This is a genomic window from Glycocaulis albus (genome assembly GCF_014639075.1).
In the GTDB taxonomy this organism is placed as follows: Bacteria; Pseudomonadota; Alphaproteobacteria; order Caulobacterales; family Maricaulaceae; genus Glycocaulis; species Glycocaulis albus.
In genome coordinates, this window is the sequence record NZ_BMFS01000008.1 from 52,230 (window position 1) to 109,158 (window position 56,929).

Consider the following 56,929-nt stretch of genomic DNA (forward strand, 5'->3'; position numbering starts at 1 on the left):
CGGCTGTTGCGCTGGTGGCCATGCTGGCGAACCTGGCGGCGGACGCGGCCTATGTGGTGCTTATCCCGCTGGCGGGCGTCATATACGCGGCTGCCGGCCGGCATCCGATTGCGGGCATTACGGCGGCGTTTGCCGGGGTGTCGGGCGGCTTTTCGGCCAACCTTTTCCCCGGCCAGCTTGATGCCCTGCTGTTCGGCATTACCGAAGCGGCGGTGGGCAGCCTGGTCACCGACTGGGTGATGAACATTGCCGGTAACTGGTATTTTATCGCTGTGATGACGATCTTCTACCTGCCGGTCATCTGGTTCGTCACTGACGGCATTATCGAAAAGCGCCTCGGCAAATGGACTGGCGGCGCCGTCGCGGGCAGCAGTGACGCGGATGATGATCCCGACGCGCCGCTGACGGCCGGCCAGAAGAAGGGCCTTGCCCATGCGGGCCTCGCTGTTCTCGCAGTTGTCTTCCTGTGGCTGTTCCTGACCGTGGATCTGGTCGAGCTGGTCAGCTTCGGCGCGGTATCGGTCTGGGGCGGCAATCCGCCTCTGCTCAATCCCGATCCGGCACTGGAGGTAACCCAGCAGCTCATTCCGTTCTTCACCTCGCTGGTGGCAGGCTTCCTGATCCTGTTTCTCGCTGCCGGCGTCGCCTACGGCATGGCAGCGGGCACGATCAAGACCCACCGTGACACGGTCGAGATGATGGCCGGCGGCATGAAGGACATGGGCTATTACCTCGTACTGGCCTTTGCTGCCGCGTATTTCGTGGAAATGTTCAACCTGTCCAATCTGGGGATCATCTCGGCGGTTAATGGCGCGAATGCCATCCAGCAATCGGGCCTGCCCTTGCCGATCGTGCTGGGCCTGATCGTGCTGTTTGCCGGTGTGCTGAACCTCTTTGTCGGGTCGGCTAGCGCAAAGTGGGCCTTCATGGCGCCCATCCTCGTGCCGATGCTGATGCTGCTGGGTATCAGCCCGGAAATGGCAACGGCGGCCTACCGCGTCGGTGACAGTGCCACGAACATCATCACCCCGCTGATGGTCTACTTCCCGCTGGTATTGGTCTTTGCCCGACGCTGGGTGCCGGACTTCGGCATCGGGTCGCTGACGGCAGCCATGCTGCCCTACTCGATCTGGCTGCTGATCACGGGCATCATCATGACCATCGCCTGGGTCTATCTCGGCCTGCCGCTCGGACCGGGCGCAGAGGTCGGCTATACCCTGCCGGGAGCCAACTAGTAGCGCGCGCCCGCGGCGGCCCTCAAGGGTTGCGGGCGCCTCACTTCTCAAGGAAATACTCGATGAGCCTAGTCCTCCATCACCTCAATGCCTCGCGCTCGCAGCGCATTATCTGGCTGATGGAGGAGCTGGGCCTGCCCTATACGCTGGTCCGCCACGAACGGGATGCGCAAACACGTCTGGCGCCGCCGGAGCTGCTCAAGATCCACCCGATGGGCAAGGCGCCCTTGCTGGAACATGAAGGACAGGTGATCGCGGAAACCGGCGCTATCGCGCAGTACATCCTTGCCGTGTTCGACACCGAGCACCGCCTGCATCCCAAGCCCGGACGGCCCGAATTTGCCCGTTATCTGGAATGGATGCACGCGGCGGAGGGCTCACCCTTTCTGCCGGGCCTGATCCTTGTCTTCACCCGCGCCACGGGCCTTCAGGACTCGCTGCTGGCGGGATGGATGACGGGTGAGCGGGACAAGGCCGAGGCTACCATTGAGGGGCATCTCGCCCGTCACACCTGGTTTGCAGGCGACATGTTCACGGCAGCAGATTGCCTGATGGGCTTCCAGCTTGACGGCATGGAAAAGTCCGGCCTGCTGGACAATGCTCCGGCTACGAAAGACTGGCTGAAACGCGCTCATGCCCGTGAAGGCTACAAGCGCATGATCGAGCAAGGGGTTTAGGGGGCGGCAAGTCCGCTTTTTCGGATCGCTGCTTCGAGCTGAGGAAGGTCGTTCGTAGCTGTCCGCCAGACGGCTTCCATGTCGATCCCGAAATAGCCGTGGACAATGCGGTTCCGCATGCCCCGAATATCGGGCCAGGGCACACCGGGAATTGCTGATAGCGTCTCTGGCGAAAGCTTGCCCGCAGCCTCGCCTATGGTTTGCAGCATGTGCAGCAGGGCGCGCTGGGCGAACGGGTCAGCGCTAAAAGCGTCATAGCCTGTGGATTGGGTGAGCTGGCACGCTAGCGCGATCTCATCAACTATATCGTTTAGCCAGTCGCGATCACTGCGTTCAGGCATCGACAGCTTCTGCGGCAATATGGGCGCGCGCGCGCGGCTTCAGGCCATGTTCGGTTGCAAGGTCGACCGGGCAACCGAGTTCATTTGCAAGCGAACGCTCGATCCCGATCATGCCGATCAGGCTGGGTGTTTGAGCAAACTCCACCAGCAGATCGACATCACTGTCCGGGCCTGCCTCGTCACGGGCGTGGGAGCCGAACACGCGCACGCGGATGATGCCGTGGTCCTCAAACCACGGCTTCAGTTCCCGCAGGCGGGCCAGAAGCTCATCGCGTTTCATGGCCGCCATTGTCCCACTCCCGGGTGGCGGCGGCAAGATGCCACCCTCTAACGCCCGGCCGTAGCCGTGACTGCAGCCGTGGTCGCGGTCGTGACCGCAATCATGGCGGCCATCTGCGCGGCAATGAGGGCAGACATCGCCGATACTGCGCCCAGCGAGCCATCGGTGCGGTCTGACAACCAGACCAGCTGAGCCAGGCGGAGCCGTGCCGCGCCGGTTTGCGGCACTTTGCCGAGCGTTTCCATATTGGCTTCGATCACGGGCAGATCGGCAGGGGTGACACCCTGAGCCGCCCATTCGATCCAGACGTGACGATTGCCCGCATATCGCATCTTGCGATGGGGCTTGATCGCCTCGCGCAGGGACAAAAAACGGTCCCGGACGTCAGCGGCTGGTTGCTGGTAGAGGGCGCTCAGCCGCGCGCCTTCGCGTTTCAGCCCGCGGGTTTCGGGCTGCGCCTCGAATACCGGAAGAGCCAGCTCGCGTTCACGCCTGACGGCCTCCGGGCTGTTGTCGCGCGCGGCATGGGACGCGGCGAACATGTCGGTCACTTCCGGGTTCGCGCGCCACCACGGCGGACGGATGGCCTGCTTGATGGCAAAGAAACGCCTCACGGCCTGCGCGGATGTGGCGTCTGCCAGTGTCAGCACAAGGGCAGCTCGGCTTCCGCCCGCGTGCAGCCTGCCTGTGCCCGAGGCCTTTTCGCCGTCCTTCAGCTGCGCGCGCACTTTCAGGAAGCTGGATGCGGTCTTGCCATGGCTCGCGAGCAGGGCAGCGTAGATCCACAGAAGGTCGCCCGTTGGCGCGCGCCAGCTGCCCAGAGCTGCTTTCAGCTCTGCGCGGACGGCCTGCATGGCGGCGGCCGTCCTGTCCGGCGCGGCGTCAGCCGGCAAAAGCGCGTAGGCGGCAAACCAGGCGGCCGCGCCGCCCGGCCCGCCATCAATCGCCTTTACGGCCGCATGGGCTGTGTTCAGACGGGCCAGTGCGGTGCTTTGCTCCATCGGGCTAGTCGGCCGGCTGTTGCTGGCGGAGATCCAGCCCGGTGTGGAAGGCAATGAAGGCCCATTTATCTGCCGTCTCCTCGATCAGCATGGAAACGGGCGTGCCCGCGCCGTGCCCGGCGCGTGTCTCGATGCGGATCAGGGTGGGCGCATTGCCGGTATCAGCCGCCTGTAGCGCGGCGATGTATTTGAAGGAGTGGCTGGGCACTACGCGATCATCCGTATCAGCCGTTGTCACCAGCGTTGCCGGATAGCCTTCGCCTTCGGGAATGGTGTGCAGGGGCGAGTAGGCGTAGAGCACGTCGAACATGTCCGGGTCCTGCGGGCTGCCATAGTCCGACACCCAGAAGCGGCCTGCGGTGAACTGGTTGAAGCGCAGCATGTCCATCACGCCCACGCCGGGCAGGGCGGCCGCGAACAGGTCCGGACGCTGATTGGCCACGGCACCGACCAGCAGACCCCCGTTGGAGCGGCCTTCGATGGCGATGTTGTCCGGGCTGGTCCAGCCTGCCTCGATCAGGTGTTCAGCCGCATTGATGAAGTCATCAAACACGTTCTGCTTGTTGGCGAGCCGGCCGCCATCATGCCAGTCACGGCCATATTCAGAGCCGCCACGGATATTGGCCAGTGCGAACACCCCGCCCATTTCCATCCATTGCAGGCGGCGCACATCGAAAGCCGGGGTCATTGCGATGTTGAACCCGCCATAGCCGTAAAGCAGGGTCGGGCGCTGGCCATCGGGCGTTACATCGCGGTGGTGGACGATATACATCGGCACCTGCACGCCGCCCGTGCTCTCGTAGAAAACCTGGCTGACTTCATAATCATCGGGATCGAAGGTCAGCGGCGCTTCGTGGAAGAGCGTGCTTTCACCGGTTTCCACATCATAGCGGTAGATGGTGCCGGGGCGGTTGAAGCTGGTGAAGCTGTAGAAGGTCTCCGGGCTGTCCGGGCGGCCATTGAAGCCGCTGGCGACGCCAAGGCCCGGCAGTTCGACCTCGCGTACCGCTTCGCCCTCCAGCGTGTGCACGCGCACGACCGAGCGCACATCCTCGAAGCTCTGCACGACCAGATGCCCGCCGATATGGCTGGCACTGGTGATCGGAAACTCCCCTTCAGGGATAATATCAGTGAGGCTGGATGGATCAGAGAGGTCTACGGCCACCACACGCTGGTTGGGCGCATCAAGGTCGGTAAGGAAGAAAAAGGTCGCGCCGACATTGCCTATGGCCGAGTGATTGTTGGCAAACCCTTCAAAGATGGCCACCGGCTCAGCGGCCTCATCGGTCAGGTCGAGAATATGGATCGCGTTGCCGTCCGTTCCGGCGGAGGAGTAGATGAACAGATAGTCGCCATCATCGCTCACGCCCGCGCGCCAGCTGACTTCCGGGTTGTCCGGGTCGGACATGATCAGCTGGTCTTCGCTCTGATCCGTGCCAAGCGCGTGGAAATAGATCGCCTGATCCATGTTCAGCGAGGTGAATTCCTCGCCTTCCTCCGGCTGGGGATAGCGCGAATAGAAAAAGCCTGACCCGTCCTTTGCCCAGGCGAGGCCGGAAAACTTGATCCATTCCAGCCGGTCTTCCAGCGTCTCACCGGTCTCGACGTCGATCACCTGTGCCGTGCGCCAGTCAGACCCGCCATCCTGCAGCATGTAGGCAACGTGGCGGCCATCGGGGCTCGCCCAGCTGCCTGCCAGGGCAACCGTGCCGTCTTCCGACAATGTGTTGGGGTCGATGAGAACACGGGCCTCTCCGTCCAACCCTTCGCGGACCATGTACACAGACTGATCCTGCAAGCCGTCATTGTAGGAGTAGAAGTAACGTTCTTCACGCGCGGCGGGGGTGGAGAGGCGTTCGTAATTCCACAGTTCGCGCAAGCGCTCGGCAATCATCGGCCGTCCAGGCAGGTTTTCCAGATAGCGATTGGTGACCGCGTTCTGTGCGGTCACCCATGCGGCCACCTCGGGGCTCACGCGAACATCCTGCTCCAGCCAGCGATAAGGGTCTGCCACCTCAACCTCGCCGTTGGCCGCCGACTGGTAGATATCGGTCTGCTCCACGGTGCGGGTGGTCGGGTAGTTGAGGCGGTCTTGCGTGTGCGCTGCGCCGACGACAACTTCGCGGGCATCACCGTCTCCAGTGGCGACCTGATCGCCGCAAGCGGCCAGAACCAGCATGCCTGCCAGCGGAAGAAGAGTTGCACGCTTCATGTGATGCGCTCCTGGATGATGAGTGTTTGGGCCGAAACCTAGGCAGACGGGGCGAAATTGTCGACCGCAAGCGGCATTGGCTCTATCTCTTGGCACCATGGATCGCGCGCCGGGCCTGCCAGAATTGCCACCGCTTTTTGCCCGCTGGTTTGCCAGCCGGGGCTGGCAGCCGCGCGGCCATCAGCTGGCCATGCTCTCGGCAGCACAGGCGGGCGAAGACGTGTTGCTCACCGCGCCGACCGGCGGCGGCAAGACGCTGGGGGGCTTCCTGCCCTCTCTGATAGAGCTGGCAGGTGTGGTGCAGGATGCAGGCAGGGAACGTCCCCATCGTTTGCACACGCTCTATGTTTCGCCACTCAAAGCGCTGTCGCAGGACGTGGCGCGCAATCTGATGGTGCCGGTCGAGGAGATGGGCCTCAAGCTTCGCATCGAGACGCGCACTGGCGATACGCCGCAGTCCAAACGCGCCCGACAGCGCGCCGCTCCGCCCGATATTCTGCTGACCACGCCCGAGCAGCTCGCCCTGTTCGTCGCACAGGAAAACGGCGCGGCCTTCTTTGCCGACCTGAAAGCTGTGATCGTGGACGAGGTGCATGCACTCGCCCCGCAAAAACGCGGTGACCTTCTCGCGCTGGGGCTGGCGGCGATCAGCCATTATGCGCCGCAGGCGCGCCGCATCGGCCTTTCTGCCACCGTGAAGGATGTGGAGGGACATGCGCGCTGGCTGTCGCGCGATCCGGCCAGTGAAGCGCTGACTACCCGTATCGTGCGCGGCGCTGCGGGAGCAGAACCGGAGGTGTCCATCCTCACCCCCGAGGCGCGTATCCCCTGGGCGGGGCATATGGGCCAGCACGCCATGGAAGGGGTGTATGCCCTTCTGAAGACGGCCCGCACAGCGCTGGTCTTCGTCAACACGCGCTCCCAGGCGGAATTCGCCTTCCAGCGGCTCTGGCGGATCAATGACGATAATCTCGCCATCGCGCTTCACCACGGATCGCTCAGCGTGGAGCAGCGCCGCAAGGTGGAAGGGGCGATGGCGGCGGGAAAACTGCGCGCGGTGGTGTGCACCTCGACGCTCGATCTGGGCATTGACTGGGGCGATGTGGATTTAGTGGTCCAGCTGGGTGCCCCCAAAGGCACCTCGCGCCTGATCCAGCGCCTTGGCCGGGCCAATCACCGGCTGGATGAGGTGTCGCGCGCCGTACTGGTGCCCGCCAACCGGTTTGAGCATCTTGAGTGCCTGTCGGCGCGCGATGCGGTGGCCGAACATGCGCTTGACGGCGAGCCGCTCAAATCCGGCGCGCTCGATGTGCTCGCCCAGCATGTCATGGGCCGGGCGTGCGGTGATCCGTTCGAGGCCGATGCGCTATATGCGGAAATCCGCCGCGCCGCACCCTACGCCGAGCTGCCGCGTGAGACCTTTGACCGCGTGCTGGAGTTCGTCGCTACCGGCGGTTATGCGCTGGGCAGCTATGACCGTTTCCGCCGTATCGTGAAGGGGCGGGACGGCCTCTGGCGGGCGCGCAATCGCAGTGTGGCCCAGCGTCACCGGCTGAATATCGGCACCATAGTGGAAAGCCCTATGCTGGATGTGCGCGTGGTCAGCGCGCGCAGCGGTGCGAAAAGCCTGCGCGCCGCAGGTCCCCGCCTCGGCCAGCTGGAGGAATGGTTCGCGGATCAGCTGAGTGTGGGCGATACCTTCCTCTTTGCCGGGCAGGTCCTGCGCTTTGAAGGCACCAGCCAGACCGATCTGTTCGTCAGCCGGGCAGGGGGCGAAGATCCCAAAGTCCCCTCCTGGCAGGGCGGCAAGTTTCCGCTATCGACCTATCTGGCGGCGCGGGTGCGCAAGCTGGTCAGCGAGCCGGAGCAATGGCACAAGCTGCCAGACCAGGTGCGCGAATGGCTGGAAATGCAACAGCTTCGCTCGCGCCTGCCGCAGACTGACCGGCTGCTGGTGGAAACCTTCCCGCGCGCGGGCAAGCATTATCTCGTCTGTTATCCGTTCGAGGGGCGGCTGGCGCATGCCACGCTGGGCGTGCTGCTGACCCGGCGGCTGGAGCGGCTGGGCCTTAAACCTCTGGGCTATGTCGCCAACGAGTATGCGCTCTCGGTGTGGGCGCTGGAGGATATGGGGCCAGTGGATTTTGCCGCGCTCTTCTCGCCCGATCTGATGGGCGATGATCTGGATGCCTGGCTCAATGAAAGCGTGCTGATGCAGCGCACGTTCCGCCATTGCGCGCTGATCTCCGGCCTGATCGAACGCCGTCACCCCGGCCTTGAGAAGACCGGGCGGCAGGTGAGCTTCTCGGCAGACCTCATCTACAATGTGCTGCGTGAACATGAACCCGACCACATCCTGATGCAGGCCGCATGGGCCGATGCGGCCACGGGTTTGCTCGACATCCGGCGCCTGTCAGACCGGCTGGCAGCCATTGAAGGCCGGATTGACGCGGTGGCGCTGGAGCGCGTTTCGCCGTTAGCGGTTCCGGTCATGCTGGAGATCGGGCGCGAGCCGGTCTATGGCGAGGCCCATGAGGCCATTCTGGAAGCCGCGTCAGAAAGCCTCATCGAAGAAGCCGTCAGGCCTTGACGGCTGGCGGGATTTTGCGGCAAATCGAGCGCATTATGAACTAGCACCTTTCCGGCGCGTGCGCCGTCTCCGCTCCACACAGCAAACAGAGAACGCCCTGCTGCGAAGCGCGCGGGCGTGAAAGGTGAATAACCATGCATGGTCCTGATCCCATGAACCCGCATCCGATGGCGGGATTTGACCGCGTCTGCTTTCTCAAGCCCGTCATCAGCCGGCCCAATATCGAGGTCGGCGAGTACACCTATTACGATGATCCCGATGCGCCCGAAGAGTTCGAAAACCGCAACGTCCTTTACCATTACGATTTCACCGGCGACCGGCTGGTCATCGGGCGGTTCTGCGCGATTGCCACCGGCGTGACATTCATCATGAACGGCGCGAACCATGCGCTGGACGGTATCTCCACCTATCCGTTCCAGATATTCGGCGGTGGCTGGGAAAAGGGCTTTGAAGAAAGCTCGCTGGACAGCGGCTATCGCGGCGACACGATTGTCGGCCACGATGTCTGGATCGGGCGTCAGGCGGTCATCATGCCGGGCGTGCGCATCGGCAATGGCGCCATCATCGCCGCGTACAGCGTCGTCACGCGTGATGTGCCTGACTACGCCATCGTGGCGGGCAATCCGGCGGAGTTGCGCAAGAAGCGCTTTGACGGCACCACCATAGCGGCGCTCTCGCGTATTTCGTGGTGGGACTGGCCGGTGGAGAAAATATCGCGGCATATCAATGCGCTAAGGGCGGGCGATGTGCGCGCCCTGCAAGAGGCAGATTGACGAACGGATGGAGAACGCGCTTGTCTGGGCAGATGCTACAGGCCGCCGCTCCCATCGTTCAGCATATCGAGGTCAACGGCGTGCCGGTGCTGGCCGATGTGTCGGGCGTGGCGTTCGTGGAAAGCGCGTCTGCGCTCATCGTGGCTGATCTGCACTTGGAAAAAGGGTCTGCCTTTGCCGCCAGGGGGGTGATGCTGCCACCCTATGACACACGCGCGACACTGGCCCGCCTCGCCGATGCGATGGTGCGCCTGCAGCCGCGCACGGTCATCGCGCTGGGCGACAGCTTCCACGACCAGACAGCCGAAGCGCGCATGCACGGCGAAGACGAAGCCTTTCTGAAGGATCTGGTCGATTGCGTGGAGCGCTGGGTGTGGATTGCCGGCAATCACGATCCCGCGCCTTCGCCGCGCTATGGCGGGGAGGTGGCAGACGAGATGGCGCTGGACGGCCTCACCCTGCGCCATGAGCCGCGCGAAGGCGCGTCACCAGGCGAGGTCGCTGGCCATCTTCACCCCTGCGCCCGGGTGCGCCGGTCGGGCCGATCGGTGCGCCGCCGCGCCTTTGTCAGTGACGGCACGCGCGTGATTCTGCCGGCCTTCGGGGCCTATACAGGCGGGCTGAATGTATGCGATGCGGCCTTTGCCGCCTGCTTTGCCCGGACGCCCGATGTGTGGATGCTGGGCCGGGAGCGGGTCTATCGCGTGCCGGGCAAAAGCGTGCTGGGGGATTAGTTAAAGTTCCTGATCACCCGATAGGTTATCTCGGTATTTGTAGCGCTGATCACTTCAATCACTGCGCCTCGATATCCGATTTCGGATGAAATGCTTAAATCGTACTGCACATCGTTTGAAAATGCTGGTCGAGCAACATTACCAGAAAATTCACGGTATGATATGCTTATCGCATCGCCGATCCGTCCGCTATAGAGTAGTGTTTGTTGAAACGCATTACTGCTAGCAATTGCTCTCTGCTCTCGGTCAAAGTCTCGATTTGAACAAGTGGCGACATTAAATACAGTAATTACACAAAGTCGATCATTCTCGTGCGACGCGCGGATAGATTGAGGTGGGTCCATCAAGAAATTTTTGGACAGTACCCCTAAGTTCTCATTTCCTCCCGACATGTAGGCATATGAGTGGTATGTCCAATTCTCATCTTGTCCTGTCTGCGGGTAAAATCCCCCTTGGAAAGTATATCCTGAAACGCTTGTGGAAGGTGCCACATTGACTCCGTCCAGGTACACGATGTTTCCTTGAGACAGCATCGCTTCGCCGACGCCAACTGTAACGATAGTATCCAGTTCTGGGCGGCTGAACTGTTCGGATGGTGCAACATAATTTTGTGCGGGAGTTGCGCACGCACTCGCTGCGAGCAATCCAAGCCCTATAAGAATCGCTCTGAACATCAGTAGTTTCTCCCCCGTCGATTAATCTATCTTGTACAATTTAACGTGGTTAGAAAAGTTTACAACAAATTGGGCGGTTCTTGTTGATCATAGAGCATTGCTTGCGCCCTACATCGCCCGTATCGCTAGCGCCGCGCCAAGGCCGATCACGGCGCCCAGCGTCAGAACCAGCCGCAAGGGCAAGTACCAGCGCGGCAGCGTGCCGCCACGCACTGCGCCGCGGTCCCACAGATACTGGATGACGAAACCGGCGATCAGCATGCCCCATCCGGTCAGCTCGGTATCAAAGGGCAGGTCCGGCCGGTTCCAGACCTGCAAGAGCACCGCAAACCAGCCAGACAGTGACAGCAGCACAGCCAGCAACAACACGCCCGTGCGCGGAGCGTCGGCGCGCAGCACGATCTCGGTTGTCCAGCGCCCGCCGGCCAGGAAGGACAGCACGACAGCGGCATAGATCGGCAGGAAATTGGCAGCCTGCAGCCCGGCCTGCCCGCCCAGCGCTATGCCGAAGGCGCCGGCGAAGAAGGGAACAAGACCGGCAAAGCCCATAAGGAGCGGGGTGCCGGGCGCTTCGCTGAGCTGTCTGAGCATTGTCGGGTTCCTATCTGCGGCGGAAGATTTCTGCCGCGCTCCATCCTGCCAGAAGCGCGATGATGACGGCAATCATGCCATAGAGCGGCGCATGATCATGCGCAAAATCATACAAAGCCTGCTCCAGCCCGGCTTTGCGGACCTCCAGCGTGGTCCGGCGGCTGGCTATCGGCACGCCATCACGGAAGAGATAGATGTCGAGCGCATATTCGCCCACCGGCGTCACGGGCGGCAGGCGCACATCGGCCCGGAACAGCCCGCCATCGAGTATTTCCACGCCGCCCGGTGATTCCACGTAAAGCCCGTCGCGTGCGCGGTTGCGCACAACGGCCCGGCGATAATCCACTATTTCTCCGCCAAGCTCGGTGACCACGACGCCGCCCACGCCAAAGCGCGTTTCTTCGCGCTCATGAGCGGGCGCTGACAGGCGCAGATGCTCCATGCCGATGGCTTCGCGCCGCAGCGAGGAGAAGGTCGCAAACTGGCTCAAGGACCGGGTGGAGGCGACGGCGTAATAGCCATAGATGTCCTCAAAGGTGATCGGCGCGCGGTTGATCCAGATGCCCAGCGTGCGGATCTTGCGCATGACGCGCAAATCTTCCTGCGGTCCGCGCACGACCACGACTATGTCATCGCCTTCCTCAAGACCGGTAACGGCGCCATAGACGAGAAAGTCCGCGCCGGTGAAGTTGGAGCGTATTTCGACGACTTCCTGTGTCAGGGCAGCGACAATGCCGACAGGCTGGATCTCGTCCTCGGGCGCGGCGTTCGCTGTACCGCCCAACACCAGGCTCATGAGCGCAGCGCGGATCATGATGCGCTCCTTCCGGCGGTCTCCATCAGCTCGAACATGTCGACGGGATCAGACACCAGGTCAAAGGCGAGCTTGAGGCAGACCGCCAGCACCATCAGGGCGAGGGCGGCCCGCAATTCCTCGGCGCGGATACGCTGGCCCGCGCGGGCACCGAACTGTGCACCGATGACGCCGCCAACGATAAGCAGGGCAGCCAGTACCAGATCGACTGTCTGGTTCTGTGCGGCCTGCAGGAAGGTCGTCAACGCCGTCACGAAGAGAATCTGGAACAGCGATGTGCCGATAACCACAGAGGTTGGCATGCGCAGGATGTAGATCATGGCCGGCACCATGACGAAGCCGCCACCAACGCCCATCAGGGCAGCCAGCAGGCCGACCAGCGCGCCAATGCCGATGACCGGGATCAGGCTGATATAGAGGCCGGAGACCGGAAAGCGGACCTTGAAGGGCAGGGCATCTATCAGGCCCCGGCGGCGGCGGCGCGGACGCGGCGTGATGCCGGCCTTGCCCTGGCGGTAGCGCCGCCACAGCGCGGTAGCGCTCTCTACAAACATCAGCCCGCCGATAATGCCCAGAAAGCCGACATAGCACAGCGAGATGACCAGATTGATCTGGCCCGTGGCCTGCAGGAAGGAGAACAGCCAGACCCCGCCCACCGAACCCACAACGCCGCCGGCGAGCAGGTAGAGCCCCATCTTCAGATCGAGGCTCTTGCGCCGGAAATGCGCGATGGCGCCCGATGCGGACGAGGCGACGATCTGGTTGGTCTGGGTCGCCACCGCAACCGGAGGGGGGATGCCGATGAAGATGAGAATCGGCGTCATCAGGAAGCCGCCGCCGACGCCAAACATGCCTGACAGGAAGCCGACGGCGAGGCCAAGGCCCAGTATCAGGAAAATGTTTACCGAGACTTCCGCTATGGGAAGGTAGATGTCCATCGCCCCGCCCTACCGGGACGGGCCGCGCTCGAGCCGGGCAACCAGAGCGGTGTCTATCGCCCCGCTCGCTTCCAGTCCTTGCGCGCGCTGGTATGCCACCACTGCCTCGCGGGTTTGCGGGCCGTAAGCCCCGTCAGCCTGACCGGAACCATAGCCCATGGCGAAAAGCAATTCCTGCGCCCGGGCGATCAGGCGCGTGCTTGCCCCTTGCTCCCAGGTCTGGGCGGGGTAGCGGCCTTGCGCCTGCGGGTCGAGGGTGCGCGGCGCAAAACTGCGGGCTGCATCCTCTGCGGCCGCGCGCTGTTCGGCCGAAAGCTCGCGGCGCAGCCCGGCCGCCCGTTCAGCCGCAGCGCTGTCTCCGCCCGCCGCGGCAATGAGGAACCAGGCATAGGCGTCGGCGGCGCTTTGCGGCACACCAAAGCCCTCCTCGAAGAGCAGGCCGAGATTGAACTGGCTGTCACCCATGCCGTGCAGGGCAGCCTGTTCGAACCAGCGTGCCGCGGCCTGCTGGTTCGCCGGTGTGGGGGACTGGTTCACATAGGCGACGCCGGCTTCATACATGGCGCGCAGATGGCCGTTCTCCGCGGCCCGCACGATCCACTGCCGCCCGGCTTCGGGATCAGCTGTGACGCCCTCGCCCCGCTCCAGCAGGCGGCCATAGCGGAACTGGGCGTCGGGTATGCCCTGCTCGGCGGCGCGGCGGATCAGTGTGAGACCGCCTTGCATGTCATCGGCCTCGAAGCGCTGGAGGGCCAGTTGATAGCGCGCTACCGGGTCACCAGAGGTCGCAGCGGCCTCCAGCGTCAATGGCGTGTCGGGAAGTATGTTGGCAGCCGGCTGCGCGCTAGCCTCTTGCGCGGTCTGCCGGGCGGGCGCGCTCTCAGCGGGCTGGACCGTTGCTGGAGCCACCTCAACCGGCGTTTCCAGCGGTTCTGCGGGTGCTGCCTCATTGCCCGTTGCCGCGGCGGTCTCGTCTGCTGTTGCCGGTCCGGCAGATTGCGGCTCAATCACATTGGTCTGCTCCGTGCGCACGTCAGCAAACAGGCTGGAGAGCGCTTCGGGCGAGACGTCGGTTTGCGCCGATTGCGTTCCGCGATTGAATCCGTCGGTCAGCACGAAGGCGGCAGCGGCCCCCAGGGCCAGGAAACCCAGAAGACTGACCCCGGCGAGCAGCCAGCGGCTGCGTGTGCCTTCGGCCTGCGGCGCCTGCACGGCTGAATAGTCATATCGCGCCGGATCAGAGCCGCCCGTGCGGACCTTGCGGCGGGCCGCTGACAGAAACTCGGCATCGGCCGTGGCGCCAAGCACCTGGGCAGCGCGTGTGCGGCGTGCAGGTTCAGGCATGGGCGCAGGCTGTGGCGCTTCCTGCCAGACATCATCCGCAGCGTTGTCGTCCGCGGACGGGCCGAAGTCCTCGCGCTGCGGGCCGGTCAGCGGATCCTCAACCGCGACGACGAAACTGTCGGTGCCGCTGATGGCGAATTCGCCCTGGAGCGCCGCCTCGCGCTGGCCGGGCGGCGGCTTCAGCGGGCTTGCAAAACTGTCCGCCTCCGGCGCGGGTTCGCCTGTCCTTTCGGCACGTTTTTCAAACGCGGCTGAAGGCATCTTGCGCCGTGGCGGTTCATGCAGCGCGTTCTGTTCGATCGCCTCAAGGCGTTCGGCAAGCGCTGTCATGGCCCGCTGGACGGGTGATAGCGCCTCGGAAGTCTCGGTGCGCGCGGCGTCCAGGCGCGCATGCACGCCTTCCATCGCCTCGGCGATGCGCGCAGCCGTGCGCTCTTCGGACGCGGCAATGCGTGCCTGAAGCACGTCATCCTCGGAGCGTGCGCGCCCATTGGCATCCAGTGTTTCCACCACGCGGGCCATGCGTTCGCCTGCGGCCTCCAATGCCCGGGCAGAGCGCTCCTCGGCGTTGCTGACACGCTCGGCGAGCGTCTCGCCGAGCTTTGCCACCTGTTCGCCGATCTGCCTCACAGCATGACTGCTCTCCCGGCGCACATCGTCAAGACGGCTTTCAATATCGGCCTGGTTGCGCAGCTGGCTCCGGCGCTGTTCCTGATCGCGGAAGCGGGCCTCCAGCCGGGCCTCGTTGTCGGTGAAGCGCCGGTCGATGGCACGGGCCAGACGGGAGACTTCCTGGCTGATGCGCGCCAGCGTGTCGGCCTGCCGGGTCTCGGCAGCCGACAGGCGCGCCTCGGTCGCCTGCAAGGCCTGTTCAAACCGCCCGCCCTGACCGCCCGAACGCGCCAGCGCGTCCAGCTGGCCGGCAAACTCGCGGCGCGTGTCGCGGATCACTTCAGCCAGCTCGGTCGCCAGCCGGTCAAAGCGCTGCTGGAACTGTTCCTGCGTCATGGCAGAGCCCGTGCCCTGCTCCAGCTGGGCAAGGCGTGCCTCCAGCCGCTCATGCGACTTCGCCAGTGCATCTGCGGCCTGGAAGGTAGCGCTTTCCGCCGCCACCAGCCGGCGCTGCAAAGCACGCGAGCTGTCGTGCACGCCGTCCAGCGCACTGGTCATGTCCTTGTGGCGCTGTTCCACCAGATCGCGCAGGGACTGCTCCTCGGCGCGGGTGCGCCGTTCGGCCTCGTCAATACGTTCAGCCAGCGTGCGTATGGATTTTTCGGCGCCGTCCTTGCGGCGATCCTCGCGCTCGAGCAGTCCGTCAATCTCGGAGCGGAAATCGCGTTCGGTCTCGTATAGCCGTGCGGCTACCTTGCCGAGGGCTGCTTCAACCGCGCGGACGGGGGCGGTGTCGCCGCTGCCGCCATTGCGCTCCAGCTTGCGCAGCCGGTCCATCAGCTCGTCCTGGCTGGCGCGCATACGGGCGAGAGCGGCGCCGGTCGACTCTTCTTCGTCCTCCAGCCCGTCCTCGATGCGTTCCAGCCGCCGGGCCAGCCCGCTCACTGACTGGTCCACCCCGGATATGGCAAGCTGGGCACGCGATTCGGCCGCCTCGATACGGGCGCCCAGCCGCGCAATCATTTCATGAAGGTCGTCATCACCGCCGCCACCGTCGCCATCTGGCGTGCCCGTAAATCCGGGAAAGCCGCTGAGACGGTCCGGCCAGTCGGTCGAAAGCGGGCCATCTTCGAGAATGACGCGGTTGAGCCATTCGCCGAGAGTCATGCCCTGGCGGCGCGCAGCTGTCTTGGCCATCGCCCGCGCGCGCGGGTCGATGCCTTTAACGCTCCAAGGTGTCCCGGATGTCATCCGACTCACGCGCTCCCGACCCGATAGGGCGAGGGTAGCGGAACGGTTAATATTGTGTAAACCGGATCGCTGACCGCAATATGTGGTGTTTCCACAGCTATCCGTTGCACACGGGCGTTCCACCCCCGTCCTTAACAGTTAACAAGAACCCGCGATGCGGTTAACGGCGCGTAAAGTTTCCTTAAATTCGGCTCACTGTGCTGCATCGCCCGGAAACAGCGCTGGTGCCAGCAATTGCAGCCTTCGCTCTAGCGCCCCGGCCTGGCTCAGAGGATCGACCGGTTCGCGGCCCGGCAGGGCGCGGCCGGAGTCCATGAGGAACCAGGCTTCATCGGGGGCCCCGGCTGCCATGTAACGTACGGCGAGGTGCCAGTAGTTGGCGGCGGCGAAAGGGTCCATGGCCAGCGCTTCGGTCAGCAGTGCGGCCGGATCGAGATCCGGGTACTCGGCCAGCCCCTCTTCGCCCCAGTCAATCAGCTGACGCGCCGCCATGGTACGTGCCGCGGCGCCGGCATGGCCCTCCCGGTCCAGATAGGGCTGAATCTGCTCGACCGCGAGCCGGTGGGCGCCTTCCGATGCGGCCTGTATGGCTTCAGACACGGCTTCAAAACCGGGGTCGCCCGCGCCTGCTTCGGCAAGCCTGTCGGCACCTGTGCAGGCCAGGCGTTCCGAGCCGATGGTCTCGGCCGGACAAAGACCGAAATGGGCGGTTTCCTGGACAAGGGTCAGCATGGCCCCGGCAAAGTCGCCTTCATCCTGCAGGCCCTGTATCTCGACCATGAAGTCCGGCGGTGAGGGGGCTGCGCCCAGCTCGCCCGCCAGGGCCGATGCGATGGTTTCACGCAAGGCGCCATCCACCAGATCGAGATTGGCGCTGGCCAGGCTTGCGTCAGCGAAGCCGAGGGCGCCGGGCTCGAGCGGTTCTGATCCTTCAAGGCGCCAGTGTTCGACGCGGCCTTGCGGGCTTTCAGGGCTGATGACAGTGAACGACAAGGCGCAGACAGGCTCGCCGCCTTCGCGCAGGGCAGACAGGATGTCGGGATGGATGGCCAGCCGGTGAGCGAAGGCGGTGATGAGGTTGCGGTGCTGGACTGCTGAGAGCTCCGCGCCGTCACATCCCGTCCAGGCGCTGGCTATGGCGGGGCCGTCTTCTTCCCGATACCAGCTGGTGACGGTGCCGCTGGAGCGCGCGCCATCACTTGCTTCAGCAGGCCGCGTGGTGCTGGTCAGTCCTGCCGGTGCGGCGGCGACTCCCATTGCTGCCTCCAGCCAGAAGCGGTGGAAGCTTGCCGAGGGGCCGAACGCGATTTCCTCTTCCTGCCCGCCCTGCGAGAGGGCCGCGTAGATGTCCACATTGCGCCGCACTGCGGCATAGGTTGACGTGTTGGTGTAGCTGCCGCCCGCCACGTCTAGCCGCAATATGCGGTTCGCCCCGAAATCATAGAGCCATACGCCGCTGCCAGACTGTTCTCCGGCCCAGCTGTCGCCGGTGAAAAAGGTGCGTGCTTGTGCCGCCTCATCGTCAGCCAGCGTGTTGTCGGCGTCCGGCGGGCCGGATTCATCAAGCGGAGTGACAGCCACCACCCAGCTCAGCGCCAGCGCATCGCCGAAAGCCCGGCCGCGGACCGCTTCATACCGGTCCATACCTACAAAAGGCGTCATGCGGGCCGGCACAGGCGCGGCGTCCTGACCGGACGAGCCGGCTTGCGCAAGCGCGTCACTGTCTGCTGGTGCTTCGGTTTGCGTGGCGCCGTTGCTGACTTCGGGATCTTCCGGCGCTTCGCTGTCCGGCATATCACCATCAGCTGCGTCGTCAGTCTCCACCGCCGGCTCCGGGTCTTGGGCGGCAGTGTCCGTGGTGTCCTGCGAGCCAGAGCCGTCATCGCCGGACGCTTGCGCGGCTGCGCCTTCGTCTGCCGGTTCGTCCGCTTCCTCACTGCCGGGCGAGGCCTCTTCGGGCGCGTCCTCATTGGTGGCGCCGGCCGGCTGGTCTGTCTCATCCGAACTGTCTGCGTCCGGCTCCCCGTTGTCCGCTTCGCCATCATCAGGAGGGGCGGTCTCGCCCGCTTCCTCTTCCGCCGGGCTGGCCTGTTCGTCCGCGCCAGCCTCCATCGAGCGCAGCAGCGCCTCGAGTGCCTCTATGTCATCAGGGTCAAGGCGCTGCGGCGCCGACGCGGGTGTGGCTGCCAGTGACAGGGCGAGCATGATGGTGCTGACAGACATGGGATGTACTTTCTCCGGCGCATTTGCGCTCCAGAGCCAAGCGCGCCATCGTGGCCGGGTCAAGGCAGCATGCAGGATGCGCCGCGTTAACTCGAATTGACGTTGACGTGAACGTCAACTTGGCAGACAGTAGCCGTATGAAGGCATCATCTGCTGCTGAAACCCTCTATTCGATCCGCGACCTCGCCGCATCCTTCGGCGTGACGCCGCGTGCCTTGCGCTTCTATGAGCAGCAGGGCCTGATCTCGCCGCAGCGCAAGGGGGCGACGCGGCTTTACACGGCCGCAGACCGGGCACGCCTTATCCTCATCCTGCGGGGCAAGCGCGTCGGGTTTTCACTGGCCGAGATCAAGGAAATGCTCGACCTTGAGGCGACCGAACATGCCAGCCGGGGCCATCTTGAAAGTTCCATCGAGCGTTTCCGCGCGCGCATCGAAGATCTGAAGCGCCAGCGCGACGACATAGATGACGCGATCGGCGAGCTGGAGGCGGGTGTCGTGTGGATGGAGGAACGGCTCAATGACCGTGATCCGCCCGAAGACATCAAGCGCCGCGCCCGGGCCTTCGAGGCACTGGCCGCTGCCCGGCTTGTACAATGGTCTGTCGGGCCGCCCGACCAGCCCTAGATTTCCCATCCCCCGCACGGCGGGACCACTAAAACCGTACCCAGCACTTCAATACCGGAGACACCCCTCATGCCCAGCTATCGCGCCCCGATCCGTGACCAGCGCTTTGTCCTCAACGATGTGCTGAACGTCCAGCAATACGGCAATCTGCCCGGTTTTGCCGATGCCAGCGCGGATATCGTGGATGCCATTCTCGAGGAGGGGGGCAAGTTTTGCGAGAATGTGCTCTACCCGCTTAACAAGGTCGGTGATCATGAGGGCTGCAAGCTTCAGCCTGACGGTGAGGTGGTCGTCCCGGCCGGCTTCAAGGAAGCTTATGACCAGCTGACCGAGGGCGGCTGGACCGCGCTGTCGGCCGATCCCGAATATGGCGGGCAGGGCCTGCCGCATTATCTCAACCTCGCCTTCAACGAGATGGTGACCGCCACCAATATGGCATTCGGCATGTATCCGGGGCTTACGGGGGGCGCGGCGCAGGCGCTTCATGTCGGCGGTTCCGATGAACAAAAACGCCTCTACCTGCCCAAGATGATCTCCGGCGAGTGGTCGGGCACGATGAACCTGACCGAGCCGCATTGCGGTACCGATCTTGGCATGCTGCGTACCAAGGCGGTGCCCAACGGGGACGGCACCTACAAGATTTCCGGCCAGAAGATCTGGATCTCGGCCGGCGAGCATCCGATGAGCAAGAATATCATCCACCTGGTTCTGGCGCGCGTCGAAGGCGCACCGGCGGGCGTGAAAGGTATCTCGCTGTTCGTGGTGCCGAAATTCATCCCCGACGAGAACGGCAATCCGGGCAAGCGCAATGGTGTGAAGTGCGGCGGGCTGGAAGAGAAAATGGGCATTCACGGCAATGCCACCTGTGTGATGAATTATGACGAGGCAACCGGCTGGCTGGTCGGCGAGGAGAACAAGGGCCTGCGCATCATGTTCGTGATGATGAACGAGGCGCGCCTTGGCGTCGGCCTCCAGGGGCTCGCGCTCGCCGAGACCGCCTATCAGTACTCGCTGGCGTTTGCGAAGGACCGCATTCAGGGCCGTTCGCTGACGGGCCCGAAAAACCCTGATGGTCCCGCCGATCCGATCATCGTGCACCCCGATGTGCGCCGGATGCTGATGGACCAGAAAGTGTTCGTCGAGGCGGGCCGCGCCTTCACGCTGTGGACCGCGCTGCAGGGCGATCTGGAGCACAAGGCCGAAGATGAGGCCACCCGCACCAAGTCGGGCGACTACATGGCGCTGCTGACCCCTATCGTGAAGGCCTACCTGACCGACAAGGGTTATGACAGCGTGTCAAAAGGCCTGCAGATCCATGGCGGATCGGGCTTCACGCGCGAGTGGGGCATTGAACAGCTTTTGCGCGATGCCCGCATCACCCTCATCTATGAAGGCACGAACGGCGTTCAGGCGCTCGATCTGGTGGGCCGCAAGCTCGCCATGAACGGCATGCGCCCGATCAACACCTTCTTTGCCGAGATGGACGCTTTCGTTGCCGACAATAAAGGCAACAAGGAGCTGGAGCCCTTCCTTGACGGTCTCGCCGCCACCAAGGCCAAGCTGCAAAAGGCCACCAACTGGCTGGTCGAGAAGGGCCTTGAGAATTTCGACAATGCCGGGGCGGCCTCCACCGATTATCTGCATCTGTTCGGCCTGACCTGCTTTGCCTGGATGTGGGGCCGGATGGCGAAGGTGTCGCTGGAAAAGATCGCCGAAGGCTCTGACGACCCGATCTATGCCGGCAAGCTGGTGACAGGCCGCTATTTCCTGCAGCGCTGGCTGCCGGACGCGGATGCGCATCTGGCAAAAATCGAGGCTGGAGCAGAATCCATGATGGCCCTGACGGCTGAACAGTTCTGATGACTTGCGAACCCTTGATCCTTCGAGACGCGCTGACGCGCTCCTCAGGATGAGGGGTCGCCGTCAGCCCTCATGCTGAGGAGGCCGAAGGCCGTCTCGAAGCACGAGGGCTGGAAACACGAAACAAGACCCGAGGAGACGACCCCCATGTCCGCCAATGCCGCTGCCATTCTGGCCAATCCAAAACCGTCCTGGCTGGACCAGGAAGATGTGAACATGTTCGACCACGCTGTGCGGGGCTTCCTGGAAAAGGAATGTCTGCCTCATGGCGACCGCTGGGAGAAGGAAGGCGCGGTTGACCGCGAAATCTGGACGAAGGCCGGTGAAGCCGGCCTGCTCTGTCCGGCAGCACCGGAAGAGTTCGGCGGCGCGGGCGGTGACTGGCGTCATGACTATGTGTTCCACATGGCAGTGGCGGAACTTGGCGTCGATGGCTGGGGCGCCTCGCTCCACAACTCCATCGTTGGCCCTTATGTCTGGCATTACGGGTCCAAGGCGCAAAAAGAGAAGCTGATCCCCAAACTCATTTCGGGTGAGTATGTCGGTGCCATCGCGATGACCGAGCCGGGCGCGGGCTCTGACCTTCAGGGCGTGAAGACGACCGCGGTGAAGGATGGCAATGGCTATCGCATCAACGGCGCGAAAACCTTCATCACCAATGGCGGCACGGCCAATTTCATCATTGTCGTGGCCAAGACCGATCCCAAAGCTGGAGCCAAGGGCACTTCGCTCTTCCTCGTGGAGACTGACGGGCTGGAAGGCTTCCGGCGCGGGCGCAATCTCGACAAGGTAGGCCTGAAAGCCCAGGACACTGCCGAGCTGTTCTTCGAGGACATGTGGGTGCCGGCTGATGCGCTGCTGGGCGACGGCGAGGGCATGGGCTTCATCCAGCTGATGGAGCAGCTGCCGCAGGAACGCCTGCAGATTGCCGTTCAGGGCGTGGGCATGATGAAGCGCGCGCTCGCCGAGACCATCGCCTATGTGAAAGACCGCAAGGCGTTCGGCAAGTCGATCATCGAGTTCCAAAATACCCAGTTCAAGCTCGCCGAACTCAAGACCAAGGCGACCATTGCCGAGGTGTTCTGCCAGCACTGCTCTGACCTGCTTATTCAGGGCAAGCTCGATGCCTCCACCGCCTCCATGGCGAAATACTGGGTCACCGATATCCAGTGCGAGCTGGTTGACGAATGCGTGCAGCTGCATGGCGGGTACGGCTTCATGAACGAGTATCCGATTGCCCGCATGTGGCGCGATGCGCGCGTGCAACGCATCTATGGCGGCACGAACGAGATCATGAAGCTGCTGATTTCACGGACGCTTTAAGGCCTAGAACCTAGAACACCCCCAAGGGAGAACCCCCATGACCGACGCATATATTTACGACGCTACGCGCACCCCGCGCGGCAAGGGCAAGAAGAATGGCACGCTGCACGAGATCACCGCGCTGCAGCTGGCCACCCAGCAGCTCGAAGCCATCCGCGACCGCAATAATCTCGATACCAGCGTGATCGACGATGTGATCCTGGGCTGCGTCTCGCCGGTAGGCGAGCAGGGCGCGAACATCGCCCGTGCGGCGGCGCTGAATGCCAACTACGCCGAGACGGCGTCAGGCTTTCAGGTCAATCGTTTCTGCGCCTCCGGCCTTGAAGCGGTGAACCTTGCTGCGGCGAAAGTCATGTCCGGCGAGGCCGACATGGCCATTGGCGGCGGCGTGGAAGCCATGAGCCGCGTGCCCATGGGCTCTGATGGCGGCGCGATGGTTGTCGACCCGGAAATGGCGTTTGACCATTATTTCGTGCCGCAAGGCATCTCGGCGGACCTGATCGCGTCCAAGTACGGCTATTCGCGCGATGACGTGGACGCCTATGCAGTGGAGAGCCAGAAGCGCGCCAAGAAGGCGTGGGATGAAGGCCGCTTCAAGAAGTCCGTCGTCGCGGTGAAAAACCAGCTCGGCCTGACCCAGCTGGACCATGACGAATACATGCGCCCGGAAACCGACATGCAATCGCTGGCGAGCCTGAAGCCCGCCTTCCGCGATCTGGCGGCCTTTGTCGGCCTCGATAATGTGGCGATCCAGCGCTATCCGGACGTGGAGAAGATCAACTTTGTCCACCATGCGGGCAACTCGTCGGGCATTGTGGACGGCGCTGCGGCGATCCTCGTTGGTAACAAGGAGATGGGTGAGCGGCTGGGCCTCAAACCCCGCGCGCGCATCCGCTCCATGGCCTCCATCGGCTCGGAGCCGACCATCATGCTGACCGGCCCGGCCCCGTCCGCGCGCAAGGCGCTGAAAAAAGCCGGCATGAGCCCGGAAGATATCGATCTTTACGAGATGAACGAGGCGTTTGCCGCGGTCGTCCTGCGCTTCATGGAAGACTTAGGCGTCCCGCACGACAAGGTGAACGTCAATGGCGGCGCGATTGCGCTCGGCCACCCGCTGGGCGCCACCGGCGCGATGATCCTCGGCACCCTGCTGGATGAGCTGGAGCGCACCGGCAAGGGTACGGCGCTGGCCACGCTCTGCGTCGGCGGCGGCATGGGCACAGCCACCATCATCGAGCGGGTCTAGGTTTAACCGGATTTCACTTCGTCATTCCGGCCGAGCGCTAGCGAGAGCCGGAACCCAGTCAGACAAGGAAAGCTGGGTTCCGGATAAGCGCTTCCAGCGCTTTCCGGAATGACGAGGGAAGGGAGACAAAACAATGAGCTACACACATTTCAAATTCGAGCTGGATGGCGACGGCATTGCCCTCATCACCTTTGACTCACCCAACGTATCCATGAACGTGCTGTCGGCCTCGGTCATGGCCGAGCTGGGCCAGATCGTCGACAAGATCGGCTCTGACGATGCCATCAAAGGCGCGGTCATCACCTCCGGCAAGAAGGCGTTCTGCGCAGGTGCAGACCTCTCCGAGCTGGGCTCAGGGATGATGGACCTGAAAGGTCTTTCCGAAGAGGAAGCCAAGCAGAAACTGTTTGACACCGCCTTCCGCCTGAACTCGCAGCTGCGCGCGCTGGAGACCTGCGGCAAGCCGGTCGCGGCGGCCATTAACGGCCTGGCGCTTGGCGGCGGGTTCGAGGTGACACTCGCTTGCCACTACCGCGTGATGGCGAACGATACGGGGGCCAAGCTCGGTCTGCCGGAAGCCCTGGTCGGCGTTCTGCCCGGCGGCGGTGGCACGCAGCGCCTGCCGCGCCTTGTCGGCGTGATGAATGCGGCCCCGGTCATGCTCCAGGGCAAGCAGCTGGATGCCGATACGGCCAAGCAGCAGGGCGTGGTCCACGAAGTGGCCCCGGTCTCTGAAATCGTTGCCAAGGCCAAGGAGCTGGTCAAAGCCAATCCGCTGGGGTCCAAACAGCCCTGGGATCAGGACAAGTTCAAAATCCCCGGCGGTGGCCCCTTCCACCCGGCGGGCATGCAGATTTTCGGCGGCGCGTCCCCGATGCTGCTCAAGGAGACCTATGGCAATTATCCGGCCCAGCGCTACATCCTGTCGTGCGTCTATGAGGGCCTGCAGGTGCCGATCGATGCGGGTCTGCGCATTGAGAGCCGCTACTTCACCAAGCTGCTCATGCGCCCGGAAAGCCGCAACATGATCCGTTCGCTCTTCCTGTCCAAGCAATCGCTGGACAAGGGCAGCCGCCGCCCTGCCGGTCAGGAAAAATCCGAGATCAAGAAGATCGGCGTCATCGGTGCCGGCTTCATGGGCGCAGGCATCACCACCGTTTCGGCGCAGGCCGGGATCGAGGTTGTGCTGATCGACGTCAATCAGGAAGGCGCCGACAAGGGCAAGCAGCACGCGGTCGACTTCTTCGCCAAGGGCGTGAAACGCGGCAAGATCACCGAGGACAAGGCCAAGAAGCTCGCTGACCTCATCACCGCGACCACCGATTATGGCGCGCTGAAAGATGTCGATCTGGTCGTCGAGGCGGTATTTGAAAACTCCGAGCTCAAGGCCGAGATCACCAAGAAGGCCGAAGCCGTCATGCCCAAGGGCGCCATCTTCGGCTCCAACACCTCCACCATTCCGATCAGCTCGCTGGCGAAAGCCTCTGAACGCCCGGACAACTTCATCGGCATCCACTTCTTCTCGCCGGTCGAGAAGATGAATCTGGTCGAGCTGATCGTTGGCGAGAAGACAGGCGATCTGGCCGTCAGCCGCGCCATCGATTTTGTCGGCAAGATCAAGAAGACGCCGATTGTGGTCGCCGATACGCGCGGCTTCTACGCCAATCGCTGCGTGATGCGCTATATCGAGCAGGGCATGTATCTGCTGACCGAAGGCGTGAAGCCGGCCCTGATCGAGAATGCCGCCAAGATGGCGGGCATGCCCGTCGGTCCGCTCTCCCTGCAGGACGAGGTGGCCATCGATCTCGGCTACAAGGTGCTGCAGCAGACCAAGAAGGATCTGGGCGACCAGTTCGAAGACACGCCCAATGCGCAGGTTATCGAGAAGATGTACGAGCTCGGCCGTTATGGCCGCAAGAATGGCAAGGGCTTCTACGTCTATGAAGAAGGCGGCAAGCGCCTGTGGGATGATCTCGATCAGTTCGCCCCGAACGGCGAGCTGCTCCCCGCTGACCAGCAGCCGAGCGTGGGCGAGATCAAGGACCGCATCCTCTATGCCCAGGCCATCGAGGCGGCCCGCACCATGGCCGAAGGCATTGTGGAAGACCCGCGCGAGGCCGATGTCGGCTCCATTCTGGGGTGGGGCTTTGCGCCCTATACCGGCGGGGTGATCTCCTTCATCGACACGGTTGGCACGGAAAAGTTCGTGACACGTGCCGACGAGCTGGCCAAAAAGTATGGCAAGCCGTTCGAAGTGCCGCAGCTCCTGCGTGACATGGCAGCGAAGAAGGAAACCTTCTACGCCCGCTTCGCGCCGAAGAAGGCAGCCTGATTGTTCAGGTGAAGAACTGACGAAGAAGGCCGGGCAGCGATGCCCGGCCTTTTTTGCGTTTGCGGCACATCTCCCTTCTTCGTCATTCCGGCGAAAGCCGGAACCCAGCTTTTTCAAGGATATCTGGGTTCCAGATAAGCGCTGACGCGCTTTCTGGAATGACGAAAGAAAGGTAAGGGGCATGCCCCCCCTAAACGCTCAAACCTTCAATCATTTTGCCGCGCAATTTCCCGGCCTGCGAGGTCAGATCAGGCTGTGACCCAGCCGCCGCAGCCGGACGAAATAGACCCCGAACAGCGCAACGAAGATGATGTCGCCGCCGATGACCAAGATGGCGAAATCGGAGGTCCAGCCCATCAAGTACATCCAGGCGAGATTGATGGCGAAAAGTGCCTTTCCAAGTCCGCCCATCAGCACCACGCCGGAATGGCGGACCGGTTTCCAGGCGACGATGAGAAAGCCGAAGCCGTAGAGGAAGGCCGTGCCCCAGGCGCCCCGGTACACGGCGATCATCACCGGATCGGTGAGATCGCGGCCAAACTCGCGCGCGAACATACCGCCCGTGTCGAGCAGGCCGGGCAGTGCCCCGGCGAAATTCCAAAGTGCCGCGAAAACGAACAGGGACCGGAAAAGCAGCAGCTCGCGTCCGGCCATGTCCCTCGAGGTGTTGCTGGTTGTCATGCTACCCCGCTCCCTAAACGCTCAAACCCGCAATCACTTTCGCCTGTAATTCTGCCAGCCGTTCGGGCGGTGTCTTGAACAGGCGGCGGGCTTTCAGGTCCATCATGCAGGCGACGCCCTCGATGGACCAGAGCGGCTGGCCGGTGACGGGATCGAGCATCCAGTGGACCAGCGAGCGGACGTTTTCGTTCGCGCCGATAAGCCCCGAACGCATCAGATAGCCATCGCCCGGCAAGGGCAGGCGCCGGTAGACAATGCGGGCTTCCAGCAGCGCGCCGCCGAGTTCCAGCCCCGCCCCGTCGCCATGGGCGGACCATTCTTCGGGAAAGCCATCACGGAAATGGATCACGCTGTCGGAGGTCTTGCCGATGGCGCTTTCAGGGCGCATCCGGCCGAAAATATCAGCGTCTTCCGGCCCGAAGCGCCCGCGTCCTGTCACCGCCATGCCGAGCTTGTCAGCAAGTTTCAGCGAAATATCGCTGCGCGGCGTGGCAGCGGTCAGGGTGCGCGCCGTTACCTCGGCCGGGCGGTCAATGCGCAGGGCCTCCAGGCCATCGCGCAGCCGGTCTGACCACGCAAAGGCCTTGCCCGAACGCGGATCGCAATGATCGAGATGGATGAGGAAGCTCGCTGCGGGGCGCTCCTTGACCGTATGCTCCATGACGAGGGCCAGTTCCACGTTGTCCTCGCCAATCCCTGTCACTCCGCCATGGATGACCAGTGGCACCCCGGCATGGCATTCGGCCAGATAGCGCACCTGAAGCTCACGCGTGATCAGGGTGGCTATGGCATCGCTACGGAAGGCGTGGCGCATGCCGGCAAGGTCGGACAGCGTGCCGACCGCCTGCATGGCCTTGGCGATATAGAAGCGCACATTCATGTGCCCCAGCTCATCGCATTCCCATGCGTTGGCATTGCCGCGCCATAATTCCTGCATGCCTGGCCTCCCGCCCTTGTGTCTGACTGAGAGAACGTTAGGCCGCTTCGGGCGGGCGCGTCACGTAGTGCTGCATTGCGCGCAGCGGCCGTAATGCTCCAGTACCGAGCGCGATATCTCGAAGCCTTCAGGCGTGTGATCGGGCAGGGCAGGGGCGTGCTGCTCGCGCACGGTGCCGCAATTCTCGCAGATGAACAGCTCGGCAATCTCGTCGCCATGGCCATGCACGCAGGCCAGATAGGCGTTCAGCGCCTCGACCCGGTGGGCGAGACCTGCCTGGGTGAGAAAATCGAGCGCGCGATAGATGGTCGGGGGTTGCGCTGTGCCATCGGGCTTCAGCGCGGCCAGCAGATCATAGGCCTTCACAGGGCCGCCAGCTTCAAGAAGCAATTCCAGTACGCGTTTGCGCAAGGGCGTCAGCGACAGCCCCTTCTGCGAGCACAAGGCATCGGCCTTGGCCAGCTTCATCTCGGTACTGGTGTGCGTGTGTCCCATAAGCCTCACCGATACAGCGATCGCGGCAAAAGCGCGAGCCTTTCTGCATATGGGTGCAGTGCGCGGGCTTGCCAGCGGGCGTTATGTAATAATATGACATCACGCAACAGTATAACATAGCGTCGGGTGGCATCTGCGCCCGCACCTCCTCCCGAGCGTTACAGGAGCCGACATGAAACACGCGCGCACATCCCTTTTACTGGCCGCCAGCGTCTCTGCCCTCGCCGCCGCTTCCAGTGGCGCGCTTGCCGATACGCTTGGCGATGATGTGGAGACGATCACGGTCACCTCCTCGGCACTTTCGGTCGAGCGCGACTCCGTCACCGGTTCGGTGGATGTGCTTGATCGCGACGATCTGATCCGCGACCTCTCCAGCAATATCGCTCAGACGCTGGAGCGCTTGCCCGGCGTGTCGACCACCTTCTTCGGACCGGCCTCGGGCCGCCCGGTCATCCGGGGCCTCGGGTCTGAGCGTGTGCGGGTGCTGATCAACGGTCTCGACGGCATTGATGCCTCTTCTTCAAGCCCGGACCACGCTGTGGCGGTTGATGTTCTGGGCTCTACCGGCGTTGAAGTGCTGCGCGGCCCGGCTGCTATCGGATTTGGCGGCGGCGCGATTGGCGGCGTGGTGAACGTGTTTGATGGCCGCATCCCCGAAACCATGCCGGACAATCCTGTGTTCGGAGAGGTCTATCTGGGTGCCACTTCGGGTAATGAGGGCCGGGAAGGCTTTGCGCGCGCCGGCTTCGTCTGGGGCCAGCTGGTGGCCCAGGGTGAATTCCAGCGCAGGCAGGCTGACGCCTATGACATTCCAGGTTTTGCCGAGTCAGCCCGCCTGCGGGCGATGGAAGAGCATGACCATGACGGCCATGATGATGATCATGATGATCACGACGATCATGATGACCATGAAGGTGAGGAAGAGGCGTTCGGCTTCGCGCCAGACACCGATTATGAATTTGAGTCCGGCTCGGTAGGGGCCTCCATCGTAGGTCAGTGGGGCTTTGTCGGTGTCGGCTTCAAGCGGACCGAGGCAGAGTACGGCATCCCCGGTCACGATCACGCGCGTCATGGCCACGATGACCATGACGACGATGATCATGATGACGGCCACGATGATGATCATGACGAAGTCGCGCCGCGCCTGGTGATGGAGCAGACCCGCGTCGATCTGCGTGGCGAAATCGCCCTCGATGGCTTTTTCAACCGGGTGCGCTGGTCGCTGGCCTATGCCGACTACGTCCATGCAGAAGTCGAGGGTGACGAGCAGACCATCTTCGACAAGGAAGGCTTCGAGGCGCGCGTCGAGCTGCGTCACGGGCATGGAAGCCAGCGCCAGGGCGCCTGGGGCGCCAGCGCGTTCACCCAGGATTTTGAGGCGGTGGGCGACGAAGCCTTCATCGAGGCTGTCACGACGCAGGATTTCGGCGTGTTTGCTACTGAACGGTGGGATTTTGACAGCTGGGGCGTGGAGATCGGTGCGCGTGCCGATACGCGCGAGCTGACGGCCCAGAGGGGCAATCGCCGCTTCAATTCCGTCTCGGCATCCGGCGCGCTGTTCCTGCGTCCGGCAGAGGGCTGGTTCCTGGCGGGCACGCTGTCGCGCTCCGAACGCGCGCCCAGTGATGTCGAGATGTTCGCCGACGGTCCGCACCTCGCCACACAGGCCTATGAGATAGGCAATCTGGATCTCTCCACCGAAATTGCCTGGTCGCTGGAAGGCACCGCGCGCTATAGCGCTGCCAACGGCCTGAGCGCCGAGGCGGCCGTCTTCTATGCCGATTATGACGGGTTCATCGAGCTGTTCCCGACGGGGGCCGAAGAGGATGGCCTGCCCGTTCTGGAGTTCCGGCAGGAAGATGCGCGTCTGTACGGATTTGAAGCACGTATCAGTGCGCCGTTGTTTGCAATGTCCGGCTTTGACTTTACCGGCGAGGCGAGCGTCGACTATGTACGCGGTGAAATCGATAGCGGGGGCAATCTGCCGCGCATATCGCCGATGTCTGGCACGCTGTCGGTGACCGCCGATAATGGCCCGCTCTCGCTGCGTACCGAAGCGCGTTTCGTAGCTGAGCAGACGCGCGTGTTCGAGACCGAGCTGCCGACGGATGGCTACACGCTTCTTAACGCCGACGCACGCTGGCGCCCGTTTGCGCAGCGCGATCTCCAGATCATCTTTGCGGTGCGCAATATCACCGATGAGGAGGCGCGCATTCACTCCTCATTCCTGAAGGATTTCATTCCCCTGCCGGGCCGCAATGTACGGCTCGCGCTGGCGGCGCGTTTCTGATCGCCGCTGGCAGGAGGCTTGCATAAAGCCCCGCACGTCAGACGTGCGGGGCTATGTTGCCTTGCACAGGCTGCTCCGCTAACAAGCCAGCAAGTGTTTTTTCAAGGGGAATTAGAAATGGCCGACGCCAATCAGGGTATGCCGGAGATCAAGGGAACACTCCCGCTTTACAAGAAACCCGAGCCACTCAACGTCCAGGCCCACAAGGGTAAGGGGCTGAAATATGGTGATCGTCCGTTCGATTTTCTGAACGAGACGCATTTTGTGCCGGTGACGGTGGGAGAATTTGCCAACGCTGGCGGTGTGTTCCCCCTTATATTCCTTGGCGACACCAAGACAGTTGTCGCTGTCATGGGGCTCCAGGCGGGAGAAAACCTCTTTGTGGACCCCAACACGGGGGCGTTCTCGCCATTCAGCTACGTACCGGCCTATGTCCGGCGTTACCCGTTTGTGGGCGCCGTTCACACCAATGAGGAGGACCGGTTCACGGTTTGCGTCGACGCCGGTTCGCACCTTTTCTCAGACACCCCGGACGTACCATTTTTCAACGAGGACGGGAAACCGTCGGAGTTCACGGAGCGCGCGATCGATTTCGTTCGACGCTTTGAAGCTGATGTTGCGGCAACCCAGGCCTTCATTGACCGGATGAAGGAGCTCGACCTGTTTGAAGAGCAGCAGACCAATTTCCAGCCACGTGACAATGCCGGGCAACCCGTCGGGGAGCCGCAAGTTGTCGCAACTTATTGGGGGATTTCCCTCGCGAAAGTAAATGCGTTGCCGACCAAGACGCTGGAAGAGCTTCGCGACAATCGATATCTCGGTGCAATCTATGCGCATCTGTTGTCAATGGCCCGCTGGGACCAGTTGCTCGCGCGTGCTGCATCGCGGAATGGTCAGAAGGTTACTGCGGCTGTTGCGCAACCGTCGATGGCACCGCCCCCGCCCGAGGCGTAAGGCGGCTTCAACGGCCTGTGAAATTGCGGTGGCGGTCCCGGTCGGGGCCGCCATTTGCGTTTCTGGTTGTAAGGCGCAGATCACAAGACCGTCAGCCCTCTCGTTGCGGGCCGCATGCACGGCTATATCTTACGCTCAACCGGGTACCGGGCCTGCCGCCTGGCACATGGACGATCGGAACAGGAGCCTGCCTTGCTGCGCGTGTTTTTAGCCGGATGCCTTGCCGCAATCTTCCTTGCCGCCGGACCGGCCATGGCGCAAAGCACCAGTGGACCGATGGTCGAGGCGAGCCTTGTCAGCGACCGGGTGTCGGTCGCGCCCGGCGAAACCTTCCATCTCGCCCTGCATCAGGACATCACGCCTCACTGGCACACCTACTGGCGCAATCCCGGCGATAGCGGGGAGGCGACCCACCTCTATCTCGACCTGCCTGAAGGGTGGAGCGAAGGCGATATGGTCTGGCCTGCGCCGGGCATCTACTCGCTCGGCCCGCTCAGCAATTATGGCTATGAGAACACGGTCACCCTGCCAGTGCCGGTCACGGTGCCGGCTGATGCCGCAACCGGGGCCGTCACCATCACGGGAGAAGGCACCTGGCTGGTCTGCGAGGATATCTGCATCCCGGAGGATGCCACGTTCCAGATCACCTTGCAGGTTGGCGAGAGCATCACCGACGCTGACGGTGCCGCACTCATTGAGGCGGCTTATGCAGCCGCTCCTGACGGATCGCGCGGGCTGGACGCGGGGCTGGCACACACAGGTGATACACTGTCCCTCACCGTGTCCGGTGATGGGCTGGCTGGCGGTCCCGATACGATCCGCAATCTCTATTTCTTCCCCTATGACGGCGGAGTGATCGCCCATAATGCGCCGCAGCCTTTCAGGCTGGAGGCGGGCGCAGCGCGCATCGGCCTCACACCCGGCTTCCTGACGCGCAACGCGATCAATGCCGATTATCGCGGTCTTCTCTCCTGGGAGGAGCGCGAGGGCGGCAGCTGGGTGCGCCGTGTGGCGGAGATAACGGCCGTCTCAGGCGAAAGCGTCAATGATCTGGCCGTGCCGGCTCCAGCGCAGGCTGGCGGCGTAGCAGGTGGCGGCGGCACGCCTGTGCCAGGCATCAGCTTCTGGCAGGCGGCCCTGTTTGCGCTGGTGGGCGGGCTTATCCTGAACCTGATGCCGTGCGTCTTCCCGATACTTTCCATGAAGGCGCTGACCATTGTGCAGAAGCGCGGGGCGGAGCGCGCCCATGCGCGCGAGCTGGGCCTGATCTTCGGAGCGGGCGTGATCATCACCTTCCTGGTGCTTGGCGGCGCCGTACTGGGCTTGCGCGGGCTTGGCGGCATGGAGGTCTGGGGCTTCCAGCTGCAGGAGCCGTGGGTGGTGGCCGGCCTTGCCGCGTTGATGTTCCTTATAGGCCTCAATTTCCTGGGCTTCTTCGAGATCGGTACATCGCTGCAGAATGTCGGCGGGAATGTGCAGGGCAATGATCGCTCTGGAGCTTTCCTCACCGGCGTGCTGGCCGTCTTTGTGGCTGCACCGTGCCTTGCTCCGGTCATGGCGAGTGCGCTGGCCTTTGCGCTGGCTCAGCCGCCGCTGGCCGCACTGACGATCTTTGCTTTCTTGGGGGTGGGCCTCGCCCTGCCGTTCGTGATTGTCAGCTTCGAGCCGCGTCTTCTGGCTTTCCTGCCGCGCCCCGGCGCATGGATGGAGCGCTTCAAGCAGTTCCTGGCCTTCCCGATGTTCGCCACCGCCATCTGGCTGGTCTGGGTCTTGAGCGTGCAGACGGGAGCAGCTGGTGTGTTGTGGATCCTGGTCCTGTTCCTGGCGATCAGCTTTGTCGTCTGGGCCTTGCGCTCGACCGGCATTCTCTCGCGCGTCGCCGGGATTGCCGGGCTGCTGCTCGCCGCTGGCGCACTGTGGACGACCGCCAATCTGGAACCGGCTGCCATTGCGGCCGGTAATGGCGAGTATGAGGAGTGGAGCCCGGCGAGGGTGGCGGAGCTGCGTGCTGAAGGGCGTCCGGTGTTCGTGGACTTCACAGCCGCCTGGTGCGTGACCTGCCAGGTCAACAAGCTTGGCGCACTGGCGGATAACCGTGTGCGGTCGGCCTTTGCTGAAAACAATGTCGCCTTGCTGCGCGCCGACTTCACCAATCGCGATCCTGTGATCGCGCAGGTACTTGCCGACTATGGCGCGCCCGGTGTTCCCTTCTATCTGATGTACCCCGCAGGTGGTGGAGAGCCTGACATCCTTCCGCCGCTGTTGACAGATACCATCATGATCCGGGCGGTGGAGGCTGCCGCCGGTAACTAGTGCCAACCTGAAGCCTTGACCTTAACGATGAGGAGACTTCCGCCCATGGCCATTTCCCGCCGCACCTTTACCCTGACCGCCAGCCTGCTCGCCGCAACCACGCTGGGGCTGGGTGTAGCCCATGCCAATCCGGTGGTCGGTGAACCCGCGCCTGATTTCACCGCCACGACCGCGACCGGCGAGACCGTTTCGCTGTCTGATTTTGCCGGCCAGACCGTGATGCTGGAATGGACCAATCATGGCTGTCCCTACGTGGTGCGCCATTACGGCGGCAACATGCAGGCCCAGCAGGACGCCGCCGCGGAAGCCGGTGTTGTCTGGATCCAGGTGATCTCCTCGGCGCCGGGCGAGCAGGGCTATGTCAGCGCCGAAGAGGCTCTGGCTCTCAATGAGGAGCGCGGCGCCTCCAATGTCGCCCACATCTTCATGGACCCGGAAGGCGTGATCGGCCGCGCCTATGATGCGCGCACCACGCCGCACATGTATGTCATCGATGGTGAAGGCACGCTGCGCTATAATGGCGGTATTGACGACCAGCCCCGCCCGCGCGCCGGTGACCCCGACCCGATCCCCTATGCCCAGCTGGCGCTGAACGCCGTGCTGGCGGGTGAAGAGGTGGAGACGCCTGAGACCCAGCCCTATGGCTGCAATGTGAAATACGCTGGCTAGGCTCAAGCCGCCGCGACCGGCCCCGGATACCGCGAACGCGGTTCCGGGGTTCAATAATCGTTCGATCTGAACTCCCGGAGGCCCGAAGGGCCATCCGGGACCGGATGCAGAACACGTTGAGAGAGGCCCCGGATCGCTGCGCGTCCGGGGTTTCATCTATCCCGCAGACGCACAGGAAGGCGGGAAGCTATCCAATCCCTACGACAACTCCGCCAGTTCGACGAGCCTGTAACTCGTGCTGCGGCCACCGCCTGGATTTTGAAGCAGGATGCCGCTTGCAAGTAGCTCTTTGATGTCCCGAAGGGCCGTATCATTCGAACATTTCGTGAGCTTGGCGTATTTCGACGTGTTCAGATGGCCTTCCCATTCGTCTTCCAGCATGCGCTGGATCACCTGACGCTGCCGGTCATTTATGGGGTGGTGACTGATCTTCTGCCAGAGCGCGGCCTTGTACACCACTGTCTCCAACACTGCTTCGGCTTGGTCGACGGCCCTGCCCAGACAGTCGAGGAACCAGTCCAGCCATGCGGTGATGTCCAGCCCGTTACGCTGCTGTGCCTCAAGTCGCTCATAATAGGTTTTCCGCTCGGCCTCGATCTGGGCGGACATGCTGTAGAAGCGCTCCGCGCTGCCATCGGCCCGCGCCAGCGACATGTCCGCAATCGCTCGTGCAATCCGGCCATTTCCATCTTCGAACGGGTGGATGGTAACAAACCAGAAGTGAGCGATCCCGGCCCTGAGCACGGGGTCGGTTGATGACGGCGCGTTGAACCATTCCAGAAAGGCGGCCATCTCGGCTTCAAGCCGGTCAGCGTGCGGTGCCTCGAAATGAACCGTTTCCCGGCCAAAGGGGCCGGAGACTACCTGCATCGGTCCCGTCGCTCCTGTCCGCCAGCCTCCGGTTGTTATCCTTTGCATCCCGCTGCGGCCGGTCGGGAACAGGGCGGAATGCCAGCCGAAGAGCCGTTCAGCGGTGAGTGGAGCCGCGAAATCTCGCGTGGCATCGACCATCATTTCAACAATGCCGTCCACGTTCCGGCCTGACGTGACCAGGCGACCCGCGTCCAGTCCAAGCTGGCGCGCTATGGAGGAACGAACTTCATCCCGGTTCAGCGTCTCGCCTTCGATCGCCGAGGATTTGACGACATCTTCTGTCAGGGTGCCAAGGTTCGCTTCCTGTCGGAGATCGAGTTCTAGCCCCTCCATCCGGCCAATCAGCCGCCCCTCCCGATAACGCAGCGTAGCAAGCCGCGAGGAGAGCTTGCTGATGTCCCAGTCCAGCCTGGGCCAGTCAGGATTTTCATGGATAAAGCGCATGTTTCACCGCATATTATGCAGGGATTATGCGCTTAAACCCGGCCAAAGCAATATTCGCCGCAAATTGCGCGGTGAATAAGGTGCATATCCACCGCAAAACCATCTATCCCGCAGACGGACAGGAAGGCGGGAAGCCGGTATCGGGGCCTTCGGTCTCCACATCCGCTGCGATGATGGCGGCATGGGAGAAGGTGCGCGCGAGCTGGCGGTAGTCCTCTGCGCTGGCGGGGTCTGCCTCAAGCGCCGTGCGGCGCATATCGGCATCCTCGGCCATGCCCCGGAAGATGCACGGCAGGTCGGCCGGCCCTCCATGCGTATCGATATGAAGCGCCAGGGCGCGCATGCCGGATGAGAAGCGCGCCGTATCGGCGAAGAACGCATCTTCGGGTTCGGCGGCAATAGTGCTGCCTGCCTCAAGCATGTCTCCCCGTGCCTCGGCTTCGCCCTGCAGGCGTTCAGAGAGCGCAATCAGGCTTGCGGCGTCCTGCGCCAGGGCTGGCACGGTGCCTGTGGTGAGCAGGAGAAGGCACGCGGCGAGGGAGCGTATGAGCTGCATTGGAACACTGGCCTTTATTGCCTCGATGGCTAGTTGAGTGCCTTGCAAGGGGCGGGCCGCTTGAAAGCGGCGCGTGCAAAGGCTACTCCGGCCCTCCTTTCGATACCGTTTCCCTTTTGCGTCTGTACGGATCACACCCATGGCCAAAGAAAAGAGCTTTCGTCCCAAGGCGCGCCGCCCGCGCGGGTTCGAGGACCGGGCCGCCCATGTGATCCGTGCCGAACGCGCGCTCGTCTCTGCAGCCTCTGCCGTCTATGAGCGCTGGGGATTTGAGCCGCTGGAAACGCCGGCGTTCGAATACGCCGATGCGCTCGGCAAATTCCTGCCCGACGAGGACCGTCCCAATGAGGGCGTGTTCGCCATGCAGGACGATGACGGCCAGTGGATGGCGCTGCGCTATGACCTGACTGCACCGCTGGCGCGCTTTGCCGCTGAAGGCTTCCAGGATCTGGTCAAACCCTATCGCCGTTACCAGTTCGGTGAGGTGTGGCGCAATGAGAAGCCGGGGCCGGGCCGCTTCCGCCAGTTCGTCCAGTGTGACGCGGATAATGTCGGCGCGTCCGGCCCGGCGGCCGATGCCGAAATGATCGCGCTGGCGGCGGAAGTGATGCGCTCTGCCGGTCTGAATGATGATGAATTCGTCATCCGCGTGAATGACCGCCGCCTGCTCGACGGCGTGCTGGAGAGCCTGGGGTCTGCCGATGAAACCCGCCGCATGCGGGTCCTGCGCGCTATCGACAAGCTGGACCGTCTGGGCATGCAGGGCGTGGAGCTTTTGCTGGGGCAGGGCCGCAAGGATGAAAGCGGGGACTTCACCGAAGGGGCGGGGCTGGATCAGGCGGGCCGCTCGCGGGTGCTGGGCTTCCTGGAAGCCTCAAAAGCCGGGGGCAGCCGGGCGGAAGTGACGGCGCGCCTTGCCGGCACGGCGGGTGAGACAGTCGCGCGGGCGGGTGTCGAGGCGCTGGAGGAGATCAACGCCATCCTCTCCGCGCTGGGTATTCCTGAAGAGCTGGCCGTGTTCGATCCGTCGGTAGTGCGCGGCCTCGGTTACTATACCGGCCCGGTCTTCGAGACCGAGCTGCTGGCGACGCCCACCTACGCCGATGGCAGCCCGATGCAGTTCGGCTCGGTGGCGTCCGGCGGGCGTTATGACGATCTTGTCGCGCGCTTCACCGGCCAGCAGGTGCCCGCCACCGGCTTTTCGTTCGGCGTCAGCCGGTTTGCCGCCGCGCTCTCCGCGCTGGGGCGGCTGGAAGGGGCCGATGCTGCGCCGCTCGTCATCGTGGTCGCTGCCGACAAGGCCCGCATGGCGGAATATTTCGCAATGGCTGCACAATTGCGCGCTGCGGGCCTGCGCGCGGAAGCCTTTACCGGCAATGGCAATATGGGCAAGCAGCTGAAATATGCCGACCGGCGTGATGCGGCCTTCGCCGTCATCTGCGGGGAGGAGGAGTTCGTCAGCGGGACAGTCCAGATCAAGGACCTCAAGCTGGGGGCGCAGCTCGCTGAATCCATCACCGACCGCGATGAGTGGAAGGAGCAGAAGCAGCAATTCTCCGTGCCGCGCGCAGAGCTGGTGCAGGCCATCGTATCGCGTCTGTCCGCGCGCGGATGATGGGTGCGCTGCGGCAAAAACGAAAACCTGCCTTGCATTAGAGGGTTGACGGGTGCGGGACTTCTGAGTCACTTTCACAAACAGACAGGGCCTGACCGTCTTGTCTTCTTGAGTGACGGCTCTGGGGAGGAGACGTCTCTTATCGACCAACCAAAATTTCAAAGCCCGGCATCGTTTGATGCCGGGCCTTTTTTTGGTTTGGGGTTTGACACCCTTACTCAATTCCCTCGTCACCCCCGCGCAGGCCGGCGTCCAGAGACGCAAGAGCGAGGACGTCGACGGTGGCTCTGGGTTCCCGCCTGCGCGGGAACGACGAGTCGAAAGGATTTTGAGGGAGTGACAGTGTCTTTCCCCTCACTCCCCGCCGGCGAGCGCCGGTTCCGGGCGCTGGCGGATCATGCGCTGACCCTCTTCGGAGTTCAGCCAGGCTGTGAGGGCATCGCCCTCCAGCTCCTCGCCATCGACCCATACGCGCAGGCGCCCGTCGCGGTCTTCCACACGCACCCGGCGGCTTTCACTGCGTTCGGTGCGGGCGTGCCACTCGGCGCTACCCTCATCACCGTCCGCCCGGCGCAGAACAACCACACGGCGCTCTCCCTCGGCGTCGTCCCCCAGGAAGACGGCGTGCTCGTCGCGGAACTCGGCCATGCGCGCCTCCAGCCGGGCGCGCGCCTCCATCAGTTCGGCACGTTCCTCGGCCGTCATCGGACGGGTTTCACCGTTGACCGTAACTTCGCCGTCCTCCAGTGCCTGATCTATGCCGCGCAAGCCCGCTTCCATGCCGCGCGCACCGGCCCGCAGGCCGATGACGCGGGCGCGCTCGCCGTGCAGGCGGGCCAAACGCCCGGCCGCTCGTGCCCGCTCGCCTTCCGCGCGGGCCTCGGCGGCGCGCTCCCGGGCCCGCTCGACCATGACGCGGACCCGTTCGCGGTCAAACTCGCCATGATGACGATCATGCCAATGCAGATCGATATCGGCATCGATCTGGCCTGGCAGGCTGGCCAGCGCCTCCCGCAAGGAGTCCATGGCCTCCTCCAGTATGGCGTCATGTTCGTCCGTCCAGGCTGCATCGCCGGACAGGTCCAGATCGATCACCACCCGGCCATGGCGGCCCGGAATCCCCGGTGCGTCGGGCGCCTCGGCGCGCTCGATGACAACAACACGTGGCGCTTCTGGCGGTGCCGGTGTGGCGGCAATCAGCAGCGGACTGGCTGCAACAGCCCAGATCAGATGTTTCATGGATGTGTTCCTCCCGTTTATGCCGGGCATTACACACCCTGACGCATTACCGGGACATGACAGCCCGCTTAATTGTGGGAAGGGACTGGGTGACCGGCCAGACTGGACAGGCAGGCCACAGGCGGGCCTAATTGCGCCGGGGAGACTTGAGGGGATCAGTGCAATGAAGATGGACCGCCGTCAGGTGCTGGCCGGGCTGGGCCTTGCCGGAGCAGGCGCCGGGATGGCCGGCGCACAGCCGGAGACCTTGCCGCGCATAGCGGCGGTTCCGGTGCGTCCGCTGGAAGCCCAGATCGCCCGCCTCATCATCATGGGCTTTGTAGGCGCCGACCCGCAGGGGGAGGGCGCCGCCACGATGGAACGTCATCTGGAGGAGCGCTCCATCGGCGGCGTTCTCATGCTGCGCCACAATGCGCGCGAGAGGGACCCGGCACTGGCGCTGGCAGCAAGACTGCGCGCGGCGTCCGCCGATGCGTGGCTGGCCATCGATCAGGAGGGCGGGGTGGTCCAGCGTCTGACCGGCGATATGGGCTTTACCCGCATTCCGCGCGCGCAAGCGCTCGCAGAGCAAGGGCTGGAGGCTGGGGCAGCCTTGTTTGCCACAGCTGCGCGCGAGCTGGCCGAGGCCGGTTTCAATCTGAACCTCGCCCCCATCGCTGACCTGCATGATCCGGGCAATGACGCAATCGGCCAGTATGGCCGTGCCTATGGCGGCGATGCCGACAGTGTGGCCGCATGGTGCGCGGCGTTCATCGAGGCATTCGAAGCGCAGAATATCGCCTGCGCCATCAAGCATTTCCCCGGCCATGGCCGCTCGCGCGGTGACAGTCATGACGGGTTTGTCGATATCACCTCCACATGGAGCTTCGAGGAGGCGGCCCCCTTCGGCCAGCTGATGCGGTCCGGCCATGCCCATCTGATGATGGGGGCGCATCTGGTCAATCACCGGCTTGATCCGGACCGATTGCCGGTAACGCTGTCACGGCGGGTGCTGCATGGCCTCTTGCGGCAGGTGATGGGCTATGAGGGCGCCGTCATCACCGATGATCTCGACATGGGCGCGATCCGTCACCACTACAGCCGGGAAGAGGCTGTCATCGGCGCCCTGAAAGCCGGCAATGACATGTTGCTGATCTCCAACTCCGCCAACCCCGACCCCGACCTGCCGGCCAATATCCAGCGCTGGGTGATGGCGGCTATCGAGCGGGGCGAGCTGTCTCAGGACCGCATCACCGAGGCCAATCAACGCCTCGATGCGCTGGAGACGCACGTGAGGGGTTAGAGGGAAGGGCGCATTCCCCTCGCCCTTCGAGCACGACGCGGCCGAGGGGTGACGGAAAAATGTGCCGTCCTCCTGCGTTTCACCGGCGAAAGCCGGTGCCCGGTCGAACCGCCGTTCTGGATCCCGACTTTCGTCGGGAAAACGAAGGGGGGTAGATGTTCTTGCAGGACACATAGCGGCCTGAGTTAAACGCAGGTTCAATGCAAGCGGGTTCCCGGGCTTGACCCGGGATCCAGTTCTAGAGACTTCGAAGCTTCCCCTTGGGTCCCGGCTCGGGGGCCGGGACCCCGGCGGAGAGGTCTTCCGAAAATGGCGACAGGCCAAACAAAAAGGGCGGCTGTTGACAGCCGCCCTTTCCGTAGTCGTTTAGGGGACAGAGCCTAGAAGCCCATATCGCCCCGCCGAGTGCGTGAAGCACTCGGCTAGCCCTTGAAGAGATGGGCGATTTTATGGGCTTCCTAGAAGCCCATATCGCCCATGCCACCGCCCGGCATGGCCGGTGCAGCGGATTCTTTCTTCGGCAGTTCGGCAACGGCCGCTTCGGTCGTGATCATCAGCGAACCGACAGAGGCCGCGTCCTGCAGGGCAGTACGCACCACTTTGGCCGGGTCAATGATCCCGAAGGCGAACATGTCGCCATACTCTTCGGTCTGGGCGTTGAAGCCGAAACCGTGCGAGCTGTTTTCCAGGATCTTGCCGACAACGATGGAGCCTTCGACCCCGGCGTTCTCGGAGATCTGGCGGATCGGCGCCTGGATGGCGCGCGCGATGATGGCGATACCTTGCGTCTGGTCGGCATTGTCGCCTTCCAGGCCTTCAAGAGCCTTGGCCGCTTTGAGCAGGGCCACGCCGCCACCGGCGACGATGCCTTCTTCCACCGCAGCGCGAGTGGCGTTCAGGGCGTCGTCAACGCGGTCCTTGCGCTCTTTCACTTCGATCTCGGAGCCGCCGCCGACCTTGATGACCGCAACACCGCCGGCGAGTTTCGCCAGCCGCTCTTGCAGCTTTTCCTTGTCGTAGTCGGAGGTGGTGTCTTCGATCTGCTTGCGGATCTGGTTCACGCGGCCTTCGATCGCGGACTTCTCGCCAGCACCGTCAACGATGGTGGTGTCGTCCTTGGTGATCGCGACGCGCTTGGCGGTGCCCAGCATATCCAGCGTGACGTTTTCCAGCTTGATGCCGAGATCTTCGGAGACAACCTGGCCGCCGGTCAGGACAGCGATGTCCTCCAGCATGGCCTTGCGGCGGTCGCCAAAGCCAGGAGCCTTCACGGCCGCCACTTTCAGGCCGCCACGCAGCTTGTTGACGACCAGTGTGGCCAGAGCCTCGCCCTCGACATCTTCAGCCACGATGAGCAGCGGGCGGTTGGATTGCACCACGGCTTCCAGAACCGGCAGCATGGACTGCAGCGAGGAGAGCTTTTTCTCGAACAGCAGGATGTAGGGGTCATCCAGCTCGACAGCCATCTTCTCGGCATTGGTCACGAAGTAGGGCGACAGGTAGCCGCGATCGAACTGCATGCCTTCAACGACATCCAGCTCGGTTTCGAGGGATTTGGCTTCCTCGACCGTGATCACGCCTTCATTGCCGACTTTTTCCATGGCACGGGCGATCATCTCGCCGATTTCTTTTTCGCCATTGGCCGAAATCGTGCCGACCTGGGCGATCTCGGAAGAGCCCTTGATCGGGGTGGAGTTGGCCTTGATGTCTTCGACGACCTTCGCAACGGCCTTGTCGATACCGCGCTTGAGGTCCATCGGGTTCATGCCGGCAGCGACCGACTTCATGCCTTCGCGGATGATGGCCTGGGCCAGAACCGTGGCGGTCGTGGTGCCGTCGCCAGCTTCGTCATTGGTACGCGAAGCGACTTCGCGGACCATCTGGGCGCCCATGTTCTCGAACTTGTCATCCAGCTCGATTTCCTTGGCGACCGAAACACCGTCTTTCGTCGTGCGCGGCGCGCCGAAGGACTTCTCGATGACCACGTTGCGGCCCTTGGGGCCGAGGGTCACTTTCACGGCATTGGCAAGGGTATCCACACCCTTGAGCATGCGTTCGCGCGCAGAGGCGCCAAACTTCACTTCTTTAGCGGACATGTGTGTCAGCTCCTTGTTCGATCAGTCGATTGAATAGGGGAAAGGTTTGGGCCAGACCTAGCCGACGATCCCGAGGATGTCGGATTCCTTCATGATGAGGAGTTCCTGGCCGTCAATCGTCACCTCGGTGCCCGACCATTTGCCGAACAGGATGCGGTCACCGGCTTTCACGTCCAGCGGGCGCACGGTGCCATCATCCTTGATGGTGCCGCTGCCAGCGGCGATCACTTCGCCTTCCTGGGGTTTTTCCTTGGCCGTGTCGGGAATGATGATCCCGCCCTTGGTCTTGGATTCTTCCTCGACGCGCTTCACGAGCACGCGGTCATGCAGAGGACGAAAAGTCATCGCGTCACGTCTCCATCTTTCTGGGCGCAACAGTCGCCCGTCGCAAACAAATGAGTTCTGGCGTCGTGCCGTTAGCACTCGAAGCCTCCGGCTGCCAGCAGGCCGGAGATAAGCAGGGGGGCACCTAGCGTCAAGGGGCGAGTGCGATTGTCCGGAGCCTTTTTCGCACTCATGCGTTTACGGGGTTCGTTCAAGCTGCGTTCATCGTTCTGTCGCGTAAGTTTCGTGGCCAGAGCCGACAGGACGCCCTAGTCTTCGGGGCCAAATCTTTTTCACGTCACCATGGAGTTTAGTAGCCATGATCTATCGTTCTCTCACTGTTGCCGGCCTGGCCTTGTCCATGGCGGCGGCCTGCACCACCACCGACCAGTATGGCAATGTCACCCAGAATCGTACGGGTACAGGTGCGCTGGCAGGTGCCGTTGCCGGTGCGGCCCTGGGCACGCTGGCAGGCGGTGATGACCGCCGCAATGCGCTGATCGGCGCAGGTATCAGCGCGCTCGCCGGCGCGGGCGTCGGCCAGTACATGGACCGTCAGGAGCGCGAGATGCGCGAGCGCCTGCGCGGTTCGGGCGTCACGGTGCGCCGTGAAGGCCAGGACCTCTATCTGGTGATGCCGGGCAATGTGACCTTTGCCACCGGGCAAGCCAATATCGAGCCCAACTTCTTCCCGATCCTCAACGATGTGGCCGACGTTCTGCAGACCTATCCGGCGACTTATGTCGACGTGATCGGCCATACGGACTCCACCGGGCCACGCGATCTGAACATGCGCCTGTCCGCACAGCGCGCGCAGGCCGTAGCGGGCTATCTGCAGCAGGTCGGTGTTGATGGCCGCCGTTTCTTCATCACTGGCGCTGGCCCGGATTATCCGGTTGCCTCCAACGCCACTGATGCGGGCCGCGCGCTGAACCGCCGCGTCGAGATCAAGATCGCGCCGCACACCCAGAGCTAGGTTTGCAGGTGCTGTAATCTGTGGAAGGGGCAGGCCGATTGGCCTGCCCCTTTTGCGTTGCCGCCCGGGTTTTCTGCTTGTGGTGGAAACGGGTCTGACAGGAGGGCCCGGCACAGCATAGACTGCACCCGCTTACCTGCGATTCGCGCGCAGGGGGCGTAACGGAGGCCTCGCCATCATACCGCGCACGACAGACATGCTCGTCGTTATCACCTACGCGATGGTTGCCATCGTGGCGGCGCTGGCGTTCGAGCGGTTTGGCCTGATGAGCTCGGGGCTTGCCTGGGTCATGGGCGCAGTCGTGTTCCTGATCGCCGGTCAGGCCCATGCCGCCGCTGCGCGGGCCGAGGAACGCAGGGCGACGGAAAAGGCTCTTCATGAGCTGCGTGCGGCCAATCTCTCCCTGCTGGAAGAGCTGGAAGCGGCCAGCGCGCGCATCGAGGAGGTGGAGACACAGCTCGCCGCGCAGCCCGTTCGCGCGCCATCGCAGATTACGCCCGCCACCCATACCCGCTCTGCTGCGCCGGCGCGCGATGAGGGGCCGGGGGACGAGCTGCTCAATGAGATCCTGCAGAAGCTGGAAATGGCCGGGGCCGGGCCAGCGGCGAATATGGCCAGCTCCGCGCGGGTGGAGCTGATCCGCGACGCGCTTGATGCCAACCGCGTCGATCTCTATCTGCAGCCCGTGGTCGGCCTGCCCCAGCGGCGCACCTACTTTTACGAGGGCTTTACGCGCCTGCGTGATGCCAAGGGCAATGTCGTCACGCCTGCTGGCTTCCTGAAAGCCGCCGAAGAGCACGGGCTCATTGCCGAGGTGGACAATCTCCTCCTGCTACGCTGCGTGCAGATCGTACGCAAGCTCACCAAGTCAGACCGGCGCGTCGGCATTTTCTGCAATATCTCGGTGCGTTCGCTGACCGACGAGGAGTTCTTCCCGCCCTTCCTCGATTTCCTGCGGCGCAATTCAGACCTTGCCACCTCGCTCATCTTCGAGATGCCGCAGGCGGCCTTTGACGGGCGTTCTTCTGTTGCCGCGCGTCATATGGCGCGGCTCGCCGATTATGGCTTCCGCTTCTCCATCGATCAGGTCAGCAATCTCAATCTGGACCTGGCCGAACTGCAGCGCGCCGGTGTGCGCTTTGCCAAGGTGGAGGGTGTGCGCCTGATCGAAATGGCCGGCGGCCATATGCCGGTAGCGGGCCGCGAACCCGGCACGATTGCGCCGGAAGACATTGCCAGCCTCTTTGCCCGCTATGGCGTCGACATCATCGCCGAAAAGATCGAGACCGAGGCGATGGTGGTCGAGATACTTGATCTCGATATCGCCTATGGCCAGGGCCATCTGTTCGGTGCGCCGCGTCCGGTGCGAGAGGATGTGCTGGCGGACACTGGCAGTGAGTCCCGCCGCGCGGGCTGACCCGTCTTTTCAGTTGCGCATGTTCACCGTCTGGCCTGACATGGCTTCAAAGGGCATTCTGGGCCCGCTGGAGCTGTCTCATGCGCACACGTTTCCTTGCCCTCATTGCGCTGCTCGTGGCCGTGAGCGCGGCGCCCGTGCCGCCTGCAGACGCAGCCGAACCCGCGCCGCGCTGGTATTACGATATACCGGTAGACTGGCCGCTCGAGACGCCGCCGCTCTACACGCTTCTGGCGCTGGAATGGATGGCGGCGGGGCACGCCTACAGCTACACCGCCGGCTGGGCCTATCAGGCCTATCGCGATGGCGACTACGCTCTGTCCGCGGAGCGCTTTCATCAACTGGCCGATTATTTCGATGACGCTCTCTTGCGCACCGGGCCGTCGGGCCCGGAAGGCGAGTTTGGCTATGAATACCGGATGAGCGCGGTGTTTGCCCGCGTGAATGCGGCGCTGGCCTTGCGCACGGCCGGCGATCTTGCCGGAGCGGTGGAAACCTTGCGCCCGCTGGCGCTGGAGTTTGTGCCGCTGGCGACCGACCTCGCCGAGGAAAAGGTCTCAGCGGGCCTTGCGGCGGGTGACATCGCCTTCGCCCGTGCGGCGGCGGAAGAACTCGCTCGCCAGTTCCGGGTGCAGAGCTGGACTGAAGAGCATAATGAGCGGCTTGCTGCCATGTTCGCCGCGATAGAGGCGGCGGAGCGGGAGTAGGAGGCGCGTGGCCCTGCACGGCTGTCATCCTCCGGCCGCGTAGCGGTCCGGGGGACCCATGCCTCTTTTAGTTCCGCACCGCTTCCGCGTTGCGATGTTCCGCGAAAAGTCGCGGGCGCGCGTTCGCGCTTGCGGGCCGCTTTGCGGCCCGAAAAGCAACCCTCAGGCATGGGTCACCCGCATAAAGCGGGTGATGACAAGCTTGGGAGGTAAATGGAATTGACGCGTTTCCCCGACGAAAGTCGGGGCCCGGAAAGACTGGGCACCGGCGTGCGCCGGTGAAACGGGTGATCTGGGGAGCCCCAGACAAAAGCCCCGGACGTTTCCGCCCGGGGCTTCCTGCATCGATAAGGATGAGTCAGATCGGCTAGTTCCCGGCGACAGCCGCGTTATAGCGCTCGGAGGCAACGTCCCAGTTCACCACCTGCCACCAGGCCGCGAGATAGTCGGCGCGGCGATTGCGGTAGGTGACGTAATAGGCGTGTTCCCACACATCATTGCCCAGGATCGGCGTGCCGCGCGTGCCGGCCACGTCCATCAGCGGGTTGTCCTGGTTCGGCGTGGCGGTGATTTCCAGCTCGCCATTGCCGTTGACGATCAGCCACGCCCAGCCCGAGCCGAACTGGCCGGCACCGGCGGAATTGAACTGGTTCTTCATTTCCTCCAGCGAGCCGAACTTGGCGTTGATCGCTTCGGCGAATGCACCGCTGGGTGCGCCGCTATCGGCCGGTGCAATCATGCTTTCCCAGAAGAAGGTGTGGTTCCAGTGGCCGCCGCCATGATTGCGGAAAGCCCCCGGCAGTTCGGAGACGCGGGCCAGAATGTCCTCCAGGGGCGTGCCCTGCAGGTCAGAGCGGTTCTCCAGCGCGCTGTTCAGCCCGTTTACATAGGTCTGGTGGTGGCGCGAGTGGTGAAGCTCCATCGTCTCGGCATCGATCACCGGCTCCAGCGCGTTATAGGCGTAGGGCAGGTCGGGAAGCGAAAATGCGCTCATGGCAGATATCTCCTGATTGCGGGAATGAAGTGAGAGGGCGTTGGCCAGCGGGCTGGCCAGGGCCAGGCCGGGAAGTGTCGCCGTGGTCAGCAGCATTGTACGCCGGTTGATCATGTCTCGGCTCTCCGGATTGCGTCGGTTCAGCGGTACTCCGCCCTTTCGGGCCTGAACCCTTACCTAGGCCGACCATCGGCCTCATGCCAGTGTGCAACGGGAAAGATATTCTGTTTGTTCCCTGTTAAGCGTGTTTGTGAGCCAAGTATTAACGCGGCCGCGCCATACTCCGCACCGGTTCAGGCAAGCGGATTTCTCATGCTGGATAATAGCGGCAAGGATGCAGGCAAGGCTCTGCTCGATGGCGCGCATCTTCACCGCTATACCGGCGGGGATGTGGCACTGGAGGCGGAGCTTTACGGCCTGTTGCGCGGCCAGATCGTCTCCACGCTCGATGCGCTGGCCCGCGCTGGCGATGATGCCGTGCTGTGGCAGAGACTGGTGCACACGCTTAAAGGCGCGGCGCGGGGCGTTGGCGCGATGGCGCTGGGTGACGCCTGTGCAGCCCAGGAGGACCGTGCCAACGATCCGGCATCGCTGGAGGCCATCCGTGTGGTGGCCGATGAAACCCTGGCTGCAATCGATACCGAGTTGGAACGCCGCGCGGCCTAAATCCCGCTTTACGACCGTTTGCGTTGCGGTTCGCGCGTGGCGTCCCACACCTGCAATTCGTGCTGGATCGAGCGCTCCACCAGTTCACGCCAGACCGGCTCGGCAAGTGTCTCCGGCACGCCAGCGGCCCGCGCCGCCGCCTTCACCTTGGCAATTACGTCCTCGATCCGGTCTTCGTCGCGCACCACGTCGCGTGACGGTTTGATGCGCGCAGCCGCGTCCATATAGCGCGTGCGTTCGGCGATCAGGCCGATCAGCGCCCGGTCGAGCCGGTCCACCCCGTCGCGCACCTCTGCCATGCTGGCACAGTCCTGCGGCGGCGTGCGGCGGTTCAGATCATCGGCGTCAAAGGGCAGGGTCATGTCAGAGGGTCCTGTCTGGCAGGCAGGTATAACAGGGGCTGGTCTTACAGGCGCTGGGGCGTGGCTGGAAAGCCTTCATATACCGCGTGTCCGTTTGCGCTGTCAGAATCGGCTGCGCGCTTCTACCATGCCGGGCAATGGATCGGCCCGGAAAGGAGCGGCAAATGGACGCCTTCAGACTCTATGGTCACAACGAGAGCGGCAACTGCCTGAAAACCCTGTGGACGGCGCGCCATCTCGGCCTCGATTTTGAATGGATCGAGATCGATATTTTCAAGGGCGCGAGCCGCACGGACGAATTTCTGGCGCTGAACCCGGCTGGCCAGGTGCCGCTGCTGGAGCGCTCTGATGGCCGCACGCTCGCCCAGTCGAACGCCATCCTGATCTACATGGCCGAAGGCTCTGACCTCATTCCGGCGGATCCGTTCGACCGCGCCAAGATGATGGAGTGGCTGTTCTGGGAGCAATATTCCCACGAGCCCTTCATCGCGGTGCGGCGCAGCCAGCTGCGCTTCCATGCGCGCCGGGCAGGTGATCTCGATCCGGGGCTCCTGTCGGGCGGACGCCGGGCGCTGGGCGTGATGGAGATGCGCCTGCTGGCGCGCGAATATTTCGTGGCCGAACAGCTGACCCTGGCCGACATTGCGCTTGTCGCCTATACCCGCGTCGCCCATGAGGGCGGGTTCGACCTGGCAGATTTTCCCGCCGTTCAGGGCTGGGTGCGCCGGGTGGAGAGCGCGCTTTCCCTGCCCCATGCCGGTGATCACGCGATGGCAGGGTAGGGGAAGGCCCAACAAGGTTGTCATCACCCGCTTCATGCGGGTGACCCATGCCTGCAAAGGGCGATCATCTCCAATGGCCAGAGGCATGGTTCCCCCGGATCGCTACGCGACCGGAGGATGACACGGGGAGGGGCTAGAGGATCGATTTCCAATGGCCAGAGGCATGGTTCCCCCGGATCGTTGCGCGACCGGAGGATGACACGGGGAGGGGCTAGAGGATCGATTTCCAAAGATCATTCCAATCGGGATTGTTCGCCTCTATCAAATTGATCTTCCAATCGCGCGGCCATTTCTTAATCCGTTTCTCGCGGCGGATGGCTTCGTGGATGTCGGTATAGACCTCGTACCAGACGAGGCGCTTCACACCGTACTTGGACGTAAAGCCGGGCAAGTTGCCTTCGCGATGGTCGAATGTCCGCCTTGGAAGGTCACTGGTGACGCCGCAATAGAGCGTGCCATTCTTCTGGCTGGCCAGCAGATAGACAAAATATGTGCGTTCGGTGGACACGGGCCAGAGTCTACCAAGTTCTCCGTGTTTCTCCAGTTGTCATCACCCGCTTCATGCGGGTGACCCATGCCTGCAAAGGGCGATCATCTCCAATGGCCAGAGGCATGGGTCCCCCGGATCGCTGCGCGACCGGAGGATGACACGGGGAGGGGCTAGAGGATTTACCTCCTCGCCAATTCCTTCATCGCGCCATCAAGGCCTTCAAGGGTCAGCGGGAACATGCGCTGCGGGCCGATGATCTGGCGGATCAGCTCGATGGAATAGGTGTGCGGCCACCATTTGTCGGGCTGCGGATTGAGCCAAATGAGATGGGGGTAGGTGTCGGCAATGCGCTTCAGCCAGACCGCGCCAGCTTCGCCATTCCAGTGTTCGACAGAGCCGCCCGGATGGGTGATCTCGTAGGGCGCCATCGAGGCATCGCCCACGATCACGACCTTGTAGTCGTGCGGGTATTTGTGCAGCACGTCATAGAGCGGCATGGTCTCTGACTGGCGGCGCAGATTGGACTTCCACACCCCCTCATAAATGCAGTTGTGGAAGTAGAAATAATCGAGCGACTTGAAGACGGATTTGGCTGCCGAGAACAGACGTTCGGTGAGCTGGATATACGGGTCCATCGACCCGCCAACATCGAAGAAGACCAGCACCTTGATGGCGTTGCGGCGCTCGGGCCGCATCTTCACATCCAGCCATCCCTGCTTCGCAGTAGCGTTGATCGTGCCGGAAAGGTCCAGCTCTTCTGCCGCCCCGTCGCGGGCAAACTTGCGCAGGCGGCGCAGCGCGAGCTTCAGATTGCGGGTGCCGAGCTCCCGGTCGGAATCATAATCCTTGTAGCGGCGCGCCTCCCACACCTTGGCGGCCTTTTTCTGCTGGCTGGTGCCGCCAATGCGCACCCCGGCAGGGTTGTAGCCTGAATGGCCGAACGGGCTGGTCCCGCCCGTGCCGATCCATTTATTGCCGCCCTCATGGCGCTCGGTCTGCTCCTGCAGACGCTTGTTCAGCGTCTCCATCAACTCATCGAAATCCATGGCCTCCAGCTCGGCCATTTCCTCTTCGGTGAGGTGGCGGCGCATCTCGTTGCGCAGCCAGTCTTCCGGGATTTCGGCCTCGTTGAACATCTCGCCAAGAAGCTCCACGCCCTTGAAGACATGGCCGAACACCTGGTCGAACTTGTCGAAATTGCGCTCGTCTTTGACCAGCGCCGCGCGGGAGACGGCGTAGAAATCGTCAATGGCGGGCGAGACCGCGCCCTTCTCCAGCGCTTCAAGAAGCGTGAGGTATTCCCGTGTCGAGACAGGGACTTTCGCGGCGCGCAATTCGGTGAAGAAGCGATGGAACATGGCGGTAAGGATAGGCGCTCGCGGGGGCCACCCGCAAGCGCGCTATCCCGCCATGCGTGACACTCTAGCGGCGGGCGAGCAGGGCGCCTGCGATGACGCCGATACCGGCGGCAATGCCAAGCGAGGCATAGGGGTTGTCTTTCACGTAGCCGACGGCCTGATCTTCGATTTTTCCAGCGCGGCGGGCCACTTTCCGGGCCTGACGGCGCGTGGTTTTCGCGGCGTCGTGAAGCTCTCTCTCGGCCGCCTTGCTGACGGATTTCAGGGTCTTTTCGCCCGTTTCACGGATGTTCTCTACGCGCTTGCTGGCACTCGTCGCCATGGGGAGCCTCCTTGGTTCAGGCATTATCGCTCGCGCCCGGTCATTGATGCCGGACGCATCCCCTGATTAACGGTGCCCAGGCGGGAGGGTTCCAATACCCCCTACTGAGCCGCATCCCGCCTCGCCATGAAGGCGAGCTTTTCAAACAGCTGCACGTCCTGTTCGTTTTTCAAAAGCGCGCCGTGGAGCGGCGGGATCAATTTCCGCGGATCCTTCTCGCGCAGGAGCTCCGGGTCCACGTCTTCGACCAGCAGGAGTTTCAGCCAGTCGAGAAGCTCTGACGTGGACGGCTTCTTCTTCAGGCCCGGCACGGAGCGCACCTCGTAGAATTTCTTCAGCGCCTCGGAGAGCAGCCGGCCTTTGAGCTTCGGGAAGTGCACCTCCACGATGGCTCGCATGGTCGCCTCGTCCGGGAAAGCGATGAAATGGAAGAAGCAGCGGCGCAGGAAGGCGTCCGGCAATTCCTTCTCATTGTTCGAGGTGATGATGACGATGGGGCGCACCTCGGCCTTCACCGTCTCGCCGGTTTCGTAGACATGGAACTCCATCCGGTCGAGCTCCTGCAGGAGATCGTTCGGAAACTCGATATCGGCCTTGTCGATCTCGTCGATCAGGAGGATGGGCCGCGTCTCGTGGGTGAAGGCCTCCCACAGCTTGCCCTTGCGGATGTAGTTTTTGACATCATGCACCTTGTCATCGCCGAGCTGGCTGTCGCGCAGGCGGGCCACCGCGTCATATTCGTAAAGCCCCTGCTGGGCCTTGGTGGTGGACTTGATGTGCCATTCCAGGAGCGGCGCGTTCATGGCGTTCGCGATCTGGCGGGCAAGCTCCGTCTTGCCGGTGCCGGGCTCGCCCTTGACCAGCAAGGGCCGCTCCAGCGTGACGGCCGCGTTCACCGCTGCGGCCAGTTCCTCTGTCGCGACATACTGGCTGGTGCCTTCAAAGCGCATGATCGTTAACCCTTGGCTATAGCGTTTCAGTGTCAAACCCTGGGCGAGAAACTAGAACGCGCAAACGCAAATCGCGAGGCCCAAGCCGCATTTTCTTTTGCGCTGCACTAACCGGGAGACGGCAGAATCGCGCTAGCCAAGGCCAAAATCACAACCCTCAGCCAAGGAGCGCGCCGGTGAGGCTCGCCGTCATTCCCGCCCGCGCAGGCAGCAAGCGCATACCGGGCAAGAATATCGCTCCGTTCCACGGCCGGCCCATGCTGGGCTGGGCGGTTGTGGCGGCATGCCAGTCCGGCTGCTTTGACCGGGTGATCGTGTCGACCGATGACCCCGCCATTGCCGCCATCGCGAGTGAGCAGGGGGCCGAAACGCCCTTTGTGCGCCCGGCGGAGCTGGCTGACGATCATACCGGCCTGATGGATGTGATGGCGCATGCCCTGACTGCGGTTGACGGCGAAGCGGAAATCGCCTGCTGCCTCCTGCCGACAGCTGTGATGACGACGCCGAAGCGTCTGCGTGAGGGGATGGATGCCCTGCTGGCTGATACCGAGCTTGATTATGTCCTGACCGCCCAGCGCTATCCGCATCCGGTCGAACGCGCCTTGCGGCGCGATGCGGCCGGGCGGGCAGTGATGGACCATCCTGAATTTCTGTCGACACGCACGCAGGACCTGCCTGAGCGCTTTTACGATAGCGGCCAGTTCTATTGGGGCCGTGCCGCGGCCTGGCAGGCGAAAAGGCCGGTCTTCACGGCCCGGTCGGGCCTGATCGTGCTGGCCGGTCACGAAGCGGTGGATATCGATACACCTGATGACCTGGCGCGGGCCGAGCGCTTGTTTGCGCTGGCCATACAGGACAGGGCGTGACAGCGACCCTGCTCATCCGGCCCGATGCCTCGCTGGAGAGCGGGGCAGGCCATCTCATGCGCTGCCTGACCCTCGCCGATGCGCTTGCGGCGCGCGGATGGCAGGCCCATTTCGCGTGCAGCGCGGCGCCCGGGTTTGACTTCTCGCTCATTGCCCGACGTGGCCATCACTTGCATCAACTGCCGCCCTTAAGCAGCTGGAGCGAGGATGCACAGGCCATTGCTGCGCTGGTGAGGCAACTCGAACCGTTCTGGCTGCTGGTCGATCACTACGGGCTTGATGCCCGCTGGGAGCGGGCCTGCGGTCAGCCGGTCGGTCAGATCTGCGTGATTGATGACCTGGCGGACCGGCCGCATGACTGTGCGCTGCTGTTTGATTCCGGAATCCACCGGCAGGCCGAAGCCTATGCGGGTCACGTGACCGGCACGTGCCGCCTGTTCTGCGGGCCGGACTTTGCGCTGTTGCGCCCGGCTTTCGCCAGCCTGCGTCCGGAAAGCCTTGAGCGCCGTGCAGAGGCGCCAGGGCCGCAGCGGCTCCTGCTGGCCATGGGCGGGGTCGATGCTGACAACGTCACCGGCAGGGTTCTCGACGTGATCGGCCCGGTACTGGAGCAGCACCCGCTGGCGCTGGACGTGGTGCTGGGACGCAGCGCGCCGCATCGCGCGGCGATCGAGGCCGGGCTGGCTTCGGCCGGATTTACCGCCCGCCTGCATGTCGACCTGCCCGATCTTGCCAGCCTGATGGCGCAGAGCGACATCGCCATCGGCGCGTCGGGCGGCACGGCGCTCGAGCGCCTGTGCCTCGGCCTGCCGAGCCTCGTGCTGTCGCTGGCGGACAATCAGCCTCCGGCCGCACGGGCCATCATGGATTTCGGTGCCGGAATTTACGCCGGTGATGTGCGGGAGCCGGGCTGGCAGGACAGGCTGCACACCGGGCTGGAGGGATGGCTAGCCGATCCCGCTGTTCTGCCTACCGTCTCGGCGCTGGCTGGTGCTCTCGTTGACGGGCACGGCGCGAAACGGATCGCGGAGGTATTGCATGCCCGTGTCTGAAGCCGTCATTGCGATGAGAACTTCCGCCTGGCTGCGGCCGATGGGGGAGACGGATCTGGACGCCGTGCTCGCCTGGCGCAATGCGCCGTCGGTGCGCGCCAACATGTACACCACGCACATCATCACACCGGGCGAGCACGCGCGCTGGTGGTCGCAGACACGCGATGACCCATCCCGACGCTATTTCATCTACGAGACCCCAGACGGCCCTTGCGGCGTTGTCGGCTTTACCCGGATCGGCGAGATCACGGGCGAGGCCGAATGGGCTTTCTATGCCAGCCCGGATGCACCGCGCGGGACAGGCTCGCGCATGGAGTGGCTGGCATTGGAATACGCGTTCGGGCCGCTCGCACTGCAAACCCTGCGATGCGAGGTGCTGGAAACCAATACCCGCGTGATTGAGCTGCACACCCGTTTTGGTTTTGTCACCGCAGGGACAGCCATCCGTCAGATCGATCAGGCTCGCGAAGCAAACATTTACCGGCTCGCTCTAGACAAGGGCGTGTGGGCCGGTTTGCGTCAGTCCACCCTCGACCGCCTCGACCGCCAGCAGGGAACGGCAAGATGACAGATTTCGTGATCAATGGCCGCCAGGCTGGCCCCGGTCATCCGCCCTATCTGATCGCGGAGCTTTCCGGCAATCATAACGGCTCGCTGGACCGCGCGATGGCGATGATCGATGCAGCTTGCGAGGCGGGCGCCGATGCGGTGAAGTTGCAGACCTATCGCGCCGACACCATCACGCTCGATAGCGACGCCCCCGAATTCATGATCCGTGAAGGCCTGTGGGCCGGGCGGCGGCTATATGATCTCTATGCGGAGGCCGCCACACCCTGGGAATGGCACGAAGCCCTTTTCGCTCATGCACGGAAGGTGGGGATCGCGATCTTTTCCTCGCCCTTCGACCACAGCGCGGTTGATCTGCTGGAAAGTCTTGGCGCGCCAGCCTACAAGATTGCTTCGTTCGAACTGGTCGACACACCCCTGATCCGCCGCGTCGCACAGACGGGCAAGCCCCTCATCATGTCAACCGGCATGGCCGATCTGGACACGATTGCCGAGGCGGTTGAAATGGCGCGCGCCCATGGCGCGCAGGCCATCACCCTGTTGCGCTGCGTCAGCGGCTATCCGGCTCCCGCGGCCGACTACAATCTTGCCACCATGACCGACCTGGCTGCCCGCTTCGGCACGCTGGCGGGCCTGTCTGACCACACGCTGGACGATACCACCGCCATTGCTGCGGTGGCGCTTGGGGCCAGCGTCGTGGAAAAACATTTCACCCTCGCGCGCGGCGATGGCGGACCTGATGCCGCCTTCTCGCTGGAGCCTGAGGAGTTTGCCCGCCTTGCCCGGTCCCTGAAGGCTGCGCACAGCGCCATCGGCTCGGTCAATTATGCGGTGAAGGCCAGCGAAGAGGGCAATGTGCAGTTCCGCCGCTCGCTCTATTTCGTCCGCGACCTGCCCGCTGGGGCGGTGGTCGGGCCGGACGATGTTCGCAGCGTGCGGCCTGGCCATGGCCTCGCCCCCCGGCATTATGACGCCATCATGGGGCAGAAGCTGGCCAAGCCCGTCCGCTTTGCCCAGCCCTGCACCTGGGACGATTTTGAAGGCTGAACGTTCCGTCCCTGCCGGGTTTCAGGCTGCGTTGCGGGCGTGCGCCTCGACAAAAGCGCTGAACTCGCGCGCCATCCGCTTCATGCCACCGGCCCAGTCGCGATAGCGTTCGCCGGCAAAGGTGCGGCTGCCCGGATACCAGAGCATCTCCGGCTCTCCCAGCATCGTCCAGGCGACATTGATCGGGCGGATGAACCAGACCAGGCCGCCGACGGCCGCCGTCAGGTTTGTGGTGGCGTTCATCGGACCCATGACGAGATCGCAGGCCTTGCCGATGGCCGCCACGCCATCAAGATCGTCCTTCAGATCGATATCCTGCGGCTGGTGGATTTTCACGCCGAACCTTGCCTCGGCTTCTGCCAGTTCTTCTGTCACCTCGCCGTATTGCAGGTTGATGAAGACCACGCCCGGCGTTTTCAGAACCGGTTTCCACATCTCGAACGGCGCAAAATGCTTGGAGCGTGCTGCGTCCATCTTCAACGATTTCCACAAAATGCCGACTTTGCGGCCCGGGCCCAGCGCGGCCAGCTGTTCGCGGAATTGCTCGACACGGGCCGGGTCGGCGGCAAGGAAGCCCGGCGTGTCCGGGAAGTCACCGATACCGGGGCGGAAGGCGCGGCACAGATTGCCCGCAGGCGCCCACAGATTGACCTTCCCGTCCTTGAACAGCTCGGGCGCGTGGCGATGCTGGCGGCCTTCGCGTTCGACGGTGTAGTGGCGCTCCACACGGGCCTTGGGGAATGAGCGCTGCATGAGCGGTATCAGGCGCTTCTCGCAGGCGATCCGCAGCTCTCCGTCCGGTCCCACAGCGTCTTGTGCGTCGTGGAACGTGTTTGCGAACAGCACCTCGTCCCCAATGCCCTGCTCGCCGATTACAACGAGGGTCTTGCCTTTCAACTCGGCCGGGTTGGCTCCGTCCCAGGGTTTTGACGGGATCAGGAAGTTGGTTGCGAAGCGGTAGTGCATGTTCAGACGGGACTGATAGAGGTTCCAGCCCTCGGCCAGCCGCCCTGCAGACAACAGCGTATGTGAGTAGCCGTGGGTGGAGATGACGCGGTCCGGCTCAGCTTCGGCATTGTCGATGGCTGCCTTGAAGTGTGTCAGCGCGCCTTCCACATCGCCTGTCAGTTCGAGTGCATGGGCAAGATTGTGGGCGGCGCGCGCATAGCCGGGACGCAGGCGCAGCGCTTCGGCGTGGAAGGTGATAGCTTCACCGGCCTCCCCGCTTTCCATCACCGTGGTGCCCATTGCATTCCACAGATCGGCGTTCTCCGGGTCGCCGTATATGGCCTGACGCAACAATTCTATCGCGTCCTCGAACTTGGATTGGTCGCGTAAGATGCTGGCGAGCTGGACCGCACCACCCTTTGCATTGGGCGCCATGCGCATATAGATCCGCAGGAATTTTTCGGCTGTAGGCAGCAGGCCCAGCTTGGACGCCAGAACACCGAGGCTCTTGTAGATCTCGGCGTTTGCCGGGTCGCGCTGGAGCGAGCGCTCGTAGAATTCCAGTGCCTTGGACAGCCGGCCGAGATGTTCCAGAGCCATGCCCATGGCCTGATTGACCACAGGGTGGTCGGGGTGGGTGTCCAGCAGTTTCAGGACAATGCGCGCGCCTTCGGCTGCCTTGCCTTCATCGACCATCGCCATGGCGCGGCGCAGGCGCGCGGCCAGCTTCGGGTCGGCCCTTGTGGCAGCGCTTGCATCAAGATCGAGGCCGGGTATGGCGGCGGTGCGCGCCTCCTCGGACGGGTTGATGATGTCCTCAACGCCTTTTGCGAGTTCCGCATCAAGATCGAGAAGCATGCTCATGGTCGCGTCCTGCCGGCTGGTTGGAATTTTGGCACCTACGAAACAGGCCTGCTTCGATTAAGAATCGGCTAACGATTGGCGATGTGCAGTTTGTGTGGCGTGAGCAACGGTTTCTT

50 protein-coding genes (1 of these 50 running past the window's edge) are annotated in these 56,929 nt (G+C 63.3%); 25 read left to right on the forward strand and 25 right to left on the reverse strand.

Features of this window, described 5'->3' with window-relative positions; translation table 11 throughout:
- Positions 1-1,235, forward strand: partial view of an AbgT family transporter gene (locus IEV75_RS09665; RefSeq protein ID WP_188452366.1) — the 3' portion only. It extends 403 nt beyond the left edge of the window; the window shows 1,235 of its 1,638 coding nt (coding positions 404-1,638); the start codon falls outside the window, past its left edge; its stop codon occupies positions 1,233-1,235.
- A gap of 62 nt (positions 1,236-1,297) precedes the next feature.
- The gene (locus IEV75_RS09670) at positions 1,298-1,912 is read left to right on the forward strand and encodes a glutathione S-transferase family protein (protein ID WP_188452367.1); all 615 of its coding nucleotides are present in this window, start codon (positions 1,298-1,300) and stop codon (positions 1,910-1,912) included.
- Here the strand turns inward: IEV75_RS09670 and IEV75_RS09675 are convergent.
- The 4 genes from IEV75_RS09675 to IEV75_RS09690 are packed head-to-tail and all read right to left on the reverse strand — an operon-like array spanning position 1,909 to position 5,746.
- A complete protein-coding gene (locus IEV75_RS09675; protein ID WP_188452368.1) occupies positions 1,909-2,253 on the reverse strand; it encodes a HepT-like ribonuclease domain-containing protein in 345 nt (114 codons plus the stop codon). The genes IEV75_RS09670 and IEV75_RS09675 overlap by 4 nt on opposite strands.
- Positions 2,246-2,542, reverse strand: coding sequence for a nucleotidyltransferase family protein (locus IEV75_RS09680; RefSeq protein WP_233351818.1), 297 nt, complete (start codon positions 2,540-2,542; stop codon positions 2,246-2,248). Before IEV75_RS09680 ends, IEV75_RS09675 begins: the two co-directional genes overlap by 8 nt.
- A gap of 38 nt (positions 2,543-2,580) precedes the next feature.
- Positions 2,581-3,534, reverse strand: a complete 954-nt coding sequence (locus IEV75_RS09685) for a hypothetical protein (protein WP_188452369.1) — start codon at positions 3,532-3,534, stop codon at positions 2,581-2,583.
- A 4-nt stretch (positions 3,535-3,538) separates the two neighbouring features.
- Entirely contained in the window at positions 3,539-5,746 is a 2,208-nt protein-coding gene (locus IEV75_RS09690; RefSeq protein ID WP_188452370.1) for a prolyl oligopeptidase family serine peptidase, read from the reverse strand.
- A gap of 97 nt (positions 5,747-5,843) precedes the next feature.
- Between IEV75_RS09690 and IEV75_RS09695 the strand changes: the two genes are divergently transcribed.
- The 3 genes from IEV75_RS09695 to pdeM all read left to right on the forward strand — a co-directional run bounded on the left by IEV75_RS09695 (position 5,844) and on the right by pdeM (position 9,843).
- Complete coding sequence (locus tag IEV75_RS09695; RefSeq protein ID WP_188452430.1) at positions 5,844-8,336, forward strand: ligase-associated DNA damage response DEXH box helicase; 2,493 nt, start codon at positions 5,844-5,846, stop codon at positions 8,334-8,336.
- A gap of 134 nt (positions 8,337-8,470) precedes the next feature.
- Positions 8,471-9,109, forward strand: coding sequence for a CatB-related O-acetyltransferase (locus IEV75_RS09700; RefSeq protein WP_188452371.1), 639 nt, complete (start codon positions 8,471-8,473; stop codon positions 9,107-9,109).
- A gap of 20 nt (positions 9,110-9,129) precedes the next feature.
- Positions 9,130-9,843: a ligase-associated DNA damage response endonuclease PdeM gene (gene pdeM / locus IEV75_RS09705; protein WP_233351819.1), complete on the forward strand. Its 714-nt coding sequence runs from the start codon at positions 9,130-9,132 to the stop codon at positions 9,841-9,843.
- Here pdeM and IEV75_RS09710 read toward each other — a convergent pair.
- From IEV75_RS09710 to IEV75_RS09735, 6 genes are all read right to left on the reverse strand, one after another.
- The gene (locus IEV75_RS09710) at positions 9,840-10,517 is read right to left on the reverse strand and encodes a hypothetical protein (RefSeq protein WP_188452372.1); all 678 of its coding nucleotides are present in this window, start codon (positions 10,515-10,517) and stop codon (positions 9,840-9,842) included. The two genes, pdeM and IEV75_RS09710, sit on opposite strands and share 4 nt — an antisense overlap.
- A 108-nt stretch (positions 10,518-10,625) precedes the next feature.
- On the reverse strand, positions 10,626-11,108 hold the full coding sequence (locus IEV75_RS09715) for a DUF3429 domain-containing protein (protein ID WP_188452373.1): 483 nt from the start codon (positions 11,106-11,108) through the stop codon (positions 10,626-10,628).
- 10 nt (positions 11,109-11,118) lie between these two features.
- A complete protein-coding gene (locus IEV75_RS09720) occupies positions 11,119-11,922 on the reverse strand; it encodes a TIGR02186 family protein (protein WP_188452374.1) in 804 nt (267 codons plus the stop codon).
- A complete protein-coding gene (locus tag IEV75_RS09725) occupies positions 11,919-12,860 on the reverse strand; it encodes a sulfite exporter TauE/SafE family protein (RefSeq protein ID WP_188452375.1) in 942 nt (313 codons plus the stop codon). The genes IEV75_RS09720 and IEV75_RS09725 overlap by 4 nt, the downstream gene beginning before the upstream one ends.
- Positions 12,861-12,869: 9 nt before the next feature.
- Positions 12,870-16,067: a peptidoglycan-binding protein gene (locus IEV75_RS09730; RefSeq protein WP_233351820.1), complete on the reverse strand. Its 3,198-nt coding sequence runs from the start codon at positions 16,065-16,067 to the stop codon at positions 12,870-12,872.
- A gap of 192 nt (positions 16,068-16,259) precedes the next feature.
- Positions 16,260-18,290, reverse strand: coding sequence for an ICP22 family protein (locus tag IEV75_RS09735; RefSeq protein ID WP_188452377.1), 2,031 nt, complete (start codon positions 18,288-18,290; stop codon positions 16,260-16,262).
- Positions 18,291-18,427: 137 nt separating this feature from the next.
- Between IEV75_RS09735 and IEV75_RS09740 the strand changes: the two genes are divergently transcribed.
- The 5 genes from IEV75_RS09740 to IEV75_RS09760 all read left to right on the forward strand — a co-directional run bounded on the left by IEV75_RS09740 (position 18,428) and on the right by IEV75_RS09760 (position 25,677).
- Positions 18,428-18,916, forward strand: a complete 489-nt coding sequence (locus IEV75_RS09740) for a MerR family transcriptional regulator (RefSeq protein WP_188452378.1) — start codon at positions 18,428-18,430, stop codon at positions 18,914-18,916.
- A gap of 69 nt (positions 18,917-18,985) precedes the next feature.
- Positions 18,986-20,776: an acyl-CoA dehydrogenase C-terminal domain-containing protein gene (locus IEV75_RS09745; protein WP_188452379.1), complete on the forward strand. Its 1,791-nt coding sequence runs from the start codon at positions 18,986-18,988 to the stop codon at positions 20,774-20,776.
- 147 nt (positions 20,777-20,923) lie between these two features.
- On the forward strand, positions 20,924-22,099 hold the full coding sequence (locus tag IEV75_RS09750) for an acyl-CoA dehydrogenase family protein (RefSeq protein ID WP_188452380.1): 1,176 nt from the start codon (positions 20,924-20,926) through the stop codon (positions 22,097-22,099).
- Positions 22,100-22,136: 37 nt separating this feature from the next.
- Complete coding sequence (locus IEV75_RS09755) at positions 22,137-23,345, forward strand: acetyl-CoA C-acetyltransferase (protein WP_188452381.1); 1,209 nt, start codon at positions 22,137-22,139, stop codon at positions 23,343-23,345.
- A gap of 133 nt (positions 23,346-23,478) precedes the next feature.
- Positions 23,479-25,677 (forward strand): 3-hydroxyacyl-CoA dehydrogenase NAD-binding domain-containing protein, encoded by a 2,199-nt coding sequence (locus IEV75_RS09760; RefSeq protein ID WP_188452382.1) that lies wholly within the window; start codon positions 23,479-23,481, stop codon positions 25,675-25,677.
- 243 nt (positions 25,678-25,920) lie between these two features.
- On the opposite strand, the gene IEV75_RS09765 is transcribed toward IEV75_RS09760, so the two are convergent.
- Genes IEV75_RS09765 through IEV75_RS09775 form a run of 3 tightly spaced genes read right to left on the reverse strand, consistent with a single transcriptional unit; the run spans position 25,921 to position 27,790 of the window.
- On the reverse strand, positions 25,921-26,358 hold the full coding sequence (locus IEV75_RS09765; RefSeq protein ID WP_188452383.1) for a hypothetical protein: 438 nt from the start codon (positions 26,356-26,358) through the stop codon (positions 25,921-25,923).
- Positions 26,359-26,371: 13 nt separating this feature from the next.
- Positions 26,372-27,295 (reverse strand): thioesterase family protein, encoded by a 924-nt coding sequence (locus IEV75_RS09770; RefSeq protein ID WP_188452384.1) that lies wholly within the window; start codon positions 27,293-27,295, stop codon positions 26,372-26,374.
- A gap of 60 nt (positions 27,296-27,355) precedes the next feature.
- Positions 27,356-27,790: a Fur family transcriptional regulator gene (locus tag IEV75_RS09775; RefSeq protein WP_233351821.1), complete on the reverse strand. Its 435-nt coding sequence runs from the start codon at positions 27,788-27,790 to the stop codon at positions 27,356-27,358.
- A gap of 172 nt (positions 27,791-27,962) precedes the next feature.
- On the opposite strand from IEV75_RS09775, the gene IEV75_RS09780 reads away from it, so the two are divergent.
- The 4 genes from IEV75_RS09780 to IEV75_RS09795 all read left to right on the forward strand — a co-directional run bounded on the left by IEV75_RS09780 (position 27,963) and on the right by IEV75_RS09795 (position 34,016).
- Positions 27,963-30,080 (forward strand): TonB-dependent receptor, encoded by a 2,118-nt coding sequence (locus tag IEV75_RS09780; protein ID WP_188452385.1) that lies wholly within the window; start codon positions 27,963-27,965, stop codon positions 30,078-30,080.
- A 117-nt stretch (positions 30,081-30,197) separates the two neighbouring features.
- Positions 30,198-31,034, forward strand: coding sequence for a SapC family protein (locus tag IEV75_RS09785; protein ID WP_188452386.1), 837 nt, complete (start codon positions 30,198-30,200; stop codon positions 31,032-31,034).
- 201 nt (positions 31,035-31,235) lie between these two features.
- On the forward strand, positions 31,236-33,347 hold the full coding sequence (locus IEV75_RS09790; protein WP_233351826.1) for a protein-disulfide reductase DsbD family protein: 2,112 nt from the start codon (positions 31,236-31,238) through the stop codon (positions 33,345-33,347).
- 45 nt (positions 33,348-33,392) lie between these two features.
- Positions 33,393-34,016: a redoxin domain-containing protein gene (locus IEV75_RS09795; protein ID WP_217979967.1), complete on the forward strand. Its 624-nt coding sequence runs from the start codon at positions 33,393-33,395 to the stop codon at positions 34,014-34,016.
- A gap of 198 nt (positions 34,017-34,214) precedes the next feature.
- On the opposite strand, the gene IEV75_RS09800 is transcribed toward IEV75_RS09795, so the two are convergent.
- Together IEV75_RS09800 and IEV75_RS09805 are read right to left on the reverse strand one after the other, a co-directional pair.
- Entirely contained in the window at positions 34,215-35,333 is a 1,119-nt protein-coding gene (locus tag IEV75_RS09800) for a Fic family protein (protein WP_188452388.1), read from the reverse strand.
- Between the two features lie 103 nt (positions 35,334-35,436).
- On the reverse strand, positions 35,437-35,889 hold the full coding sequence (locus tag IEV75_RS09805) for a hypothetical protein (RefSeq protein WP_188452389.1): 453 nt from the start codon (positions 35,887-35,889) through the stop codon (positions 35,437-35,439).
- A gap of 139 nt (positions 35,890-36,028) precedes the next feature.
- On the opposite strand from IEV75_RS09805, the gene hisS reads away from it, so the two are divergent.
- Positions 36,029-37,504 carry a histidine--tRNA ligase gene (hisS, locus tag IEV75_RS09810; RefSeq protein WP_188452390.1) on the forward strand — a complete coding sequence of 492 codons (1,476 nt, stop codon included), beginning with the start codon at positions 36,029-36,031 and terminating at the stop codon, positions 37,502-37,504.
- Positions 37,505-37,858: 354 nt separating this feature from the next.
- Here the strand turns inward: hisS and IEV75_RS09815 are convergent, their stop codons facing one another.
- Positions 37,859-38,743, reverse strand: coding sequence for a hypothetical protein (locus IEV75_RS09815; protein ID WP_188452391.1), 885 nt, complete (start codon positions 38,741-38,743; stop codon positions 37,859-37,861).
- Positions 38,744-38,906: 163 nt separating this feature from the next.
- Here IEV75_RS09815 and IEV75_RS09820 point away from each other — a divergent pair, with 163 nt between their 5' ends.
- Positions 38,907-40,025, forward strand: a complete 1,119-nt coding sequence (locus IEV75_RS09820; protein WP_233351822.1) for a glycoside hydrolase family 3 N-terminal domain-containing protein — start codon at positions 38,907-38,909, stop codon at positions 40,023-40,025.
- Between the two features lie 458 nt (positions 40,026-40,483).
- Here IEV75_RS09820 and groL read toward each other — a convergent pair whose 3' ends face one another.
- A complete protein-coding gene (gene groL, locus IEV75_RS09825) occupies positions 40,484-42,121 on the reverse strand; it encodes a chaperonin GroEL (RefSeq protein WP_188452392.1) in 1,638 nt (545 codons plus the stop codon).
- Positions 42,122-42,178: 57 nt separating this feature from the next.
- Entirely contained in the window at positions 42,179-42,466 is a 288-nt protein-coding gene (gene groES / locus IEV75_RS09830) for a co-chaperone GroES (RefSeq protein ID WP_188452393.1), read from the reverse strand.
- 298 nt (positions 42,467-42,764) lie between these two features.
- Between groES and IEV75_RS09835 the strand changes: the two genes are divergently transcribed.
- From IEV75_RS09835 to IEV75_RS09845, 3 genes are all read left to right on the forward strand, one after another.
- Positions 42,765-43,421, forward strand: coding sequence for a YiaD family glycine zipper/OmpA-like lipoprotein (locus IEV75_RS09835; protein ID WP_188452394.1), 657 nt, complete (start codon positions 42,765-42,767; stop codon positions 43,419-43,421).
- Positions 43,422-43,617: 196 nt separating this feature from the next.
- Positions 43,618-44,838, forward strand: a complete 1,221-nt coding sequence (locus tag IEV75_RS09840) for an EAL domain-containing protein (RefSeq protein ID WP_233351823.1) — start codon at positions 43,618-43,620, stop codon at positions 44,836-44,838.
- Positions 44,839-44,918: 80 nt separating this feature from the next.
- Positions 44,919-45,545: a hypothetical protein gene (locus IEV75_RS09845; protein ID WP_188452395.1), complete on the forward strand. Its 627-nt coding sequence runs from the start codon at positions 44,919-44,921 to the stop codon at positions 45,543-45,545.
- Between the two features lie 367 nt (positions 45,546-45,912).
- Here the strand turns inward: IEV75_RS09845 and IEV75_RS09850 are convergent, their stop codons facing one another.
- Positions 45,913-46,653 (reverse strand): superoxide dismutase, encoded by a 741-nt coding sequence (locus IEV75_RS09850; RefSeq protein ID WP_373290525.1) that lies wholly within the window; start codon positions 46,651-46,653, stop codon positions 45,913-45,915.
- Between the two features lie 198 nt (positions 46,654-46,851).
- On the opposite strand from IEV75_RS09850, the gene IEV75_RS09855 reads away from it, so the two are divergent.
- Complete coding sequence (locus IEV75_RS09855) at positions 46,852-47,205, forward strand: Hpt domain-containing protein (RefSeq protein WP_188452396.1); 354 nt, start codon at positions 46,852-46,854, stop codon at positions 47,203-47,205.
- Positions 47,206-47,213: 8 nt separating this feature from the next.
- On the opposite strand, the gene IEV75_RS09860 is transcribed toward IEV75_RS09855, so the two are convergent.
- Positions 47,214-47,567 (reverse strand): chorismate mutase, encoded by a 354-nt coding sequence (locus IEV75_RS09860; RefSeq protein ID WP_188452397.1) that lies wholly within the window; start codon positions 47,565-47,567, stop codon positions 47,214-47,216.
- 164 nt (positions 47,568-47,731) lie between these two features.
- On the opposite strand from IEV75_RS09860, the gene IEV75_RS09865 reads away from it, so the two are divergent.
- Complete coding sequence (locus tag IEV75_RS09865) at positions 47,732-48,349, forward strand: glutathione S-transferase family protein (RefSeq protein ID WP_188452398.1); 618 nt, start codon at positions 47,732-47,734, stop codon at positions 48,347-48,349.
- 211 nt (positions 48,350-48,560) lie between these two features.
- On the opposite strand, the gene IEV75_RS09870 is transcribed toward IEV75_RS09865, so the two are convergent.
- The 4 genes from IEV75_RS09870 to IEV75_RS09885 form a co-directional block, all read right to left on the reverse strand.
- A complete protein-coding gene (locus tag IEV75_RS09870; protein ID WP_188452399.1) occupies positions 48,561-48,857 on the reverse strand; it encodes a GIY-YIG nuclease family protein in 297 nt (98 codons plus the stop codon).
- Positions 48,858-49,018: 161 nt separating this feature from the next.
- Positions 49,019-50,197, reverse strand: coding sequence for a vWA domain-containing protein (locus tag IEV75_RS09875; protein ID WP_188452400.1), 1,179 nt, complete (start codon positions 50,195-50,197; stop codon positions 49,019-49,021).
- A gap of 64 nt (positions 50,198-50,261) precedes the next feature.
- A complete protein-coding gene (locus IEV75_RS09880; RefSeq protein ID WP_188452401.1) occupies positions 50,262-50,519 on the reverse strand; it encodes an ElaB/YgaM/YqjD family protein in 258 nt (85 codons plus the stop codon).
- 101 nt (positions 50,520-50,620) lie between these two features.
- Positions 50,621-51,469 (reverse strand): AAA family ATPase, encoded by an 849-nt coding sequence (locus IEV75_RS09885; RefSeq protein WP_188452402.1) that lies wholly within the window; start codon positions 51,467-51,469, stop codon positions 50,621-50,623.
- 176 nt (positions 51,470-51,645) lie between these two features.
- On the opposite strand from IEV75_RS09885, the gene pseF reads away from it, so the two are divergent.
- From pseF to pseI, 4 genes are read left to right on the forward strand one after another with little or no spacing between them, the layout of a single operon-like run.
- Positions 51,646-52,335 carry a pseudaminic acid cytidylyltransferase gene (gene pseF / locus IEV75_RS09890; protein ID WP_188452403.1) on the forward strand — a complete coding sequence of 230 codons (690 nt, stop codon included), beginning with the start codon at positions 51,646-51,648 and terminating at the stop codon, positions 52,333-52,335.
- A complete protein-coding gene (gene pseG / locus IEV75_RS09895; RefSeq protein WP_188452404.1) occupies positions 52,332-53,387 on the forward strand; it encodes a UDP-2,4-diacetamido-2,4,6-trideoxy-beta-L-altropyranose hydrolase in 1,056 nt (351 codons plus the stop codon). Before pseF ends, pseG begins: the two co-directional genes overlap by 4 nt.
- Positions 53,374-53,955 carry a UDP-4-amino-4,6-dideoxy-N-acetyl-beta-L-altrosamine N-acetyltransferase gene (gene pseH, locus IEV75_RS09900; RefSeq protein ID WP_217979974.1) on the forward strand — a complete coding sequence of 194 codons (582 nt, stop codon included), beginning with the start codon at positions 53,374-53,376 and terminating at the stop codon, positions 53,953-53,955. The genes pseG and pseH overlap by 14 nt, the downstream gene beginning before the upstream one ends.
- Positions 53,952-55,001, forward strand: a complete 1,050-nt coding sequence (pseI, locus tag IEV75_RS09905) for a pseudaminic acid synthase (RefSeq protein WP_188452405.1) — start codon at positions 53,952-53,954, stop codon at positions 54,999-55,001. The genes pseH and pseI overlap by 4 nt, the downstream gene beginning before the upstream one ends.
- Positions 55,002-55,022: 21 nt before the next feature.
- On the opposite strand, the gene IEV75_RS09910 is transcribed toward pseI, so the two are convergent.
- Positions 55,023-56,813 (reverse strand): tetratricopeptide repeat protein, encoded by a 1,791-nt coding sequence (locus tag IEV75_RS09910; protein WP_188452406.1) that lies wholly within the window; start codon positions 56,811-56,813, stop codon positions 55,023-55,025.
- Positions 56,814-56,929 lie beyond the last annotated feature (116 nt).

Bases quoted from the DNA above. Each gene is read 5' to 3' on its own strand.
- IEV75_RS09670 (WP_188452367.1), top strand. From the start codon at position 1,298: ATGAGCCTAGTCCTCCATCACCTCAATGCCTCGCGCTCGCAGCGCATT.
- IEV75_RS09675 (WP_188452368.1), bottom strand. From the start codon at position 2,253: ATGCCTGAACGCAGTGATCGCGACTGGCTAAACGATATAGTTGATGAG.
- IEV75_RS09680 (WP_233351818.1), bottom strand. From the start codon at position 2,542: ATGGCGGCCATGAAACGCGATGAGCTTCTGGCCCGCCTGCGGGAACTG.
- IEV75_RS09685 (WP_188452369.1), bottom strand. From the start codon at position 3,534: ATGGAGCAAAGCACCGCACTGGCCCGTCTGAACACAGCCCATGCGGCC.
- IEV75_RS09690 (WP_188452370.1), bottom strand. From the start codon at position 5,746: ATGAAGCGTGCAACTCTTCTTCCGCTGGCAGGCATGCTGGTTCTGGCC.
- IEV75_RS09695 (WP_188452430.1), top strand. From the start codon at position 5,844: ATGGATCGCGCGCCGGGCCTGCCAGAATTGCCACCGCTTTTTGCCCGC.
- IEV75_RS09700 (WP_188452371.1), top strand. From the start codon at position 8,471: ATGCATGGTCCTGATCCCATGAACCCGCATCCGATGGCGGGATTTGAC.
- IEV75_RS09710 (WP_188452372.1), bottom strand. From the start codon at position 10,517: ATGTTCAGAGCGATTCTTATAGGGCTTGGATTGCTCGCAGCGAGTGCG.
- IEV75_RS09715 (WP_188452373.1), bottom strand. From the start codon at position 11,108: ATGCTCAGACAGCTCAGCGAAGCGCCCGGCACCCCGCTCCTTATGGGC.
- IEV75_RS09720 (WP_188452374.1), bottom strand. From the start codon at position 11,922: ATGATCCGCGCTGCGCTCATGAGCCTGGTGTTGGGCGGTACAGCGAAC.
- IEV75_RS09725 (WP_188452375.1), bottom strand. From the start codon at position 12,860: ATGGACATCTACCTTCCCATAGCGGAAGTCTCGGTAAACATTTTCCTG.
- IEV75_RS09730 (WP_233351820.1), bottom strand. From the start codon at position 16,067: ATGACATCCGGGACACCTTGGAGCGTTAAAGGCATCGACCCGCGCGCG.
- IEV75_RS09735 (WP_188452377.1), bottom strand. From the start codon at position 18,290: ATGTCTGTCAGCACCATCATGCTCGCCCTGTCACTGGCAGCCACACCC.
- IEV75_RS09740 (WP_188452378.1), top strand. From the start codon at position 18,428: ATGAAGGCATCATCTGCTGCTGAAACCCTCTATTCGATCCGCGACCTC.
- IEV75_RS09745 (WP_188452379.1), top strand. From the start codon at position 18,986: ATGCCCAGCTATCGCGCCCCGATCCGTGACCAGCGCTTTGTCCTCAAC.
- IEV75_RS09750 (WP_188452380.1), top strand. From the start codon at position 20,924: ATGTCCGCCAATGCCGCTGCCATTCTGGCCAATCCAAAACCGTCCTGG.
- IEV75_RS09755 (WP_188452381.1), top strand. From the start codon at position 22,137: ATGACCGACGCATATATTTACGACGCTACGCGCACCCCGCGCGGCAAG.
- IEV75_RS09760 (WP_188452382.1), top strand. From the start codon at position 23,479: ATGAGCTACACACATTTCAAATTCGAGCTGGATGGCGACGGCATTGCC.
- IEV75_RS09765 (WP_188452383.1), bottom strand. From the start codon at position 26,358: ATGACAACCAGCAACACCTCGAGGGACATGGCCGGACGCGAGCTGCTG.
- IEV75_RS09770 (WP_188452384.1), bottom strand. From the start codon at position 27,295: ATGCAGGAATTATGGCGCGGCAATGCCAACGCATGGGAATGCGATGAG.
- IEV75_RS09775 (WP_233351821.1), bottom strand. From the start codon at position 27,790: ATGGGACACACGCACACCAGTACCGAGATGAAGCTGGCCAAGGCCGAT.
- IEV75_RS09780 (WP_188452385.1), top strand. From the start codon at position 27,963: ATGAAACACGCGCGCACATCCCTTTTACTGGCCGCCAGCGTCTCTGCC.
- IEV75_RS09785 (WP_188452386.1), top strand. From the start codon at position 30,198: ATGGCCGACGCCAATCAGGGTATGCCGGAGATCAAGGGAACACTCCCG.
- IEV75_RS09795 (WP_217979967.1), top strand. From the start codon at position 33,393: ATGGCCATTTCCCGCCGCACCTTTACCCTGACCGCCAGCCTGCTCGCC.
- IEV75_RS09800 (WP_188452388.1), bottom strand. From the start codon at position 35,333: ATGCGCTTTATCCATGAAAATCCTGACTGGCCCAGGCTGGACTGGGAC.
- IEV75_RS09805 (WP_188452389.1), bottom strand. From the start codon at position 35,889: ATGCAGCTCATACGCTCCCTCGCCGCGTGCCTTCTCCTGCTCACCACA.
- hisS (WP_188452390.1), top strand. From the start codon at position 36,029: ATGGCCAAAGAAAAGAGCTTTCGTCCCAAGGCGCGCCGCCCGCGCGGG.
- IEV75_RS09815 (WP_188452391.1), bottom strand. From the start codon at position 38,743: ATGAAACATCTGATCTGGGCTGTTGCAGCCAGTCCGCTGCTGATTGCC.
- IEV75_RS09820 (WP_233351822.1), top strand. From the start codon at position 38,907: ATGAAGATGGACCGCCGTCAGGTGCTGGCCGGGCTGGGCCTTGCCGGA.
- groL (WP_188452392.1), bottom strand. From the start codon at position 42,121: ATGTCCGCTAAAGAAGTGAAGTTTGGCGCCTCTGCGCGCGAACGCATG.
- groES (WP_188452393.1), bottom strand. From the start codon at position 42,466: ATGACTTTTCGTCCTCTGCATGACCGCGTGCTCGTGAAGCGCGTCGAG.
- IEV75_RS09835 (WP_188452394.1), top strand. From the start codon at position 42,765: ATGATCTATCGTTCTCTCACTGTTGCCGGCCTGGCCTTGTCCATGGCG.
- IEV75_RS09840 (WP_233351823.1), top strand. From the start codon at position 43,618: ATGCTCGTCGTTATCACCTACGCGATGGTTGCCATCGTGGCGGCGCTG.
- IEV75_RS09845 (WP_188452395.1), top strand. From the start codon at position 44,919: ATGCGCACACGTTTCCTTGCCCTCATTGCGCTGCTCGTGGCCGTGAGC.
- IEV75_RS09850 (WP_373290525.1), bottom strand. From the start codon at position 46,653: ATGATCAACCGGCGTACAATGCTGCTGACCACGGCGACACTTCCCGGC.
- IEV75_RS09855 (WP_188452396.1), top strand. From the start codon at position 46,852: ATGCTGGATAATAGCGGCAAGGATGCAGGCAAGGCTCTGCTCGATGGC.
- IEV75_RS09860 (WP_188452397.1), bottom strand. From the start codon at position 47,567: ATGACCCTGCCCTTTGACGCCGATGATCTGAACCGCCGCACGCCGCCG.
- IEV75_RS09865 (WP_188452398.1), top strand. From the start codon at position 47,732: ATGGACGCCTTCAGACTCTATGGTCACAACGAGAGCGGCAACTGCCTG.
- IEV75_RS09875 (WP_188452400.1), bottom strand. From the start codon at position 50,197: ATGTTCCATCGCTTCTTCACCGAATTGCGCGCCGCGAAAGTCCCTGTC.
- IEV75_RS09880 (WP_188452401.1), bottom strand. From the start codon at position 50,519: ATGGCGACGAGTGCCAGCAAGCGCGTAGAGAACATCCGTGAAACGGGC.
- IEV75_RS09885 (WP_188452402.1), bottom strand. From the start codon at position 51,469: ATGCGCTTTGAAGGCACCAGCCAGTATGTCGCGACAGAGGAACTGGCC.
- pseH (WP_217979974.1), top strand. From the start codon at position 53,374: ATGCCCGTGTCTGAAGCCGTCATTGCGATGAGAACTTCCGCCTGGCTG.
- pseI (WP_188452405.1), top strand. From the start codon at position 53,952: ATGACAGATTTCGTGATCAATGGCCGCCAGGCTGGCCCCGGTCATCCG.
- IEV75_RS09910 (WP_188452406.1), bottom strand. From the start codon at position 56,813: ATGAGCATGCTTCTCGATCTTGATGCGGAACTCGCAAAAGGCGTTGAG.